The sequence below is a fragment of the Mitsuokella sp. UBA4253 genome (genome assembly GCF_002395285.1).
Classification (GTDB): domain Bacteria; phylum Bacillota; class Negativicutes; order Selenomonadales; family Selenomonadaceae; genus Mitsuokella; species Mitsuokella jalaludinii.
The window spans coordinates 230687-287219 of sequence record NZ_DGWR01000015.1 but is presented as its reverse complement, the minus strand read 5'-3'; the positions used below and the strand labels follow the sequence as shown (position 1 = coordinate 287219).

Here is a 56533-nt window from a genome sequence, read left to right as displayed (position 1 = left end):
CTTCGACCCGAGCACGGGCAAGTCTGCAAAGAAGGCGGGCTGTGCGCCTTCCTACACCTCTGTCTTCAGCAAGGCGCTGATTGAGCTCGCGAAGGACCGCCCCGACATCCTCGCCATCACGGCGGCCATGCCGTCGGGCACGGGCCTCAAGGCCTTCGGTCAGGCGTACCCGAAGCGCTTCTTCGACGTCGGCATCGCCGAGGAGCACGCGATGACGCTGGCCGCCGGCATGGCGGCCGCGGGCATGCACCCCGTCATCGCGCTCTACTCGACGTTCGCGCAGCGCGCCTACGACCAGCTCATCCACGATGTCTGCCTGCAGAACCTGCCCGTGACGCTCTGCCTCGACCGCGCCGGCCTCGTCGGCGAGGACGGCCCGACGCATCACGGCGTCTTCGACCTCTCGTACCTGCGCCAGATGCCCAACATGTGCGTCATGGCGCCAAAGGACGAGGAGGAGCTCCGCCATATGCTCGCGACAGCTATCGCGATAGAGGGGCCCGCTGCCGTGCGCTACCCGCGCGGCGCCGGCCTCGGCGTGCCGCTCACGGACTCGCTTGAGACCTTGCCCGTCGGCAAGGCCGAAGTGCTGCAGGAGGAGGGCGATATCGCCTTCCTGGCCGTCGGCACGATGGTCGAGAAGGCAAAGGAAGCAGCCGCCATCCTCAAAGAGGAGGGCATCGAGGCGGCCGTCGTCAACATGCGCTTCATCAAGCCGCTCGATACAGAGCTGCTCGGCGAGATGGCCAGGACGAAAAAGCTCCTCATCACGGCCGAGGAGAATGTGCTCGCGGGCGGTTTCGGCTCGGCCGTGGCCGAATACCTCGCGGATCACGGCATCGAGGTGCCGCTTTTGCGCTTCGGCATCCCTGACCGCTTCATCGAGCAGGGCACGCGCCGTGAGCTCTTATCGCTCTGCGGCCTGCAGCCCGATGAGATGGCCGAGCGCATCCGCGAGCGGCTGAGCCAGATGGACGAGAACGCATGATACAGGCATGATACAGGATAGTTGAGAGAAAGAGAAGGGTAAGCGAATGGCAAAAGAACGATTGGACGTCCTGCTCGTCGAGCGGGGACTGGCCGGCAGCCGCGAGCGCGCGAAGCGCATGATCATGGCGGGCGAGGTCCTCGTCGACGGGCAGAAGATCGACAAGGCCGGCACGACGGTCAAGGCCGAGGCCGAGATACGGCTGCTCGGCCACGACATCCCCTACGTCAGCCGCGGCGGCCTCAAGCTCGAGAAGGCGATGAAGGAGTTCGGCGTGCGGCTGCAGGACAAGGCAGCGGCCGACATCGGCGCCTCGACGGGCGGCTTCACTGACTGCATGCTGCAGAACGGCGCGAAGAAGGTCTACGCCATCGATGTCGGCTACGGCCAGCTGGCCTGGAAGCTGCGCACCGACGCGCGCGTCCGCAACATGGAGCGCACGAACATCCGCACAGTCACGCCGGAGATGATCGGCGAGCCCCTCGACTTTGCCTCCATCGACGTCGCCTTCATCTCGCTGACGAAGGTCCTGCCCGTCGCCTACACCCTGCTCAAGGAGACGGGCGAGATCGTCGCGCTCATCAAGCCGCAGTTCGAGGCGGGCCGCGAGAACGTCGGCAAGAAGGGCGTCGTGCGCGACCCCGCCGTCCACGAGGAAGTCATCCGCAAGGTCACGGCCTTCGCGCGCGAAACAGGCTTCTGCCCGCTCGCGCTGACGTACTCGCCCGTCAAGGGGCCCGAGGGCAACATCGAGTACCTCATCTACCTCACGCGCGCAGCAGGCGAGGACACGGTGACAGAGGAGCGGCTGCAGGAAGTCGTCGCCGAGGCCCATGCGGACCTGGATCATTAATCCATTGCCAGACGCCCAAGCGGAGCTGGGCCATGGCAGAGAGGAGATTCTATGCTGACGATAGCAGTTTTCCCGAATACGAATAAGCCGGAGGCCCCGCGGGTCCTGCAGCGCATCCTCGACTTCTATGCGGACAAGGCGGTGCGCATCATCATGCCGGTGGAGGAGGCGCGCATCTTCCAGCACGCGGGCTACGGCGTCACCGACATCGAGAACGTCAAGACAGACATTGCGCTGAGCATCGGCGGCGACGGCACGCTCTTGGGCGTCTGCCGCCGCTACAGCCACCATGCTGTGCCCGTCTGCGGCGTCAACATCGGCACGCTCGGCTTCATGGCCGACATCGAGCTCCACGAGCTCGAGAAGAAATTGCAGAAACTCCTCGACGGCGACTACCGCATCGAGCACCGCCTGCTGCTCGCGGGCTCCGTCATCTCGGGCGGCAAGGAGCGCTTCCTCGGCCACGCCATCAACGACATCGTCGTCAAGGGCGGCGTCGCGCGCATGCTGCACCTCGGCCTCTCGATCAACGAGAGCCATCTGCTCGACTGCAAGGCCGACGGCATCATCATCTCGTCGCCGACGGGCTCGACGGCCTACTCGCTGTCGGCCGGCGGCCCCATCGTGAACCCGAACGTCCGCGCACTCATCGTCACCCCGATCTGCGCGCACACCTTCAACATCCGCCCGCTGATCATCCAGGAGGACGACGCCGTGCACGTCGCGATCGCCTCCATCCCGCAGGACATCATCGTCACCTTCGACGGGCAGGTCTGCTACCGGCTGCTGCCGGGCGACGAGGTCGTCGTCAGGAAGTCGGAGGCACAGGCGGAGATCATCAAGTTCGAGGACAAGGACTACTACCAGATCCTGCGCACGAAGCTCTGGCGCCCCGCAGGCGAGTAGACCCTGTCCATGCAGTAGACTGCGCAAGATTGCGTAAAGTGCGTAAAGAAAATGCATAAAGCATAAAGAAGGAAGGCAGGTATGTTGATGAAAGAAAGACGACTGGAGCTGATCCGCGAGATCATCCGCCATGAGATCATCGAGACGCAGGACGAGCTGGCGGCACAGCTGCGCAAGCGGCGCATCGCCGTCACGCAGGCGACGGTCTCGCGCGATATCAAGGAGCTCATGCTCATTAAGGTGCCGACGGGCGACGGCCGCTACCGCTACGCGCTGCCGGCGCAGGAGAATTACGCCTTCACAAAGGAGCGCATGCGCCGCATCTTCAACGACACGATCATCGACTGCGACTACAGCGAGAACATCCTCGTCGTGCGCACGCTGCCGGGCGGCGCGAACACCGTGGCCGCCGCGCTCGACTACTGCAAGTGGCCGGAGATCATCGGCACGGTCGCCGGCGACGACAGCATCCTCGTCGTCATCAAGCCCAAGGAGACGGCCCCCGTCGTCCGCAAGCGCATCCTCGACATGCTGCAGGACTGAGCGGGCAGGGCATAGTAGGAGGAAGTACATTCTATGTTGAAATCACTGACGGTCTGGAACTTCGCGCTGCTCGAGCACGTGCAGGTGGAGTTCCAGTCCGGCCTCAACATCCTGACCGGCGAGACGGGCGCGGGCAAGTCCATCCTCATCGACTCGCTCGGCGCCGTGCTCGGCGCGCGCATGTCGGCCGACATGGTGCGCTCCGGCTGCGACTGGCTGCGTGTTGAGGCAGTATTCTCACTCGAGGACGAGTCGCTCGGCCTGCACGAGCTTCTGACGCAGCAGGCCATCGACGACTCGGACAAGGAGCTCATCATCACGCGGCAGCTCACGCGGGCGGGCCGCAGCACGGCGCTCGTCAATGGCTGCCACGTCACGCTGGCCATCCTGCGCCAGATCGGCGCCTACCTCGTCGATATCCACGGGCAGAACGAGAACCTCGCGCTCCTCAAGGAGGAGAACCAGTTCCATCTGCTCGACGGCTACGACCCCGACGTCGCCGAGGCGCTGGCCGCCTACACGTGCGCCTACCGCGAGTGGCGCGAGAAGAAAAAGGCCTACGACGAGAAGCAGCAGGCCTCGCGCGAGTACGCGCAGCGCCTCGACATGCTGCACTGGCAGGACAAGGAGATCTCCGAGGCCAACCTCAAGGCGGGCGAGGACGAAGCGCTCGAGACAGAGATCCGCAAGCTCTCGCACGCCGAGAAGATTGTCGGCTCCATCGAGGAATCGTACGAGCTCCTCGAGGGGGGCGGCGGCAGCGGCCTCGGCGTCCTGCCCGCCCTCTCTCAGGTCAAGAAGGACCTCGAGGACATCAGCCGCTTCGACGATGCGCTCGCGAATGCCCAGAAGATGGTCGAGGAGGCCTACATCTCCCTGCAGGAGGCCTCGTACGAGCTGCGCGACTACGGCGAGAGCGTCGAGTTCAGCCCCGCGCGCCTCGACCAGCTGCAGAGCCGCATGGACGTCATCTACCGCCTCTGCAAGAAGTACGGCGCGACGCTCGGCGATGTGCTCGCGCATCAGGAAAAAGTCGAGCGCGAGCTTTCAGAGATCGAGAACTACGACGAGGACATCGCCGCGCTCGAAAAGGAGATCGCCGCGCTCGAGAAGGAGCTGGGGAAGAAGGCGGCTACCCTGACGGAGCTGCGCAGAGCCGCGGCCAAGGACCTTTCCTCGGCCATCGAAGAGCAGCTCTTCGCGCTTGGCATGCCGAAGGCGCAGCTCGCCATCCGCGTGGAGCCGGCCGCAGATTACGGCCCCCGGGGGCGCGACGAAGTCGCCATGTTCTTCTCGGCCAACCCCGGCGAGGCGGAAAAGCCACTGCAGAGAGTCGCTTCCGGAGGCGAGCTCTCGCGCATCGCGCTCGCCATCAAGACGGTCGCCTCCTCGCGCGACTCGTCCGTGCCGAGCATGGTCTTCGATGAGATCGACACGGGCATCGGCGGCCGCACGGCCCAGATGGTCGCCGAGCGCATCGCCCTCGTCGCCCAGTACAAGCAGGTGCTCTGCATCACGCACCTGCCGCAGATCGCCTGCATGGCCGACGCGCATCTCTACATCTCGAAGCGCACCGAGGAGGGCACGACGGCGACGCAGATCCGCCCGCTGTCGGAGCGTGAGCGCATCAGCGAGATTGCGCGCATGGCCTCAGGCGCCGACATGACGACCGCCTCGCTCGACAACGCGCGCGAGATGGTCTCGCACGCGAAGATGAAGAAGGACGCCTTTCGCCGGGAGGCCAGCTCGTGAGTTTTCCTGCTTTTTCTCAGGATTCAGTGTTAGGATAGAAGGTAAAATCGTTTCGCAGTTCATGTAGTTCATGTAGTCTGGAGGTTTTTTGTATGTATGAGGATCTGATCGAGAAGAAAGTCAAGAGCGAGTCCATCTTCGACGGCGTCTTGCTCCACGTCAAGCGCGACACGGTCGAGCTGCCGAACGGCAAGGAGGCGACGCGCGAGTGGATCAAGCATCCGGGGGCATCATCTGTCATCCCCATCCTGCCGGACGGCCGCATCATCCTCGTGCGCCAGTACCGCTACCCGATCGGCGAGGTGACGCTCGAGGTGCCGGCCGGCAAGCTCGACGCGCCCGACGAAGACCCGCTCGTCTGCGCCGAGCGCGAGCTCTCGGAGGAGACGGGCTACACGGCCAAAAAGATCACGAAGCTCACGACGATCGCGACGACGGTCGGCTTCTCGAACGAGAAGATCCACCTCTACGCGGCTGAGGGCCTGACGGCCGGCAAGCAGCACACAGACGAGGACGAGTTCATCAACGTCGTCAAGGTGCCCTTGGAAGAAGCCGTGACCATGGCGCAGGACGGCCGCATCGTCGATGCGAAATCCGTCATCTCCATCCTGATGCTCGCGCAGCAGAGAGCCGCAAAGTGAAGCAAGTAAAGGAGAATCTATGTTTGATTTCAATCCGCTCGACCTCATCGCGGGCATCCCGGGCCTGATCATCGCGATGGTCATCCACGAGTACGCGCACGCGCGCGTGGCCGTCGCCCTCGGCGACAGGACGCCGATGCTCATGGGCCGCCTGACGCTCAACCCCGCGGCCCACATCGACCCGGTCGGCCTCATCATGCTCTTCCTCGTGCGCTTCGGCTGGGCCAAGCCCGTCATCATCGACCCGCGCAACTTCAGGAAGCCGCGCCGCGACGACATCCTCGTCTCGCTCGCAGGCCCCGCGGCCAACCTCGTGACGGCCTTCCTCGCGCTCGTCGCCCTGCTCGTCCTCAAGAGCACCATGGGCCACCTGAGCTTCGGCGTCTACCAGGTCTTCCAGCTCATCATCATCTACAACATCAACTTCGCCATCTTCAACCTCATCCCGCTGCCGCCGCTCGACGGCTCGCACGTCCTGATGCAGCTGCTGCCGCCGAGGATGGCCTACAGCTACGCGCGCCTCGAGCGCTACAGCTTCCTCATCCTCATCGCGCTCATCATGACGCCGGTGCTCAGCATGATCTTCATCCCGCTGCAGCGCCTGATCTGGAAGCTCTTCGTGCTGCTCCTGATGCCGTTCTTCTGAGCGCCTTGAGCGGATTGAGATAGTTGAGATAGCATGGACGTTATAAACGACACGAACGCAAAGAAAGACTATACGTTTCACCTCGCCGCCTTCAACGGCCCCTTAGAGCTCCTGATGCACCTCATCGAGAAGAACAAGATCGACATCTACGACATCCCGATCGCGGAGCTCACGCGCCAGTACCTCGACTACCTCGAGGCGATGCGCGAGATGGACATGGAGGTCACGAGCGCCTTCCTCGTCATGGCCGCGACGCTGCTGCAGATCAAGTCGCGCATGATGCTGCCGAAGAAGAAGGCCGAGGAGAATGAGGAAGAGGACCCGCGCCAGGAGCTCGTCGAGCGCCTGCTCGAGTATCGGCGCTTCAAGGAGGTCAGCGAGGTCCTCGGCTCGATGGCCGACCTGCAGGAGCACTTCGTCGGCCGCGCGCCGCTCGACCTGCCCGTGCGCCATCTGCCGCCGGAGAGCCTCGACCTCAACCTGCTCCTGACGGCCTTCCGCGAGGTCATGAGCGTCAAGGGCGAGGAGGCGGGACTGCCGGCCGCCATCATAAGGCCCGAGCCCTACCATATCGAGGACAAGATGGAAGAGATCGAGGCGCTGCTGCGGGAGCGCGGCGGACGCATGCGCTTCGAGGATGCCTTTGAGCGCGGCACGCGCGGCGAGCTTGTCGTGACATTTCTGGCCCTGCTTGAGCTTATGAAGCAGCGCACAGTCACAGCCCAGCAGTCGCATCTCTTCGGGACGATCACCATTGTCTGGCGGAACGAAAGGAGAGGGGAAGAGGATGAAAGAGAATGAAGCCGGCCGTCAGGCGGAACTGAGCCGCGAGGCGACACTTGAGGCCGTGCTGTTTGCTGCGGGCAATCCCCTGCCGCTCGCGAGCCTGGCCGCCATCATGGACTGCGAGGAGCCAGACGTGGTCGAGCTCGCACGTGACCTGCAGGCAAAGCTGACCTCCGAAGGCAGCGGCCTGACCGTCCAGCGCGTCGCGGGCGGCTACCAGCTCGTCACGCGGCCCGAGGCGTATGCGACGGTCGAGCGGCTGAGCCAGGTCACGGACCGCCACCTCTCGGCGCCGACGATGGAGACGCTCTCCATCATCGCCTTCAAGCAGCCCATCACCAAGCCCGAGATCGAGCAGCTGCGCGGCGTGCGCGTCGAGCGCGCCCTCGCAAAGCTATTAGAGCTCGACCTCATCTGCGAGCTCGGCCGCAAGCAGGTCATCGGTCGCCCCATCCTCTACGGCACGACGGCGACCTTTTTGCGCTGCTTCGGCCTCGACTCGCTCGACGACCTGCCGCAGCTGCCGGATGTCCCCGAACAGCCCGAACAGCCCGGGCAGGCAGACGGGCCAGAAGAGCCAGCAGAGCCGTCGCCTGGAGGCGGCAGCGCGCAACACGAAAACGAACAACACGAATAACATCGACTGAAAAGCGGCACGCGGTTTCCCGTGCTGTTTTTTCGGATTTTCAGGAGGAATTATCTTGGTAGAACTCTTAGCACCCGCCGGCAGCCGCGAGGCACTCGTGGCTGCGGTGGAGAACGGTGCCAATGCCATCTATCTGGCGGGCAATGCCTTCGGCGCGCGCGCCTATGCAAGTAACTTCGACCGCGAGGCGCTGCGCGAGGCCATCCACTTCGCACACCTGCGAAAGGTCGCCATCCACGTGACGGTCAACACGATCGTGGCAGACGAGGAAATGGGGCCCCTCAGGGACTACCTGCGCTTCCTCTACGAGGCGGGCGCCGACGCCGTGCTCGTGCAGGACCTCGGCGTCGCGCGTGTCGCCCATGAGACGGTGCCCGACCTGCCGCTCCACGCGAGCACGCAGATGTCGGTCAGCAGCCTCGAGGGCGTGCGGGCGCTCGCGGAGCTCGGCTTCACGCGCGTCGTGCTCGCGCGCGAGCTCTCGCTCAAGGAGATCCGCCATATCTGCGCCCATGCGCCCATCGAGATCGAGACGTTCATGCACGGCGCGCTCTGCGTCTGCTACTCGGGCCAGTGCCTGATGAGCAGTATGATCGGCGGCCGCAGCGGCAACCGCGGCCGCTGCGCGCAGCCCTGCCGCCTGCCGTACACGCTCGTCGACGAAAAGGGGCAGGACGTGCTCGGCGACAAGGCCGGCTCCTACCTGCTCTCGCCGCGCGACCTCAGCACGATCGACGTCATCCCCGACCTCATCGAGGCCGGCGTCTCGTCGCTCAAGATCGAGGGCCGCATGAAGCGCCCCGAGTACGTCGCGACCGTCGTGCGCACCTACCGCGAGGCCATCGACACGTACTATGCGGGCAAGGGCTACGCCGTCACGCAGGAAGAGCGCGACGACCTCGCGCAGATCTTCAACCGCGACTTCACGACGGCCTACCTTGAGGGACGCCCGGGCAAGGCGATGATGAGCGACCGCCGCCCGAACAACCGCGGCCTGCTCATCGGCCGCGTCACAGCCTACGACTGGGACGCGCGCATCGTCACCGTGAAGCTCAGCGGCCGTCTCGGCCTCGGCGATCAGGTCGACTTCTGGGTCAAGGTCGGCGGCCGCGTGACGGCGACTATCTCCGCCCTGACCGATGCGAAAGGGCGCGCAGTCGAGGAGGGGCAGGCGGGCGACATCGTCTCCTTTGCCATCCCTTCGGCCGTGCGCGACCACGACCGCGTCTTCAAGGTCTACGACGCAAGGCTGATGGAGCGCGCGAAAGAAACGTATGCGTCGGGCGCTCCTGTGCGCCGCATCCCCGTCGCGATTGCGGTCCGCGCCGCCATCGGCGAGCCTTTGACCGTCACCCTCTGCGATGCAGAGGGGCATCGGGGGGAAGGCAGGACCGACTTCATCGGCGAGCCGGCGCGCAAGCGGCCGCTCTCTGAGGAGATTATCCGCAAGCAGGTCAGCCGCCTCGGCACCAGCGTCTATGAGATGAAGAGCCTGCACTGCGATATCGCGGGTGAGGTCATGGTGCCGATGAGCGAGATCAACGAGGCGCGCCGCAAGGCCGTCGAAGCGCTCGACGCGCTGCGCCTCAAGGAGATCGAAGCGCGTGAGCATCGCCCAGAGTCGAAGTTCACCGACCGCATCGCGCGCCCGACCCCCAAGAAGGCCCACTTCCTCGTCGCCGTCGACACGCTCGGCAAGGCAGAGGCGGCCCTCGCGGCCGGCGCCGATGGCATCCTCTTCGGCGGCGAGTCGTACGAGCACCGCGTCATCGCCCCGGAGGAGTACGAGCGGGCCTGGCAGATGGCCAGAGAGGCCGGCGCGCGCATCGACTTCAACACGCCGCGCATCGTGCATGACGGCCAGCAGAAGCACGTTGAGCGCCTGCTCGCCGCCTTCGCCGCCTTCCCGCCGGACGCCGTCCACGTCCACAACATCGCCATGCTCGCGCTCGTGCGCCGGCTGACGGATTTCGCCATCCACGCCGACTACTCGCTGATCTCCTACAACAAGCAGACGCTCGCCTTCCTCAAGGACTACGGCGCCTCTGGCGCGACGCTCTCGCCGGAGCTCACGGCCAAGGAGATCCGGCAGCTCGCCAAGGAGAGCCCGCTGCCGCTCACGTGCATCGTGCACGGCCGCCTCGAGCTCATGGTCTCGAACTACTGCGTGACAGGCAGCTTTTTAGGCGGCTGCGGCGAGGGCCCCTGCACCCAGCCGTGCACGCGCGGCCACTTCGCGCTCAAGGACCGCAAGGATGCGCTCTTCCCGCTCGCGATGGACCAGTTCTGCCATATGCACGTGCTCAACAGCAAGGTGCTCTCGATGATGCCGCATGCGATGAAGTTTCGCGCCGCGGGCATCGAGACGATGCAGATCGAGGCCAAGGCCATGGGGGAAAAAGAGATTGCGGCCATCGTCAAGGCCTACCGGAAGGCGATGGCCTTCCCCGAAGAGCCCGCGGAGGCCCAGCTTTCCTGGATCCACGAGCAGGAGGGCAAAGATATCACGCGCGGCCACTACTTCCGCGGCGTGCTCTGATTTCCCCAGATGTAGATTGAGATAGAGGTAACTGATGGAACAAGAAACCTATAAGATCATGGAATACGACAGGGTCCGGGAGATGCTCGCGGGCTGTGCCTCCTCGCTGATCGGCAAGGAGCGCGCCCAGACGATGCTGCCGACGAGCGACTTCGACGAAGCCGTCGAGTGGGTCCAGCAGACGACAGAGGCCGTGACCGTCCTCGCGACGGCCACACCGCCGTTCGGCGGCATCTTCGACATCCGGCCGCATCTGAAGAAAGTGAAGATGGGGGCCGTGCTCGACCTCGACGAGATCACGAGCATCATGAGCACCCTCTACGCGATGCGGAATATCAAGCACTTCTTCCGCGACAGCGAGGTGGAGGCGCCGACGCTCCGCTCGTGGGCGAGGAGCATCGAGATCCTCGGCCAGCTCGAGCGCCTGCTCGACAACACCGTCGACGAGCACGGCGCCATGCGCGAGGACGCGAGCGTCGAGCTGCGGCGCATCCGCCGCGAGCTTCACGCCGCCCAGGCGCACATCAAGGAGCGCATCTCGAGCATCCTCCACAATGCCGAGTACCAGAAATTCTTCCAGGACGCCATCGTCACCGTGCGCGACGAGCGCTACGTCATCCCTGTCAAGCAGGAGTACCGCTCGCGCTTCCCGGGCATCGTCCACGACCAGTCGGCCACGGGCGCGACGCTCTTCATCGAGCCGATGGCCGTCGTCGAGCTCAACAACGACGTCAAGCAGCTGACGCTCGCCGAGCAGCAGGAGATCCAGCGCATCCTGCGCCACCTGTCCGCCGAGATCAACAAGAACAGCGGGACGCTCGCCGAGAACTGCCGCATCCTCGGCGACCTCGACTTCGCCTTCGCCAAGGCGCGCCTCGCGCAGATGATGGAGGCAAACCGCCCGGAGCTCAACCGCGAGGGCCGCACGGACCTTCGCGAGGCGCGCCATCCCTTCATCGCGAAGGACAAGGTCGTGCCGATAGACATCCGCATTGGCGAGGACTACCGCATGCTGCTCATCACCGGCCCGAACACAGGCGGCAAGACAGTCAGCATGAAGACGCTCGGCATGATGGTGCTGCTCGCCCAGTCGGGCTGCTACCTGCCGACGGCGCCGGACCCCGTCATCGCCGTCTACCCGAACATCTACGCCGACATCGGCGACGAGCAGAGCATCGAGCAGAGCCTCTCGACCTTCTCCGCGCACATGACGCACATCGTGCGCATCCTGAAGCGCGTCGAGGAGGACGACCTCGTGCTCTTAGACGAGCTCGGCGCGGGCACCGACCCCGAGGAGGGCGCGGCGCTCGCCATGGCCATTCTCGAGAAGCTCCTGCAGCTGCGCGCGACGACCGTCGCCACGACGCATTACTCCGAGCTCAAGACGTTTGCCTACTCGCGCGAGGGCATCGAGAACGCCTGCGTCGAGTTCGACGTCAAGACGCTGCGGCCGACGTACCGGCTGCTCATCGGCATGCCGGGCGCGAGCAACGCCTTTGCCATCAGCCGCCGCCTCGGCCTCTCAGAATCCCTGATCCTCCGCGCGCAGCAGCTCGTCAAGGCCGACCACGCGCAGTTCGAGCACGTCATCAACGAGCTCGAGAATGAGAAGATGATGTACGAGCAGCGCAACGCCGACATTCTCGAGCGCCAGCAGCGCGTCACCGAGCTCGAGGCGAAAGTCGCGCGCACGAAGGAAGAGCTCGCCAAGAAGAAGGGCGACTTCATCCGCAAGGCGCGCGAGCAGAGCGCCGCGATGGTGCGCCGCACGCGCCGCGAGTCCGAGGCCATCATCAAGGAGCTCAAGGAGCAGTTCGACGACCAGGGCATCAAGCGCCGCCAGCAGGCCATCCAGGACGCCCGCGCGAAGCTCAACGAGGCCTTCGAGAAGTCGCGCCCCGGCATCATGGCCCAGAAGGGCGTCGGCAAGGCCGTGAGCCTCAAGACGATACAGCCCGGCGACATCGTCTACGTCAAGAAGCTCGACCAGAAGGGCACGGTCCTTTCCGTCCAGGGCAAGGAGCTGACCGTCCAAATAGGCTCCCTCCACACGAAGGTCAAGGCCTCCGCCTGCCGCTTCCTCGACCATGCGCCCAAAGAGACGAAGGCGGCCGCACCGTCCACCTCCTCGCGCCGCCAGTCCAACGCCTTCATGCAGAAGACGCAGACGATCGGCCGCGAGATCGACATCCGCGGCATGATGGTTGACGAGGCCGAGGTCGTCGTCGGCAAGTTCCTCGACGACGCCGTCATGGCCGGCCTCTCGCAGGTCCTCATCATCCACGGCAAGGGGACGGGGGCACTCCGCAAGGGCATCCACGCGTATCTCAAGCATCACCGGAATGTCCAGAGCTTCCAGTTCGCCGACATCACCGAGGGCGGCACGGGCGCGACCGTCGTCGAGCTCAAGTGATGCGCGGTATGCGGCAGATGGACGGAAATGACATCAGGCATAGGCTTTTCCACGAAAGTGTGGTAAAATAGGAGCCGTATATGTTTGAAGGAGGCGCCTTATGGAAAAACGTTCCCAACGAAGCCATCAACAACAACGCAGTCCGAAGAAGGGCGGCAACACCGCCAAGCACAAGACTCTCATCGGCATTGCGATTGTCTTCCTGGTCATGCTGACCGGCATCGGCTGCGGTTTCCTGACCGCTAGCATGAATACGAAATCCGACCTGGCGGACGACATCCGCCCGCCGGCATCCTCACTCGTCTACGACAGCGACGGCAACGAGATCGCGACGATCCACGCGGCGGAGAACCGCATGCCCGTCAAGCTCGACCAGGTCCCGCAGAACCTGCAGGACGCCTTTGTCGCCGTCGAGGACAACCGCTTCTACGACCACATCGGCGTAGACCCGCGCGGCATCGCCCGCGCCATCTGGGCCAACCTGCGCGGCCGCACCGTCTCAGAGGGCGGCTCGACCATCACGCAGCAGCTCGCCAAGAACGCGTATTTGACGCAGGACCGCACGCTGAAGCGCAAGATTCAGGAGGTCTTCCTCGCACTGCGGCTCGAGCACCAGTACACGAAGTCCGAGATCCTAGAGCTCTACCTCAACCAGATCTACTTCGGCCAGGGCGCCTACGGCGTGCAGGCCGCGGCCCGCACGTACTTCGGCAAGGACGTCGAGGACCTGACGCTCAACGAGTGCGCGATGCTCGCCGGCATCCCGAAGAGCCCGAACTACTACTCGCCGCTCAACAACCTGCAGGCCGCGCAGGAGCGCAAGGCGACCGTCCTCGACCAGATGGTCAAGTACGGCTACCTCGACTCGGCCACGGCGGAGAAGACGAAGCAGGAGAAGCCCGACCTCGTCAAGCCGGACCCGGCGAAAGACGACAAGGGCGAGGCCTCGTACTTCGTCGACTACGTCACCCAGAAGCTCATCGACAAGTACGGCGCTGACGCCGTCTACAAGGACGGCCTGCAGGTCTACACGACGATCGACATGGATATGCAGCGCGCCGCCGAGAAGGCGATGAAGGGCCTGCCGAACGGCCGCAAGGACGCAAACGGCGTCGTGCAGCCGCAGGGCGCCCTCGTCGCCCTCGACCCGCACACGGGCTACGTCAAGGCGATGGTCGGCGGCCGCGGCACGGACCAGTTCAACCGCGCGACGATGGCCGAGCGCCAGCCGGGCTCTGCCTTCAAGCCGTTCGTCTTTGCGGCAGCGCTCGAGAACAAGTTCTCCCCGTCGACCGTCATCAACGACAGCCCGATAAAGATCGGCGACTGGGAGCCGCAGAACGACGAGCACACCTTCAGCGGCCCCGTCACGATGCGCCAGGTCGCCCAGCATTCGATGAACGTCCCGACCGTCAAGATCGCGCAGAAGCTCGGCATCGAGAAGGTGCTCTACTACGCGCAGGAGATGGGCATCTCGACGCTCGTCATGGACGGCCCGCACAACGACAAGAACCTCGCCTCGGCCCTCGGCGGCCTGACGAAGGGCGTGACGCCCCTCGAGCTCACGAGCGCCTACGGCACCTTTGCCAATAAGGGCGTCCACGTCGACCCCGTCGTCATCGTCAAGGTCCTCGACCGCAACGGCAAGGTCATTGACGAGGCGAACCCTGAGCAGCACAATGTCATCAGCGAGTCGAGCGCGGCCGACCTCACGAGCATGCTGCAGGATGTCATCCGCGCCGGCACGGGCCGCCGCGCCAACATCGGCCGCCCGGCAGCCGGCAAGACGGGCACGACGAGTGACTACCACGACGCGTGGTTCGTCGGCTACACGCCCGACCTCGTCGCGAGCGTCTGGATCGGCAACGACGATAACACCTCCTTGGGCGGCATCTACGGCGGCACAGTGCCGGCCACCATCTGGAAGAACTTCATGACCGAGGCCCTGAAGGGCACGCCGGCCAAGGACTTCGACGGCTCCGAGTCGTCCGGCGGCGATTCCATCGGCTCGCTCGAGGACGACAAGAGCACAGCCGTCACCAAGAAGAGCGCCGCGCCGGCCAAGAAGGAAGAGAAGCCCGCTGAGAAGAAGTCCAAGGACGAAGGCAAGAAGCAGCCGGGCCAGCAGCCCGCAGCGCCGCAGGGCCAGGCCCCGGCGAGTGCTCCGGCCTCTGCCGGCGGTGGCGGCGGTGCCGCGCCTGAGCCGGGCAGCAGCGTCTCCAAGGGACGCAACTGAGTGGAATGACGAGCAGCACCTGAGGCGTGCTGCCTGAGATACCTGAGATAAAGGAGAGAGATCTTTGGCAAATGTATTTGACACCCTGAAAGAGAGAGGCTTCATCGCCCAGTGCACGAACGAGGCAGAGCTCCGCGAGCTCTTCGACAAGGAGCGCGTGACCTTCTACATCGGCTTCGACCCGACGGCCGACAGCCTCCACGCCGGCCACTTCATCGCCCTGATGGCGATGGCGCACATGCAGCGTGCCGGCCACCGCCCGATCTGCCTCGTCGGCGGCGGCACGGGTACAGTCGGCGACCCGACGGGCCGCACCGACATGCGCAAGATGCTGACGGACGAGGACATCGAGCACAACTGCGAGTGCTTCAAGAAGCAGATCGCGCGCTTCATCGACTTCTCGGATGGCAAGGCCATCATGGTCAACAACGGCGACTGGCTCCGGAAGCTCAACTACATCGACCTCCTGCGCGATGTCGGCGCCTGCTTCACCGTCAACCGCATGCTCGCCGCCGAGTGCTACAAGCAGCGCTGGGAGAAGGGCCTGACCTTCCTCGAGTTCAACTACATGGTCATGCAGGCCTACGACTTCCTCGAGCTCAACCGCCGCTACGGCTGCAAGCTCGAGATGGGCGGCGACGACCAGTGGTCGAACATCATCGCCGGCGTCGAGCTCAACCGCCGCAAGAACAACGTGGCCGTCTACGGCCTGACGAACAAGCTTTTGACGAAGAGCGACGGCAAGAAGATGGGCAAGACGGCGGGCGGCGCCCTCTGGCTCGACGCCGAGAAGACCTCGCCGTACGAGTTCTACCAGTACTGGCGCAACGTCGATGACGCCGACGTCGAGAAGTGCCTCGCGCTTTTGACCTTCCTGCCGATGGACGAGGTCCGCCGCCTCGGCAGCCTCGAGGGCTCCGCCATCAACGAGGCCAAGAGCGTGCTCGCCTACGAGGTCACGAAGATCGTCCACGGCGAAGAAGAGGCCAACAAGGCCAAGAAGGCCGCCGAGGCGCTCTTCGGCGGTGCCGGCAACACGGCCGACATGCCGACGATCGCCGCCGAGACGGGCAAGAAGCTCCTCGATGTCCTGACGGCCGGCAAGGTCTTCGCCTCCAAGAGCGAGGGCCGCCGCCTGATCCAGCAGAACGGCCTCTCCCTCAATGACGAGAAGGTCAAGGATGTCGACTACATCCTGCAGGAGAGCGACTTTAAGGATGGCGAGGCCATCGTCAAGAAGGGCAAGAAGAAGTACTTCAAGCTCGTGAAGTGAGCCGAGTGATCTGAGATGAGAAAAACGCGCCAGACGCTTGTGGGATGGCGCGTTTTATGATAAGATAAGTAAGTTATCACACGATAGCGTGTAATTTTGATTGAAGGGCGGTTTCTTATATGTCAGGACATTCTAAATGGGCCAATATCAAGCGCAAGAAAGGTGCCAACGATGCCATCCGCGGCAAGATCACGACGAAGATCGGCCGTGAGATCACGATCGCAGTCCGCATGGGCGGTGCAGATCCCACGGGCAACATGCGCCTGAAGCTGGCTCTCTCGAAGGCGAAATCCAACAACATCCCGAAGGACAACATCAAGCGTGCAATCGAGAAAGGTCTCGGCAACACGGAGAGCGGCACGTATGAAGAGCTCATGTACGAGGGCTACGGCCCGGGCGGCACGGCTGTCATGCTCGACATCCTGACGGACAACCGCAACCGCACGGCTGCCGATGTGCGCCACCTCTTCTCGAAGTTCGGCGGCAACCTCGGCCAGGACGGCTGCGTTGCCTGGATGTTCAAGAAGAAGGCCGTCTTCATCGTCGAGAAGGAGACGTTCGACGACGAGGACGCCCTGATGGAGATCGTTCTCGACGCCGGTGCCGAGGACATGAAGGCAGAGGACGAGGTCTTCGAGATCACGGCTGAGCCGGACGCCTTCGACGACATCGAGAAGGCACTGGGCGAGAAGGGCATCGAGACGGCTTCGGCCGAAGTCACGATGGTCCCGGACACGACTGTCCACCTCGCCGGCAAGGATGCCGAGAAGATGCAGAACCTCATCGACGCCCTCGAAGAGAACGACGATGTCCAGAACGTCTACAGCAACTACGAGTCGGACGACGAAGAGTAATAGACTGGGGACGGGCTTTTGAGGCAAGCCTCTACGATTCGAACGATTCGAACGTTTGATTTGTAGGGGCTTGTTTTCGCATTTCTCACACGTTTTATGTTAGGGGAATTTATGTTAGCACTAGGAATTGACCCCGGCACGGCCATCTGCGGTTACGGCTTCGTCGAGTCGCGCGGCAGCCGGCTGATCCCGCACGCGTACGGCTCCATCTTCACCTCGCCGAAGATGAAGATGGAGGACCGCCTCATGAAGATCTACGACGAGCTCGACGCGCTCATCAAGAAGTACCAGCCCGACGTCATGGGCGTCGAGAAGCTCTTCTTCAACCGCAACGTCACGACGGCCATCCCCGTCGGCCAGGCGCGCGGCATCGTGCTCCTGACGGCCGCCAAGAACAACCTGCGGCTCGTCGAGCGCACGCCGATGCAGATCAAGCAGGATGTCACGGGCTACGGCAAGGCCGACAAGAACCAGGTCATCTACATGGTCACGAAGATCCTGCACCTGCCCGAACCGCCGAAGCCCGACGACACGGCCGACGCGCTGGCCATCGCCATCTGCACGACGCACTGCCTGAATAGCATCACTTGGAGGAATCAGCTATGATCGGATATCTTCACGGCAGGGTCATCGCGCTCTACACGGATCACTGCCTGCTCGACGTCCACGGCGTCGGCTACCGCGTCTTCGTCGCCAACTCGACGCGCACGAAGCTGCGCCAGAGGGAGGAGGCGAGCCTCTTCGTCTACACGAGCGTGCGCGAGGACGCCATCGTGCTCTACGGCTTTGCCACCGAAGAAGAATATGACCTATTTCTGCAGCTTATCGGCGTCTCCGGCATCGGCCCGAAGGTCGCGCTCGGCATCCTCTCCGCCATCACGGTCGAAGGGCTCTGCCGCGCCATCCAGAACAAGCAGGCGAGCGTCCTGACGAAGTTGCCCGGCATCGGCAAGAAGTCGGCCGAGCGCCTGATCCTCGAGCTCAAGGACAAGGTCGCCTTTAGGGGCAGCGGGGAGGAGGAGCTCCTGACCATCGAGAACGGTGAAGAAGTCGGCGACGACGCCGCTTCGGAGGCCATGGCCGCGCTGCAGTCGCTCGGCTACACGCCCTCTGAGATCGCGCCCGTCATCCGCAAGACGGCCAAGTACAAGACGACGGAAGCCATCATCAAGGCTTCTTTGAAGGAACTCAGCCACATGTAAAGAAGGAGGCTCATTTTGGACGGATTCGATTCTTACGACGAGGACCGCATCGTCTCCATGGACGAGCAGCACAGCGACGACTGGCAGTACAGCCTGCGACCGCGCAAGCTCGGTGAGTACATCGGCCAGGAGAAGGTCAAGGCGAACCTCTCCATCTTCATCCAGGCGGCGCTCTCGCGCGGCGAGGCGCTCGACCACGTCCTGCTCTACGGGCCGCCGGGCCTCGGCAAGACGACGCTCGCCGGCATCATCGCCAACGAGCTCGGCGTCAACTTCCGCCAGACGTCCGGCCCCGCCATCGAAAGGAGCGGCGACCTCGCCGCGCTCCTGACGAATCTGCAGGAGCACGATGTGCTCTTCATCGACGAGATCCACCGCCTCTCGCACAGCGTCGAAGAGGTGCTCTACTCCGCGATGGAGGACTTCGCGCTCGACATCATCATCGGCAAGGGGCCGAGCGCCCGCTCCATCCGCCTCGACATCGCGCCCTTCACGCTGATCGGCGCGACGACGAAGGCCGGCGCCCTCGCCGCGCCGCTGCGCGACCGCTTCGGCGTCATCTCGCGCCTCGAGTACTACACGCCCGACGCCCTCGTGCACATCATCAAGCGCGCGGCCGAGATCCTCGATATCGCCATCGAGGACGAGGGGGCGCTCGAGATCGCGCGCCGCAGCCGCGGCACCCCGCGCGTCGCCAATCGCCTGCTGAAGCGCGTGCGCGACGTCGCCCAGATCGAGGGCTCCGGCGTCATCACGAACGCCATCGCCGACAAGGCCCTGCGCATGCTCGAAGTCGACGAGGCCGGCCTCGACCACACCGACCGCCGCATGCTGCGCACGATGATCGAGAAGTTCGCGGGCGGCCCCGTCGGCCTCGACACCCTCGCCGCCGCCATCAGCGAGGCGCGCGACACCATCGAGGACGTCTACGAGCCGTACCTCATCCAGCTCGGCTTCATCAACCGCACGCCGCGCGGCCGCGTCGTCACCGAGGCCGGCTACCGCCACCTCGGCATCCCGTACCCCGAGAAGTGAGCAGAAATCCATAAGAGAGGTGAGCCCTTTGAATTTGTTACTCCATATGTGCTGCGGCCCGTGCTCCTGCTATCCCGTCAAGAAACTGCGGGAAGAGGGCATCGAGCCCACCGGCTATTTCTTCAACCCCAACATCCACCCCTACAAAGAGTGGGACATGCGCCTAAAGACCGCTAAGGAGTTCGCCGAGAAAGTCGGCATGGCATTTTTCGCCGACGAGCACTACCGCCTGCGCGACTTCCTCAAAAAAGCCCTGCCCGCAGAAGCCCTGCCGAACGGCCGCTGCACCATGTGCTACACCTGGCGCCTCGAGGAGACGGCCCGCTTTGCCGCGGAACACGGCTTCGATGCCTTCACCTCGACGCTCTTCTACAGCATCTACCAGCAGCACGACCTGATGCGCCGCACCGCCGAGCACTTCGCCGAGAAATACGGCGTCGCCTTCCACTACGAAGACTTCCGCCCCGGCTGGCAGGAGGGCATCGACATCAGCCATGAGCTCGACCTCTACCGCCAGCCCTACTGCGGCTGCATCTTCAGCGAAGAAGAGCGCTACTCCCGCGAAATCCGCAAGCAGCGCAAGAAAGAGAACAAAGCCAAAAAGCGCGCCCGCCTCGAACGAGAAGCCCGCGCGGCAAGCGAAGCCGCCAGCAACCCCTGAAAGCAGGAGCCCCGCTGGGAAGCGCTGCCTGTGCCGAGCCCCCGAGGCGGAAGGGGTCCATGCAATTGTGAAGGGAGTGTCTAGAATGCGAAGATTTTTGTTGGCCCTGCTGGCCGCCGCACTCGTGCTGTCAGCCGCCACCCCGGCCATGGCCCGCCATCATGCACCCGCCGCACCGAAGGCGGATAAAGCCTCCGCAGTAGCGGCCCAGTCTGCGAAGCAGGGGCCGGATCTGCGCATCGGGCTGGCCGCGGGGCAGGGGAGCGTGACCATCAGTCCGGCCGCCGGCAAGGGGATGGCCCGCACGGATGCGGGCAAGTCTGTCTCGCTGGCGGCGGGGCAGTCGTATGATGTGCGCTGGCAGGCGGGCGCCTTCCTCGTCGGCCGCGAGAAGCTGCGCGGCGAGATTCTGACCATCCGCCCCGAAGCGGCGGAATTCTCCCTGAACGGCCGCCGCTACCGCGGTGCGCTCGAACTGCGCCACAGGGGCGCGGGCCTGACCGCCGTCAACATCGTGCCGGTCGACGACTACCTCCTGAGCGTCGTGCCCGAGGAGATGCCGACCGACTGGCCGGCTGAGGCCCTCAAGGCGCAGAGCGTCGCCGCGCGCAGCTTTGCCCTCAAGAGCCGCGGCCGCCATGCCGCTGAGGGCTACGACCTCTGCACGACGACGCACTGCCAGCTCTACAAGGGCATCGCCTCCGAGAAGACAGCCTCGACGGCCGCCGTCCGCGCGACGAGGGGAGAGGTGCTGACGTACGGCGGCCAGCCCATCGAAGCCCTGTTCCACACCGACAGCGGCGGCATGACCGAGTCGAGTGAAGACGTCTGGGGGAGCCGTGTGCCGTACCTGCGCGCCGTCCGCGATACGCCGCTGGGCACCATGCCCTGGACCAAGACCATGAGCACCGCCGCCCTCGAACAGAAGCTCGCCGCCAAGGGCCACAATATCGGCAGGCTGCGCGCCATCGAGCTCTCGCCGCTCGCCGTCGGCCACGCCGCCAAGGACCGCACAGCCTCGGGCCGCGTCAAGGCGATGACCGTGACGGGCACGAAGGGGAGTGTCACGCTTTCCGGCACCGCCTGGCGCAGCCTGCTCGGCCTCAAGAGCACGCTCTTTTCCGCCAAGCTCACCAAGGACACCGTCACCTTCACGGGCTTTGGCGCCGGCCACGGCCTCGGCATCTCCCAGTGGGGAGCAGAGCGGCTGGCCGAGACGGGCAAATCCTATGCCGACATCCTGCACCACTACTACACGGGCGTCACCTTGCAACACGATTCCTACTAATATATAGACAGAGAGGTTTTCACCATGTTACTATCCGATTTTGATTACGACCTGCCAGAAGAGCGCATCGCCCAGGTGCCGATCGAGCCGCGCAACGCCTCGCGCCTCATGGTCCTCGACCCCGTAGAGAAGACCATCGAGCACCGCCACTTCTACGACCTCAAGGAATACCTCGAGCCCGGCGACACCCTGATCTTCAACGACACGCGCGTCATGCCGGCCCGCCTCATCGGCCACCGCGACCAGACGGGCGGCAAAGTCGAAGTCTTCCTCTTGCGCCGCCTCGACGCCAACCATTGGGAGACGCTCGTCAAGCCCGGCAAGAAAGCCAAGCCCGGCAACGTCATCCGCTTCGGCGCGGAGCTCTCGTGCACCGTCACCGAACACACCGACTTCGGCGGCCGCATCGTCGAGTTCCACTACGACGGCATCTTCGAGGAGATCCTCGACCGCCTCGGCGAGACGCCGCTGCCGCCCTACATCCACGAGAAACTCGAGGACAAGGAGCGCTACCAGACCGTCTACAACCGCGAAGAGGGCTCCGCCGCTGCCCCGACCGCCGGCCTGCACTTCACCAAAGAGCAGATGCAGGAACTGCGCGAGATGGGCGTCAACCTCGGCTTTGTCACCCTGCACGTCGGCCTCGGCACCTTCCGCCCCGTCAGCGTCGACAACATCGAGGAGCACGAGATGCACAAGGAGTACTACTGCATCCCCGACGAGACCGCCAAGCTCATCATGGATACCAAGAAGGCCGGCCACCGCGTCATCGCCGTCGGCACGACGAGCATCCGCACCCTCGAGTCCGCCGCCACCGCCAGAAACGAGATCGCCGGCAAGAGCGGCTGGACCGGCATCTTCATCTACCCCGGCTACGACTTCAAGATCGTCGACGCCATCATCACCAACTTCCACCTGCCAAAATCCACCCTCATCATGCTCATCAGCGCCTTCGCCGGCCGCAACTTCATCCTCAGCGCCTACAAGACAGCCGTCGAACAGAAGTACCGCTTCTTCTCCTTCGGCGACGCCATGTTCCTCCAGCGCCCCCAGCCCCTCGCCGAGCGCACGGAAGAGCTCAAAGAGCTCGAAGCCCTCGACCGCCAGCGCGAGGCCGAAGCGAAGAAAAAAGAATAAATGCAAAGAAACGCCTTCTCATAAATGGGAAGGTGTTTCTTGTCTTGGGAAACTTATGGAGATTTATGATGATGCGACATGTGAATAAATTGAATGGAAATTAAGCGTTCTGTAAAATCATCAGCAACTCAGTTTCAGTGGCATTTGGCAAGCCAATCTTGTCGAATGCCACTTTTCCGCGATATGCGTCTAGCAGAGAAATGAGTTCTTTTTTGTAGCCCTGCTGGATTGTGACATTCGGCAGCCGATAGGCCAGCATGATGAGATAAGCGAAGAGGGTATCTGTTTGCAATGATGGTGTGCTGCGCAAGGTTTTTGTCGGGAGGATGACCTTGGGGCTGAACACCGTATTGTAAAGGCGGGCGGCATGTGCGCATTTGTTTCGGAGCACTGATAGGGCATGAAGATGATTGCGCAGGGTACGCGCACTTGTATTCAATGGTGCAGCCACAGCTTCCTGATCTGAGCGGTACAGGCAACTGTAGTATTTTGACAGCGTTGAAAGGGACATGACTTCCACTAGCACCCAGAGTGGCATGCGTCCGTGGTACTTATCCATGTGGTGCTGTATGAATAGACTATCCTTGTAGTAGTGCAGTTGCTTGCGGAGTTGTACCATCAAATCACTGAAGTAATTCTTTCGATAATAGTTAGCAACATCATAATGTTGCTCATGTGGCGGCTGACTGCATTTTCGCAAGGCAATCGTATTTGCAATCTGCGTGCGGTAGAAGATTTCTGCTATCTCCAGATACTTGCGCAGAATATGACGCAAATCCTCGTCAAAGCGATATCGATCATAGATTTGTTCAATAGTCGTCTCAGGTGTGTAGTGGCTGGAATGGGTACTCGTGCGGAACTCCAGTGCATAGCCGGATAATCGGTAGTAGGAAACGCGCTCTAGTATGGACAGCGCCGCAGTCTTGTTCTCCACGAGTATACCGTGTCTCTGGAACTGAGCGAGCTGCTGCGGAATGTCGAGTGGTGTCTTCAGCATGATAATCTCCTGTTCGTTGACAAAATAAAAAGGCTGGATTACGTATAATCCAGCCTGGCCCCCATATCAACGATACGGGCAGCTCTGTTAATTACATTATACATAATATAGTTTGTTTTTGCAACATGTTCTTGATAATTTGCGTACGCCTCTCTCTATTATATCATCTATATCATCATCACCAACTTCCACCTGCCAAAATCCACCCTGATCATGCTCATCAGCGCCTTCGCCGGCCGCAGCTTCATTCTCAGCGCCTACAAGACAGCCGTCGAACAGAAGTACCGCTTCTTCTCCTTCGGCGATGCAATGTATATTTCACACAAGTAACCGGATGAGGAACGCGCCGCCGAGCTCAAGGAACTCGAGGAACTGGACCGTCAGCGTGAGGCTGAGGCCAACAAAGAAAAAGAATGATGTAGCAAGAAAGCCTTCCCGCAGTTGGGAAGGCTTTTTTCATGCATAGAGGAAGGTGTGGACCTCGCCGTTGCGGAAGGTGAGCTGCGTGATGCGACCGTCCAGCACGATGATCTGCTCGATGACGGCGTTGATGAAGTTCTTGAGCTCCAGCTTGCCAACGTGGAGAGCGAGACCCGGGAAATCAATGCTGCCATGTCCCATGGCGTCCTGGAAGAGGAGGCGGGCGGCTTTCTGCAGGAACTCCTCGTCGGTCATGGAGCTGGCAAAGACGGATGCCTGCTCTGCTTTTGCCAGGTCGTCCTGCAGACTGGCGATGTCATCCTGCAGGCTGTGTTTCTCTCGCAGGAAGTCGGCTTCGTGCATCTCATCTTCCGCGTAGAGGAAGAGGTGTGTGAGGCGTGACAGGGCGCGTTTCTTCCTCTCGAGCTCGGCTCTCAGGTTTGCCTCGCGTGCCTGTGCTGTTGCATTGCCATGCCCGCGCATATCCTGGCCTGCCTGATACTCAGCCGTCCCGACGGTATAGCCGAGCAGGATGGATTGCACACGCCGGAGTGTGTCGGCTGACAGCGAAGCGACTTCACGGAAATTCTCGTCCTGCAGGAGGAAGCGTTGGATGCGTGCCAGGGACCACTGCGGGCGGAAAGCCGTTCGCAGGCGAATCACGTTGCTGATGTAGTTGAAGACAAAGCCGCCAATCGTGATGTCGTTTACGTAGCGGTTCTTGCACGTGCCTTTCTGGCGTCGGCCACCACAGTTATACATGGATGGCTGATAGCCGGAGGCACGGGCACGGTCAACCGACACTGCGTAGTTGCTGCCGCAAACACCGCACTGAATCAGCCCAGCGAAGATGTGTACGTGTTTCCGCTGCACATGGGTGGCCTTGCCGTGATGGCGGCGGTTCTTGTCCAGCCAGTAATCAACCTGGCGGCAGTCTGCTTCCGAGAAGAGGGGTGGGTGATGCTTCGCGCAGAGGATCCACTCATTCTGCGCCTTGAAGCTGAACGTCACATCCGATTCGTCGCGGTAGTTGTAGCGGTACGTCCCACGGTAGAACGGGCTGCGCAGGATGATGGCCACGGTGGCCGGCGTCCATGCGTAGCCGCGCCGTGTGCGCTTGCCTGTCCCGTTGAGCAGACGGGCTGTGTAAGTGAGGGAGTGTGTGCGCAGGTAGGTATCCTTGAGCTCCAGCGCGACCTTGGCTTCATCGTCGCGGATCGAGAAGGAATCCGTCTCGCGGTCGTAGGCATAAGCAAATGGCACACGGCCGCCATTCCATTTCCCCTCGGCGGCCCGGGCGTTCATCGTCGAGGCGACGCGCTCGCTTGTCATGTTGCGCTCCAGCTCGGCGAAGACCAGGATGATCTTGAGCATGGCTTCGCCCATTGCCGTGCTGGTATCGAACTGCTCATTCTTCGATACGAACGTCACGCCGAGTTTCTTGCACCGCGCATACATCGTCGCAAAGTCTAGGAGATTGCGGCTGATGCGGTCAATCTTCCAGACGAGCACATGTGAAAACTCTCCGCGCTCGATGCGTTCCATCATCTCCTGGAACGCCGGGCGGTCGGTGTTCTTGCCAGAGTATCCGGCATTCTCGAAGACCTCATAGTCCTTAATACTCAAGACGTACTTGGCATAGTTTATCATGTCCTGCCTCTGCATCGGCAGGGAATCCTTGTCCACCTGGTGAAGCGTGGACACGCGGCAGTAGATTGCCGCCTTCTTTTTCTGTGCTCTTGGCATAGAGCTGCCTCCTTCCGGAGACCGGCAGATGTATCTATGCTCATTGTACCAGAGCTGCGGGCGGCCATGCGCACGCCGATGCGTATGTTACAGCATTATCTACTCAGAGAGGCTGCTTTTTGGTATAATCAAGATAGAGGGAGGTGGAGGCTATCAAGATCATACGGTGGATACTAGTGAGCCTGTCTACGTTTGCAGCAGCCAATCTGACAGCAGACTTCTTTAATGGGCTATTTATATATGCGGCAGGATTATGCTATGACTATTATGATTGGAAAAGTCACGGACGAAAGCTCAGCAAGATATTTGGATGCGTTGCTTTTGCGTCGAGCGTCTTGCTATTCTTCTTTTCAGCCTTAGGAGTAATGCATTTTCTGCAACTGGACATACGTACCGGTATGATTGTGCCGAACACACCGCTCCTTCCACAGGCAGCGATTGATATGGTGCAGGCGGTAAAGTGTTTGCTGATATTTCCGATATTTGCAGGTGTTGAAATCTTTCTTGGACGAAATGACAAAGTGGACCAATGAACCGGGGTGAGAATATGGGGATGAAAGAAATAATTTACGCAGCGTTGCTTGGCATTGTCATCGGATTTGTGGCACGGATATATCAAGCAAGCGGTCGCAATGCGTTTGTCGGCACACTTTTAGGTTCTATGGTGGTATTGCCAATCATATATTTTACCGCCATATTCGGCGTGATACCGGCATTTTACTTTGCGATAAAGAAGAAAGAGTTCCTGATCGAGCAGATTGTTAGATTCAGTCGGACTTCTGACAAAAGAGAAAGTGATATCAGTGAAGAAGAAATCAAGGATGTACTGAACAAGCACTGGATTCGGACATGCGCGAGCATTGTTCACGTTTTATGGTCATCCATGGACACGATATCTTGCATCACGATAGAAGCAATCGCCCAATCATCGCGCGAAGTCCATCCGATTGCCAACCTGAAAGGGGTATTCCGGAAAACGCTGCATGATTATCGAGATCAGTTCGTCCATGCCATGGATGCACAGTTGGTGAAACGACAAGACGCAAAACTTTGAAGAGTATCGAAAATCAATCGGGGCCGCATTTCGAATGAGCCCCGCTCCCTTCGGGGAGGAAAGGGGGATTTCTATATGGAGAAACCAGATTTTTACCGCTACATCGCACTGCTTGATTATGAAGATGACGGCGTGCATGTCTCAGTTTCTTGAAAGGCATATCGCTCACCGTCCTTCAAGATTATTATACCAAAATGGAGCTGTGCTTCTATAGCGTTTTCAGGGTTCATGGCCGTCTGTAGGGCGGTCTTTTTTGTTGCCAGAGGGCGGGATGCGGATCAGGTTGCCGTGCCACCTGATCCGGTAATGTGGTATCATAGAGAGTAGTGAAAGTTTTGTGAAAGTGTGGTGACTTGACATGGATGATGAGAAGTTTCCGAAGACGAATGTCTACGAGGTGGCCGCGAAGGTGGCTGACCTGCTGGTCGAGAATCGTGTGGAGTGGGTGCTGGTGCCCAGTATATTCAAGAAGGCAACGGAGATGATCGAGGGGAATATGTACCTCTCGCATGACTTGGTCAAGACACAAGCGTTTTATCGAGGGGAATGATTGGCTTGGAGGCGATACGATGAAGAACGCACTTGATGAGCGTCTGGATGGCGTCAAAGTTGTCAGGATGATACAGGTCACGATGGCAAAGGGGACTGGCTCTATGGAGGATCCAGTCCGGCAGATTCAGCGTTATTTTGACATGAAGGGCAACCTCATCGCCGAAGTGACTACAGACGGGATGAGTTATCGACGTGGTACCTCGGCAGCGATTTGCGCTATGGAATAAGCAACGAGCAGATGCGACAGGCTTTTCATGAACTGCTTCATGTCTTGGACGGTATACTCTGGATGCTTATCCTCGATATGGGCGAAGTCGTTCCCAAGCCAAGTAGCACCACGGGCCAAAGACTTCTCGTGATCTTGTAAGCGGTTTATGGAATGACCAAGCGGTTCTTTGATGATTTGATCCGCCTGCTCAGGGTACTTCTTCGAGAGGTGTTGCTTCACGAGGATTTCCAAGGCCCTGCGATAGCCCATCCCGCAAAGCTGTCGGAGGTCATGCGATTCAGCGACAGCGGCCTGTCGATAGGCTTCCCAAAAATCAGGAAAGAGCTTCTTGATATCTGGCGGCAAATCTAAGACGGGTTCAGCCGATGGATATCTTCGGAGCAGCATATATTTTGAGGTCTTCGATGATGCTGCATATTCTAAAAAGATATGGTTGTTGCATGCAGTACAAAGCGCAATGATGTCTATGATGCGATCGTAGGTATTTGAATATGAGCCGGGCTGTAGCAAAGTCTTTTCTGAATAGACATTGATGATCTTGGGGTCGATTGCGTACCCGCAATGTGGACATAGCGCAGGCACGTTCAGGGCATAGCTCTCTTTATTGAATCCTGTATGAACAATTTTTAACAAAGTGAATCTCCTTTCATCTAGGGCCGCCTGCGGGGCGGTCTTTTTTTGTTGTCAGAATGCTGGGTTGTTGTGGTATGATAGAGGGAGACAGTGAGACATTTAAAGGTGGTGCGTAACAATGAATTATCTACGATTAATGGCTTATCTGATTGGTGGTTGGGCCGCGTTTCAGTTTTTGGAGAGTATTCTGGCGGCTTCTGCGGATGTGAGAACTACAGTCCATGACTTAGTTGGCCTTGCTTTTATCGCCGCAATGCTATTCCTCATGGCGAAATGTCAAAAGAACAGCGATTGCAAAACAAAGAAGATTGATTGAATGTGCATATTCCGGAGGGGCAATGCTGCCAGCGCTGAGAAGCAAACTGAGTATGTTGGATAGCTTGCCTGAGGGGATTGACTGTATCCTGCCATCAAGACTCCTGAGAATATCGCTGGTCCGACTCGTCAACCTTGCAGCCTTAGCGAGTGCGCGTCGCCGGGCTTTCTTTTTCTGTTGCGGTGGAGTGCTCGGGGAAGGTGATGGTTGAGGCTCCGGCACGATCTCTCGGTATATTTCCGGATGCAACCGCTCCAGGTATACAAGGGCCGGGCGGATTGCCTCCGTCATCTGCGGGCCGTAGACTCTACTGGCAAAGATTCTGGCTTGCTCACTGCTCATTCCCTGGAGCACTGAGCGGGCTTCTTGCAGTGGATCAGCGGCGAGCTGCATCGATTTTGCCCATGCAGTAAGAGCAGGCATGGATGCGTTTGCGTATGCAAACTGCTTTTGTATACGCAAAATAGGCTCTAGCTGCTCCTGCATGCGTGCGATTGCTTTTTGCTGATTATGCGCCAAGTCGACAATCGCGTTCTGCCTTATCGTCTGGGCCGCCTGTGTGAGCACGGCCATTGCAGCTGGATTGAATGGCGGTTGCTTCGGAATTGAGACAATATTGTCCATATATGCGTGTTTATCCAATAAGTATCCTTCCTTTCCTGGCCGCCTGCGGGCGGTTTTTTTATTGCCGGTATTGACCTTTCCAATTCTATGAGTCGCAACAAAGTATTTTATACGTATTAATACTTGTAATATGTGTTAACACGTGCTATAATAATAACTGTAAGGGGGAGAGATGATGAAGCCAAAGGAATTGTTGAGGATACTGCAAGCGGATGGATGGGTGATTGACCGTGTCAGAGGTTCACACCACATCCTGAAGCATCCGACAAAGCCAGGCAGGCCGACGATCCCCATGCACAACAAAGACTTGAAGCCTGGCACCTACAACAGTATCTTGAAGCAGGCAGGGCTCAAATGAGTCCTGTTTGCTTCTTGCAAAATGGAAAGGAGTTTACCATGGCAACGAAATTGATTTACCCGGCCGTGTTTCATCCAGAGGAAGATGGTGGCTACTCGGTTGACTTTCCGGATCTGCTTGGCTGCGTGACGGAAGGTGATACGCTCTCTGAGGCTGTTGATATGGCTGAAGATGCGCTCGGCATCTACCTGTATTCTCTGAAAGAAGACAAGGAGCCATATCCCGAGCCATCCGATCCAGCTGATATCAAGACGGAAGGGCGTGACTTCGTGTCTCTGGTCGAGTATGATGAAGTGGCCTATCTGAAACGCACGGACAATCATTCCGTCAAGAAGACCCTCACCATACCCGCCTGGATGGATACGTTGGCCAAAGAGCACAACCTGAACTTCTCAAACGTCTTACAGAACGCCATCCGCAAAGAACTTAACATTGCACAATGATTCTTGAGCCGTCCAAGCGGACGGCCTTTTCTTTTGTGCAAAAATGTGGCATGATATAGATATGCAAAAGAGTACATATGGAGGTAAGTGCGATGAAAAAAGCAAGTTGCATGGCCTTTCTTGCAGGCTGTTTCCCTATTGCATTGATAGAGATGCTACATGTTTTCATATTCGATTCTGATGAAGCTGTATTTGTTGTTCAATGTTTTGCCGTCCTTTATATGACAGTATCGACCTGGGCTTGTATCGATACAGGATTGTTTTTTAGGCGACAATTTCAGAGTGTACGTATTCCCTGTAAAATATCAGGACTTCAGCGAAAAGATTTATTCAGTAGCGGAGCAATCAGTTACTATGTGATACCATTCATTTCTTTTATTGGTTCTGGTATTGAGAGTGCTGTTACACTCCTGATTGTTACTGGACTTATGTTGGCTATGTTTTGTAATAATATTATGTTCTTATATACACCTTTACTGGATGTATTTGGGTATAAAATTCTGGAAGGAGAAATAAACCGGCATGATGGGGATTCTCGAAAGGGTACATTCATCGTTAAGACAGATAATAATCTTTTTTTTAGCAGTGATAATCAAGGGAAGATGATGCAAATCACAAATGGGGTATTTTTCTTCGTTAAAGATGGCGTTTGAAGGGGGCTGCACAAGTAACAATGTTAGCATCAAAGTCCTGCCCACGGCGAAGCGTGATAGTGTCGATAAATGCCTTCATTTGCTCTTGGGTACGAACATCAATCATGCATACACCATTTCTATCCTCAATAACATCGAGATGATATTTATTTTGAATATGCTCTTTGTTTTGATGTGTGATATGAGAAAGCTCCTGAAGAAGTTTTTCATCAGCACCAGCGAGGCACCCAAATTGACCAGGCTTTCTTAAATATTCTTTCAAGATTGCTAATCCATATTGATCAAGGACTTGTAAAGAAGAGATTTGCTCGAGAACTTCATGACATTTTTCTTTTCTGCTCTTCTCTAAGCCTAGCATTGCACGACCTTCTTTAGTTACGATATAACATGTATCATCTAGAATAAATGCATCGAAATGACGGACGAGTCGGATAATGTCGTCCGTTATTTCTGTATAAGAATCATTTGTATTGCTTTTTTGGAAAAGGTTCGCATGGATACGCTTCTTTTTACAGGAGAGCAACGGTTTCTTTTTTGTTAAGAAGATATCCACGTGAGACTCATCTTCAATGATAATCATATAAGCATTATACGAGTTTAAATCTTTATTATCAGCTTCCCCAAGTAAGGGAATGTTCTTAATATTAGAAATGAATTCAGATATGTCGGAGTTTGTGCAATATATTCTTTCAATGTAATCTTTCGGCGTAGCTTCTGGATAATCTCCTAGTTGCATTTTGTTGTAGACTCTTTTGCATAGATACTCCAGAGTAGATGCCATGAAACTATAGAGTCTTTCACTTGATAAATCAATAAGAATTCCTGTTTGTGGAGATTTTTTGAGGTTGATAGCAAAGCAACTAATAGTGACATTTGAAGAAAGTATTTTATTTAGCTGAGTTATTAGTTCATCCATTATACTATTTCTCCTTTTTCTATTTGCTGTTAAAAATTTCAAGAGTATTGTTGTCTTTCCTGGCCGCCTGTGGGGCGGTCTTTTTATTTGCGATTTTGGCGGCGCCGACAAAATGGTGTCACTGCCTGCGGTGCTTGATTGCGGGAATCTCGCGCTCGAGTTCGGCGAGGTCATCGGCGTCGGCCTGCTGGGCGTCGGCTTTCTTACGGCGGGCATCAAACTCGGCGTAGGTGTCGGTGACGTAGCGAATCATTTCGTCATGGGAATGGCTGCCGCGATCGGCGAGGACAGGGACACCGTGATCTTCGAGGATCTTGTCGACAGTGCCGCGCCAGTAGGGAAGCGTCAGATCCTTGCGCATCTTGACGCGTAGCTCGGCGCTCTCGAGGAAGATGGTGACGAGGCGGTTCAGCGTGTCAATCTCGTCGGCGGTGAGGTAGTTCTTCGCGATGAGGATGTCGCGTTTCCGGACGACGCTGCCGCTCCATGAGGTCAAGGCCATGTTCTGCTTGGAAGCATCAGCGCGTGCCATGATGAGGTCGGCAGCTGTCTGGCCGGTCACGCCATAGATGAGCTTGTTCTGTACCTCGGCAAAGAAGAGCTGCGTGGCGCGGTCGGTCTTGTCGTAGTCGGAGGAGAGTGCGAAGAGGTCGCGAAGTTTTTGGTAAAACCGTTTCTCGCTGGCTCGGATGTCGCGGATCCGCGCGAGCAGTTCGTCAAAGTAGTCAGGGCGGCCGTCTGGATTCTTCAGGCGTTCGTCGTCGATGACGAATCCTTTCTGCAGATATTCCTTTAGTGTAGTGTTCGCCCAGCGGCGGAACTGCGTGCCACGCGGGGAGCGAACACGGAAGCCGACAGCTAAGATGACGTCAAGGCTGTAAAAGGGAATCTCGCGCTTTACAGAGCGAGTTCCCTCCTGACGAACCTGTAAGAAATTCTTACAGGTTGCCGTTTCCTCAAGCTCTCCTTCTTTGTAGATAGTTTGGATATGGGCGTTCACGTTCGAGCGTGTGCACTGGAATAGCTCAGCCATCTGTGACTGCGTCATCCAGACCGTGCCGTCGTTGGCGTAGAGTTTGACGCTGGCCGCGCCGTCGTCTGTGTTATAGATGATGATGTTGTCCATGGTAATCCTTTCATGCCGTCCCCGAAAGCAAGGGCGGCCTTTTTATCTTGACAGCTCGCGGTAGATCAGGAACGGGGCGATAGTATAGGCATTATCGCCGCTGTCGTAAAGCTGTCTGGCTGCGGACGCGATGATGTCCATCGAAGACCGGAGCTTCGCCCCGTGAAGGGGAGATGCTGTTGACCTTGGGCGATCCAGGATACCAATGACATCCCACAGGCCTGGAAGGTGTGTACTGTACATGGCCACGAGGTCGCGGTAGGCCGTGAGCATGTACTCCTCTTTCAAGATGCCGCGTGCGATTCCAGATCTGGGCGTCGTAAGCTCTGCTTCAAGCCCTAAAGGAACAAGCTTCGCTATGCCTTTGAACGCGGTCTTGACGTCGTGCACCTCTTTCTTTGTTGCACCAAACTGAGTCGGATTTGAGCCTACCACGGATACGAGATCATCAAATGAGCTGTAATCCCGCAATGAAAGCTCGCCGCGCAGGTGGACGATAGTTCCGGTGGCGTCATCGGGAAGCTCGTCGGTGGGCTCTAGGGCAAGTTCCTGCAAAAGGACCATGACAGCGTGATCGTGTATGTCGGTCTCTGTTTCCGTCATGCTGGATTCTCCCCGGCTTCGTCGATACTCGCCTTTTACAATGGCAGCTCCGCCTTTTGCATCAAAAAAGGAGCCGGTGTTCGAAGTGGATTGTTTCTTCACACTTTGCACGGCTCCTGCAAGCATTTGAGCGATATAGGATTTTACGCGATAGTCGTCTTTGTACAGAATGTCGATCAGCGGTTCTTGCTGCCCGACGGTTTCGGGTTGGTTCGTGGTGTTGTCCATCTTTCAATGTCCTTTCTGGTGGCGTCGACACGGCGCCGGGACTGGTCGTAGTCCTGCTCGAACTCACGATGGTACTGCTTCATGCGCTGAAGCTGTTCCTTGATGCTTTTGAGTAACGTCATGACGATACCTCCTCTCGTAATCATTATATGACCGGATAGAAGCGCGCGCAATGATGAAATTATCAGAGAGCAATGGCCGTCCCATCTCCAGGGGGCGGCTATTTTTGTTTGGTGAAGTCGACGTGGATCACGTTGCCGTCTTCCGTTTGACGGCGGAGGCGCTTTCCTGGCTGAGCAGGAAGTCGAGGTAGGTGTCCAGCTGGCTGCGGCCTGCGGGGGTGAGCTGGCGGTTCTTGCGCAGGAGATCCTGCTCCTGGGGCGTGAGGGCCGGAGTGGATGGTGGAGTGGCGGGCGTCCGTACAGGTTCAGACGGATTATCTGTTTTATCTAGTAAGTAGTCTGTGCTGACACAAAAATACGAAGCAATTTGCTTGACAATGTCATGCGTCGGCATATTTTTCCCACGTTCCCACAAGCCTACAGCTTGTTGCGAGACCCCGAAGAGCTCGGCTAGTTTTGCTTGAGTTAAGCCAGGATGGTTTTTTCGCAGGTATCGCAATTTTTGAGCAAACATAGTATCAGTCCTTTCTATAGTATAATGTTACAACCGCTACTTGTGCAAATAAACAGAGCTCAGCTTGTATTTTCTTATTGACAAATACAAGCTAAAGTTGTAATATGTAAATACAAGCTGAGCTTGTTTAGAGAAGGGAGGGAGACCATGAAACGAGAAACACTCACAGGATATAGAGGAAAGCGGTCACAGGCTGAGATGGCTAAAATGTACGGCGTTTCGCAGCAAATGTGGAGCAGATGGGAAAATGGTGAAAACAAGCCGTCTGTCGTGGTCATGAAAAAAATGGAATTGGATAGTGGTATTCCGATGGAGATTCTTTTTTTTGATGTTTTTAACAAGAAAAACTTGTTAAAAACATAATTCATTCCACCTCTATTGTAGCGATTTTCTTAAGAGGAAAGCTTCTTCGATGCATGAAGGAGGCATACAGAAAATGATATTGATTGAGATTGACAATGACATTCTCAAAAAGATGACTAGTGAAGAGTTGATACGAGCATCCGTTCCATACAAAGGAAATAAAGGGCTAGAGATTCTGCGAACAGGAGCTATTTTAGTAGAGCGTAAAAAGCGCCCGTATCACGGTGACTTCAAGCAGGTTATGCTGAAAGAATTTGGCATAAAGTCAAGCCGAGGCTTCGTGCTGATGAGGGCATGGAAAGAGCGAGATTCGTATCTCGGGAAAATTACTTTAGGCAAGCTGAATTACAAGGTGATTGAGTCTATTTTAAGGATTCCCAGCTCCTACCGTGCTGATTTCATCGAAAAGGAGCGACCTGAAGAGAAAAGCGCTCGAGAGAATACACAGGCAGTCAAAGACTGGAAAGCACGATTAGAAAAAAAACAAATGGAGGTAGACATATGGGAATAAGCTTGACGCCAATCAACACATCGGTTATTAGGAAGCTGAGTAACCAACAGTTGATTCAAGAATTTAATCACAGCCGTAACAATATCGGTTTTGAACTCCTGCGGATGGGGGCAATCCTAGTAGAGCGTAAAACGCGCCCATACGATGGGAATTTCGAGCGTGTCATGGAGCAAGAGTTTGGATTTAAGCCAAGACGCGGTTATTTGCTGATGAAAGCTTGGAATGAACGCGATACTTACATTGAGAAACTGCAGACGTCTGCAGTTAATTACGGGCGACTAGAGGCTTTATTGTCACTTCCTGCCGAGGATCGTGCCGATTTTATCGAGCAGGAGCATCCTGAAGATATGACGGCCCGTGAGGCGATGCAGGCTGCCAGAGACTACAAGGCGCTCAAGGCCGAACTCGAGGCCGAGAAGAAAGCTCGTGCAGATGCTGAGAGCAAGAACGCCGAACTCGAGGGCCGGGCAATGGAAACGGAGCAGCGGGCACAGACGGAAGTGGCCGATGTGAAGTACAGGATCCGGATGCTCAAGACGAATCACGAGCAGGAACGGAATGACCTCACAAAGCGCGCGCAGACGGCGGAGGCCGAGCTCAATTCGCTCAAGGTCGAGCTCTTGCACAAGCAGTCCGAGGTGGATGCGCTCAAGCACGAGCAGAAGATGCAGACTGAGCCGCAGGTCGTAGAGATCCCCGATACGGCGAGCCGAGAGGAGATTGCCAGGCTGCGTGACCAGCTGGCACAGTCGCGCAAGACGGTCGAGCGGCAGGAAGCGCGGGCGGCATCGGCTGAGAAGAGCCTTGCCTACCAGATGGAGCGCGCGAGCAAGGCACAGGCCGAGCTGCAGGCGCTCAAGAATGGCATGAGCCTGCAGGTGTACGCCGAGGAACACAAGGAGTTCTCCCAGTATCAGAAGTCAGCAGATGAGGAGTACAAGACCGCATCACTGGCGCGGAAGTGGCTGTCCAATGTGTTCAACTGCCCGAACACGGAGCCGGAGCTTCGTGAATGGATCCGGTGCCTGATCAAGATACATGAGGACAAGCAGGAGGCCATCCTTTCCATCCGCGATGATGTGGACTCGGCCATCAAGAAGCTGCAGATTTTCCATGATGTCCTGGCAGGTGCCTGTGGTGTAAGGAGGGTGAAGTGAATGGCAAGGGGAAATGAATGGTTCCGCGTGCAGAGCGAGGACGAGCTGATGTCCGAGGCAAAAGCGAAGGAGCTCAAGAAGAAGCGCAATGGCCTCCGCCATGCGTTCAAGGATGACATCAACAAGAAGACCGCCGAGGGGAAGAGCCTGACAATGGAAGAGAAGTTCGCGATCTTCAAGCCGTACTATGAGCAGATGGAGATTTCTCCGGCTGAGATGGCGCGGTATGCATTTGTCCAGGAACTCCAAAAAGCCATGCAGGTGCATGGCAGGGATGAGAAGGCGCAGGATGAGCGGGACATCTACACGGACCGCAAGACGGGCGTCGTCGGGAATATCCGGCTCTCTCGTGATCCGTACTTCGTCAAGAATCTTCAGCAGCGGTTCGAGCATCGAGCCGACAAGTACATCCAGAAGAGCAGGATTTGCGGGGACAGCCTGAAGCGCATCCAGAGAGATATGCCGAAGGAGTACAGCTTGTTCGAGCAGGGAGAGACGGGCACGGGGACAGGCCGGTGAGTTCGTTCACCTTTATTGTAGCAGCGCAGGGGCGCGCAGGAGTGCGCCGATGCGTGGATGGGAGGAGTAAGATGCGTAAGAAAAAGAAAAGCCCCGCAGAGAAGATTGCGGAGCTGCTGGAGTGGATGGATTTTGTGGCGTTCCGGCATCCAGGATGGATGATCGCGTTCGACATCATCATGCTGATCATCGTGATTGGGTGCACGGTGTTCAACTTATCAAGATGGAAATGAGCGCACAGATGCCACCAACTATGCCATCTATCGCGGAGGATAACATGAACGATACACCATACTACAAGGCCCGGATGCGTGCGTCCAAGAAGGATGCGGCATTTGAGTCGCGGCTCAGCACGAGCGCGGTCATCGGCATCGGCACGACGCGCCTGTACCAGATTGAGCGGGGAATCCGGCTCCCGCACGAGGACGAGGTCATGATCATGGCCAAGGAGTACGACGCGCCGGAGCTCGTCGAGTATTATTGCAAGCACGTCTGCGCCATCGGCGCGTACTGCAAGAAGGATAAGGACTGATTGAGACTGGCAGATGTATCCGCAGGCGGCAACCTGCAGCCGGTCACAGGAATCGAAGGAGGTAACGGCTATGACAGTACATGAACAGGCAGAGGCCATGAAGAAGAAACTGGCCGAGATGGGCATCACGACAGATGCAGAGCTGCAGAAAGCAATCGAGGAAACGCGCATCGATATCGCGATGTTCGTCAACAAGCCAGAGGGGGAGAAGTCAGCATGAAAGCGTGGAGGAAGTACCCGAAAGGTAAATTCGCTTTGAACGAACTGGCGATTGAACGGTTCCTGGATTATTGCGACTGGACTTGCAGTATTGAGCCGGTATGGAAACGCGATGCGCAGATGCTGAAGGCAAAGAAGATCGTGAAGAGGGGGAGAAGAAATGACTGAGTACATCAAAGCTGCCGACATGGAGCCGAGAAGGGCGCGTCGTCGCCATCTGAATCCGAAGATTCGCAAGGAGCTGAGTGGGCTGTGGCGGGAATCACGATGATTCTGGGCACGGTCGTGGCTGTGGAGATCATGGCGGCAGTCGCGGCCATCCTGATGTGAGGAGGTGAGGTCATGCTTAAGACTGAGCTGCAGCTCCTGCTCACGGGCAGGGCGTTGAGCGCCAAGGGGTATGCCGTTATCTTCGGATGTGGCGTGGTCATCGGTGCGTTATTCGCTTGGGTGGTGTGGTCGTGATGGCACAGTCCAAACCGATAATCCCGCCGCTCTGTCGGCCAGGGTATTTCTGCCTGCAGTGCCCGTATCCGACGTGTATACGTCCCGCATACTGGAGCTGCGATGCTCCGACGCGGGAGGAGAACTACATGCTGAGGCAGGCCGGTGCGCATCGCCTCTGTCATCGGGGCATAGAAAAAGAGCAGCACACTCGATAGTCGTGCACTGCTCCTCGGGACTGTGGAATGTCCGATATGATTATTCTACCACATTTACGGAGGGTTTGCTATGAAGATTGATATGAATGCATGGAACCAGACGGAGGCTGCCGATATGGGTGGCTTCAAGCGGCTGCCAGCGGGCGGTTATGTCTGCCGGGTGCAAGCAGTCCGCGAGGATAAGTCGCGCTCCGGCAACGATGAGATTGTCATCCGTCTGGACATCGCAGAGGGCCCATTTGCTGGTTACTTCTCGAGGGATTACATGCACTCGGTGAAGCGCTGGGGCGAGCAGGTGTTCTGGAAGGGAACGTATACGCAGGTGACGGTCGGCAAGAGCATCCCGTTCTTCAAGGGACTGCTCGAGGCATTCAAGGCATCGAACCCCGGCTATGAGCCGTACTTTGGCGAGACGGGTGAGTGGGATGAGCAGGAGCTGCGCGGCAAGCTGATCGGCTTCATCTTCCGCGAGGAGACGTCGCCGACGACGGGCAAGACGTCGGTCGTCGCGCGCTATCCAAAGGACGTGGAGACCATCCGCTCGGGTAACTACACGGTGCCGGAACCGGCCATGCGCCAGTACTACGGACCGGCATCAGAGCTATCGCCGCTTGAAGATGAAGACATCCCGTTCTGACCATGATCCTGCCAGCACAGATTGTCCGCACGGCGGGCGAGGGCCTTGTGGTCTTCGTCCCGGCCAGTGCGGCAGAACAGAAATTCATCCAGGAGCACGGCGGTGCGCCGGTCATCGAGTTTCCCGACAGTCGGTGTGTGTCGCGCCAGCAGCAGTGCAAGGCGCATGTCCTTCTCGGGTATCTGGCCATGTGGTCGGGCTATACACCACTCGAGGTGGAGAAGGCCATCACGAAGGAAATCTTTCGCCAGACAAAGCCGTCGATAGTGGAGAACACGTTTTCGTTGGCTGACTGCTCGATGGAGACAGCGCGCGACTACATCACATACCTCATCGACCTCTGTCTGATGCACGGGGTCGAGTGTGGGGAGCCGCTCTGGAAGATGGCCGAGGATCTGCCGAAGTACACATGGGCCTGCCTCATGACGCATCGCTGCGCGGTATGCGGGCGGAAGAATGAGCTGCACCACGTGGATGCGGTCGGCAGTGGGCGGAACCGCAAGGAAATCTGTCATATCGGCATGCGGGTGCTGCCGTTTTGCCGCGAGCATCACATGGAGATTCATCGCGTCGGTCGGGATTCGTTTCTTAAGCGGTACATCTTGGAGCCGGTGCGCGTGGATGAAGCCATCGCGCATGAATACAAGCTGAAGGGGTGATTGTTTTGCCATCACACAATGACAGCCAGCGCTTCTACTGGCTGAAGCTCAAGGAAGATTTTTTCGACGATTGGAGATATAGCGGCCCGCTTGTTAGGGCTTGGAGACGGTTTCGCCCTGGCAGTCACGCAAGGGACACTTGGCATCATGCTCCTAGCTGATGTCTATAAAGAATGGAGGGGGAATAGGTGAATGTTCTGGATGAAGTCATGACGGTCGCGGAAGCTGCCGAGCGCTGGGGGAAGGCCAGTATTACAGTAAGGCAGGCGTGCACGGGGTACAAGAAGGCCACGCCGCGTTTTCGCGAAGATGAGGCGCGCCAATCTGGGGCGACATGGCTCATCACGGTGGCAGGCATGACACGTGTCTTCGGCCCGGAGCCAGATTATCAATAACATATAATTAGGAAGTGTTGTGATTGACTCAACGATACATTGGGGACGCCATGTTCCTCCAGCGCCCCCAGCCCCTCGCCGAGCGCACGGAAGAACTGAAAGAGCTCGAAGCCCTCGACCGCCAGCGCGAAGCCGAGAAAAAAGAATAAGGCAACAGAAAAGCCTTCCCATGCACGGGAAGGCTTTTTGTGGGATACGTCCTGTTTTTGCCTGCCTGCCTTGCCATTCTTAACACAAAGTGTTAAACTGATACCGTATATCTAGCATCGATTACGAAAATATGAAAACAAGGGGTTTTGGAATCATGAAGTACAGCCTTCCGGCTTTCACCATCACGGCGCTCCTGCTGTCCGGCAGTGCCGTTTTTGCCGCGCCTGCAGCTCCGACGGCCGCGGACGTCGCGGCGCAGACGGCTGCGGGCACGCTCGCGGCTCCTGCGGTGCCGACACGCGTATCCAAGTCCAGCCAGGCCGCCGTGCAGGCAGAGCCGTCCGCCGTCCGCGAGGCTGCCTCTGACGATGATGATGACGACAGTGCGCGCTACGTCGAGTCCAAGGAGATGTTCAAGACGGCATCCCTGCGCCACACGGCGGTCTCGCCGAGCTACCGCCTCTTCCGCGGCGACACGCTGAGCATCCTCGCCGTCGGCTTTCCCGATGGCATCGGCATCGACAAGATCACCGTCGGCCTCGACGGCTACGTCCAGCTGCCGTACGTCGGCAGCGTCAAGATGGAAGGCCTGACGCTCGACGAGGCCAAGGCCGTCCTCATGGACTCCCTGACCCAGTACCTGCGCATCCCGGACCTCTCACTCGTCATCACGAGCTACGGCCCGCGCAAGGTCTACGTCATGGGCGAGGTCAACAAACCCGGCGTCCAGGAGATGGCCATCGACAACATGAATGCCTACGCCGCACTCGCCACCGCGGGCGGCTGGGCGCGCAAGGGCCGCAGCACCCGCGTCCAGATCATGCGCGTCGTCGACGGCACCATGTACTACCGCACGCTCAACATGAAAGCCTACACCGTCCGCCACGACCTCACCCAGAACGTCCAGATCGAGGACGGCGACATCCTCTACGTCCCGCGCTCCAACGGCATCAAGTTCGACACCGACATCCTGCCGTACGTCAACGCCTGGGCGCTCTACAAGAACCTGACCGACTGACAGATGGGGGACGATGGCAGTGCTGGGTGCCGATGGGGGAGAGCACCCGGCAGCTGCCGTACCTGAGACATATGATATTGGGGGAATATCACAATTGGAAAAAATCATTCGACTGGCCAACAAGACCAGAGTCAGGAGCGCGCGCTATGCCCGCTACCTGTACCCGGTCCTGTTCATCCTGCTGGACTACATCGCCATCCTGCTGGCCGAGCAGGAGGCACTGGGCCTTCATCACCTGATCGACACCGACATTGCGCCGTACGCCATCGCGCCGAAGTACTTCTACCTCTGGGTCCCGATGATCTTCATCCTGTTCCTCGGGCAGTCGCACGCCTACCGGCAGATGCATTCCATCCTCGACTCCACGCGCGACATCTTCTTTGCCGTGCTCTACGGCTTCATGGCCTGCCTGCTCATCATCTACTTCTCGGCGGCAGGCGCCCACACGTCGCGCCTCTTTGTCGGACTCTTCATCGTCCTCCTCGTGCCGAACCTCTACCTCATCCGCTACCTCACCAAGAAATTCATCAAGAAGTGCCACCTGTTCTACGAGCCCGTCATCCTCGTCGGCGCGGGCAAGACAGCCGAGCGCGTCCTGCGCTACTACCGGAATGACCTTGGCTACCGCTACGACATCGTCGGCCTCATCGACGACAATCCGCTCTCGCAAAAAGTCGCCTCGCGCTTCCTGCTCTACGGCAAAGTCGCCGACGCCGAAAGCATCATCCGCGATTCCGGCGTCCAGAACGTCATCATCACCGTGCCGGGCATGCACCGCGACCAGCTGCAGGACCTCATCTCCAAGATACAGCCCTACGTGCGTGACATCTCCTTCGCGCCCGACCTCATCGGCACCCCGATGCTCGGCGCCGAAGCCGAAGTCCTCTTCAGCGAAGAAGTCCTCATGCTCCACATGCGGAACAACCTCGCACGCCGCCGCAACCGCATCATCAAGCGCGTCTTCGACCTCATCTTCACGACCGTCGGCAGCCTGCTGATTTCACCGATTCTCCTCGTGCTGACCATCATGGTCGCCATCAGCAACAAGGGCCACGTCATCTTCGCGCATCAGCGCGTCGGCCGCAATGGGGAGCTCTTCCCGTGCTACAAGTTCCAGACCATGATCCCGAATGCGCAGGAAGCCCTGAAGAAATACCTCGCTGAGAATCCCGAGGCCCGCAAGGAGTGGGAGGAGAACTTCAAGCTCGAGCACGACCCGCGCGTCACGAGGCTCGGCGCCTTCCTGCGCAAGACCAGCCTCGACGAGCTGCCGCAGCTATGGAACGTCATCAAGGGCGACATGAGCCTCGTCGGCCCGCGCCCCATCGTCACCAAAGAGATCGAGCGCTACGGCGACTACTTCCGCGAGTACAGCATGGTCCTGCCCGGCATCACCGGCATGTGGCAGGCCAGCGGCCGCAGCGACACCACCTACGAAGAGCGCGTCGCCATGGACACCTGGTACGTCCGCAACTGGTCCGTCTGGATCGACCTCATGTACCTCTTCAAGACCGTCAAAGCCGTCGCCTTCGGCAAAGGCGCCTATTGACTCATAGTATCATGCAGAAAAGGAGTTGTATCCCTTGGATTTAGAGAAAGAAGAAAGCATCGACCTCGGCAAGCTCTGGCAGGTCACGAAGGAACACAAGAAAGTCGTCGGCGGCATCATCGTCGGCTGCACGGCCATCGCGACGATCACCGCCTTTGTCCTGCCGAAGCAGTACGAATCGACGACCCTCGTGCAGACGCGCAGCACCAGCAAGGAGATGGGCGGCCAGGCAGCGGCTATGCTCGCCGCTGCGACGGGCAGCAGCACGGCGAGCCTGACAAACAACTACATGGAGCTCATGAAGAGCCGCACCGTCCTCGACCCGATCATCGACGAGCTCTACGAGGGCAAAGACCCCGAGAAGAAGCCGGATGCCGCAGGCTTTGCCAAGTCGAACCTCGACATCAAGAACACGAAGGGCACGAACCTCATCACAGTCACCGCCAAGGGCAAGACCCCGGAAGAGGCCCAGCAGATCTCCAAGGAAGTCGTCGACAACTTCCTGACCATGCAGACGAACAACAGCCAGCAGACCCAGAGCCTGCTCGTCCAGTTCCTCAACGGCCGCATCGAAGAGGCCAAGCAGGACTCCGACGACGCTGCCCAGAAGTTTGCCGACTTCTCGCGCGAGCACAAGCTCTACAGCCCCGACGACCAGCTGAAGCAGGCCATCACCCAGGTCTCCGCCTACGACAAGTCCATCGCCGACCTCCAGAGCCAGCAGAAAGCCGCCCAGGCCCAGTACGACGTCGCCACGAACAAGCTCGGCCAGCAGAAGTCCGGCTCCAAGGCCTACAACATCAACGACAACGGCACAGTCCAGAGCATCCGCGGTCAGATCGTCGCCAAGGAAGTCGAGCTCGTCGGCCTGCGCCAGAAGTACACCGATAACAACCCGACCGTCATCGCTGCCCAGCAACAGCTCAATCAGTTGCAGGGCGACCTCTCCCGTGAAGTCAGCGCCGTCGTCGACTCCAGCGCCGCCAGCCTCAACTCCGCCCAGATGGAGCTCCTCAAGAACCAGGCCGTAGCCGAAGCCTCCATCGGCGCCGCCAAGGCCAGCGAAGACGCCGTCCGCGCCAAGAAAGACGAGATCGAGCAGGACATCAGCAAATACCCCGACGAGATGGTCACCTACATCCAGCTCAAGAGCGACGCCGAGATCAAGAAGACCATCTACACCAACCTCGTCCAGCAGTGCGAGCAGAACAAGATCCAGGAAGCCATGGAGTCCATGGACATCCAGGTCATCGACGAAGCCAACCTGCCCGACGAGAAAAAGCCGAGCGCACCGAAAAAGAAGCTCATCGTCGCTATCGGCCTCGCCATTGGCTGCATCATCGCCTTCGGCTACAGCCTCCTCATGTACAAGCGCGAGGGTTGAGTGATGGAAAAAGAACCCGTGCGCGTACTGCAGATTATTGGCATTGTTTGTGGTGGTGGTGTAGAAGCCGTCATCATGAACTATTACCGTCATATCGATTGCAACAAAATTCAGTTTGATTTCGTTGTAGACGGATATGAAAAAACAATCTTAGATGATGAGATTGAATCCTTAGGGGGCAAGGTTTATCACGTCGAGCCTTACAAAAAAAACATTTTCCGTTATATGAGCCAGATTTATCATATTGTCCGGGATCATCATTATGACATTGTCCATTCCAATATGAATACACTGTCTGTGTTCTCATTGTTTCCTGCTTGGCTGGCCGGTGCGCATCAGCGTATTTTGCACAATCATTCTACCGCCGTTCGCAGCGAGGGTATGCGGTCTGTGTTGAAGATGATACTTCGTCCTTTTGCGCCTCTTTTCGCCAATCGCTATGCAGCATGCTCGCGGTTTGCTGGCAATTGGATGTATGGTAAGAAAATGATGGAGAGTGGAAGGGTTACCATCATCAACAATGCGATTGATTTAGAGGAATATGCCTTTTCTCCGGAAATCCGTCAGCAGTATCGAAATGAATTGCATATACCTGAAGATACCTTGGTTATCGGTCATGTTGGACGATTCATGTACCAAAAGAATCATGCATTTCTGATAGAAGTCTTTCGAGAAGTGGTAAAAAAACATCCCAATACCATTCTTTTATTGATTGGTGATGGCGAACTTCGTCCGGAGATAGAAGCAAAAGTGCAGGATTATCATCTATCCGATAAAGTACGCTTTCTTGGCTTGCGGAAAGATGTAAAGAAGCTCTACAACTGCATGGATGTATTTGTATTGCCATCCTGGTATGAAGGATTACCTGTTGTTTCAGTGGAAGCTCAAGCAAATGGTCTGTTATCTATTTTTTCGGATCGGGTTACAAAAGAAAGTATGTTGACATGTTCAGCATCTTTTCTTAGCTTAGATAGTGGCTCTAAGGCGTGGGCGTCTCATCTTTTGTATAATTATGATGGACGGAATAAGGATGCTTTTACTGAACTTCAAAGTGCCGGATTTGACATCAAAGAAAGAACGAGATTTCTAGAATATTGGTATAATAGAGAATAGGCTATTGAAAGATGATTTTCTTTAAGATCAAGATCTTTCACGCTTGTCAACGCGATGATTTCTACCTCACCAACATTGATGACAATGTTGGTGCCAGAAATCCCTGAATCACTATCCTGCGGTGTTAACGACTATTGGTGTATTATATGTGACAGTTTTATGAGCAATATAAAGATGTGCTAATTAAGATAAAACCTTTTTGATGAAGTTCTGGAATATATACGGAATCTGAATGGAGAAAAGATAGAATGAATGGAGTAAAAAAACCGACGGTAAGTCTTATTGTTCCGGTATATCGAGTAGAGAATGAATTGCCTCGATGCATAAAAAGTTTGTGTCTTCAAACATATCGAGATTTTGAAGTTATCTTGGTGGATGATGGATCACCAGATCAGTGTCCGGCCCTATGTGATATGTATGCGGAAAAGTATCCATGGATTTGTTCTTTGCATAAAGAAAATGGAGGTTTATCAGATGCACGAAATGCAGGCGTGAAGATTGCCCATGGTGACTATATAACCTTCGTAGATAGTGATGATTGGGTTTCACCACGTTATTTGCAGTCATTAGTGACTCCAATTATAGAGCATCAGGCAGATATTTCAGTGGTGGATTTTCAGTCGGTCAGTGATGAGAATGAGATATGTGACTGTAATATAAAGGATGGTACAGCTTCTTTTATGGTGATGGATGCAAAGGAAGTCTTGATAAAAGTATTGTATCAGAAATATAGAGATGTATCTGCCTGGGGGATTCTTTTATCCAGGCATTTAGCACGAAAATACCCTTTTCCAAAAGGGAAACTTTTTGAGGACCTCTATACAACTTATCATTACTATTTGAGTGTAAAAAAAGTGGCAGTCATTTCCGAGAGATTATATTATTATTACCAAAGACCAGGTAGTATCATGGGAAAGCGGAATGATGCGTTTGTATTTGATTTGGAAGAATCATCGAGATTGATTGTCATGGCATGTCGGGAAGATCCCAATTTATTAAGAGCCGCAAAAAGTAAGCGGTTCAGTAATTACTGTAGAGTTCTTGCGCTCGTCCCTGATTTGAAGAAGCGATATCCAAACATTCATCATAGAGTCGTAGAAATAATCAAAGAGGATAGATGGGAAATTTTATGGAACTCATCTACTCGTATGAAAAATAAAATAGCTGCACTTGCTTCTGTATTTGGTGAACGAGGTATACAGGGCCTTTATCGGTTTAAAAGTAAATAACAAGATTGGAGAATCTGTATATTTTAGGAGGAAAAGAAAGATGAGCCCTCTCGTATTGATATGTCCCTATTTTGGGAAGTTACCAAATTATTTTCCACTGACACTTTTATCAATGAAAAATAATTCGCAGATTACATGGTTGATTTTTACAGATGATAGGACAGAATACAACTATCCCCCAAATGTCCAGATTAAGTATGTCGATTTTGATGAAATAAAGCAACTAATAAAAGAGAATTTAGATATCGATGCATCAGGAATTAAACCGTACAAACTATGCGATTATAGACCTTTTTATGGTATTATTTTCCAAGAATATATTCGGGAGTATGATTTTTGGGGACATTGCGATTTTGATTGTATATTTGGGAATTTATTTAATTTTATATCGGATGATATCTTCAATGGTTATGAAAAAATATTGTATCTAGGGCACTTGTCATTGTATAAAAATGATGAAAAAATGCGTAATTTGATTTTGTCTTTTAAGGAAGCTGTGCCTGATGCAGAGAAAAAACTACAACAAGATTATCCATATCAGTTTGATGAGGTACTAATCACTCAATACTTACTACAGGAGAAACTACCGATTTATATAGATGACGATAATATAGCCGATATATATTGCCTAAAAAAGCCTTTTTATATAACGAAAAGCCAGGTTCAGACCGACGTGGTTAATCGAAGGATATATTTGAAGTCATCGTTTATACCGAACAATGGTTTGATTTTTTCTTACCATAATGGGAAATTGCAGGGGATATTTCTAGATGAGCATGGTGAGATACGAAAAAAGGAATATATGTATCTTCATCTCCAGAAGCGTCCTATGGATTATCAAGAAAGTTTATTTCAGTCTGTTGATAGTTTTTTGATACTGCCAAATTTTTTTTCTCCTTACAAATATGTGGACAAAAAAATGATTCATAAGTATAGACAAGATGTCTTTTTTTATGGAAATTTTGCTCGAATTAAATGGAAAAATTTAAAAAATAGATTCAAGCGGATGAAAATAAAAATCGGACAATAAAAGGAGGAAGAAAAGAGATGGGTAAAGTATTGATTCTTACCTCGATTAAGCCCGATCCATATAATGGAGGAGGGCACCCCTCGGGATTAATCTGGGAGGTGATGACATATTTACGAAAAAAAAATATTGACTACGATATATTTGTTATTCCCGATGAATCTTCTAAGTTCATAAAACGATTTCATTTGTATGGGCTTTTCTATTTTAATAAATTTAAGATGAAAAAGGAATATTCATCTATTTGGGTTTATCCAGATAACATGTTATTTTATGTTCCTAAACTATTCCGCTCTCGTTGTATTGTATTGGGCCCCGATTCTCCTGGATTGCGAGATGCGCGTTTGTTTCAGAAGGCGCATACGATACTATTTAAAATGATACGGTTTTTTATGTACTCGATGGCGTTGCTTCATGAATATAGAGTTACGAGAGATGCAAAATGTGTTTTGGTTGTTGGTCGTACTGACCAACTATGGATGAGAAAATGTAACCAGAGAATAAAGAGATTGAAAGCTTTACAGCAAAAGATTTACTTTATCAGGCATCCATACTTATCAAAAGCAGTTATCCCTCTATCGCAGTTGAAATTTGCGGATAAAGAAAAAGGGCAGATGAATAAACGATTCATTTTTTCTGGGCTGATTAATGAGCGCTATACACACATTTTTTTAGAGAAAGTTATATCGCTTCTTGACTTACATACAGCATATCACTTCATCGTAACAGGAAAGGCTAATCGGTGGCTAGCGAATCTCATCGGCAGTAGAGGTAGTTGGCGTGTTGAGTATTATGAGTGGATCGATAATTATCGCGATATTTGTCAGATTGGCAGAGATATTCACTGTCTGCCAGATCAGGTCGGTGCAGGCACTAAAAATAGGTGTCTGACGGCTATGTTAAATGGCTTGGAGATTGTATCAACACCAATTGGGATAGAAAATATCAAACATGCTGGATTGAGTGGAATATATATCGCAATAACACCTCAACAATATGCACAGTATATGGATGTAGTTTTTCATAAAACGAATACACGGGAATGTATGCAAAAAATGCTAGAGGAACGAAGAAAAATCCGTGAATTAGTAGAGGAAGAATATGAGCTAGGTATGAATCATATTGTATCAATGATTGATTGACAAAGGAATGATTTGATTGGAATTCTATTATATACTTTTTTTTATAACTGTAAGTGTTTCATTTCTTTCTTTGACAAATCTTTCTCATGAAAAAAAGAATCTGGCTTTTTTCAGCCTCATTATCTTGTATATTTTTTTATCGGCTACGAGGTGGAATAACCCTGATTGGATTGTATATTATCCATTTTTTGAGGATAATTTTACCCTGGATCAGTTTACCAGTGGTCAGATAGATCCTGGATTTGGAGTGGTAAATTGGCTAGTTAAGAGTGTAATGCCAGATTTTTCTGCACTGCTAACAGTCCTAGCAATTGTCATCATTGGCATTTTTGCTCTGTTCATGTATAAATTTTCTCCATATCCACTCATTAGCCTATTGTATTGGTTTGGAACATATACTGGAGAAATTTTTTTTAATCGACAGTCGTTGGCTATTGCCATTACGTTACTTGCGTTCCCGTTTATCGTTCGTCGTAAGATGATTCCCTTTGTTCTTATTACGATTTTAGCAGCTACAATACAGGTTTCTGTGATAGGTTTTTTGTTAGCATATCCTATTTATCATTTGAAGTTCAAAGGGCGGTATCTGATTCTTATATTAGTGGCTGGTATTGTCATTGGCCAATTCCTTGATATTAAGCTAATGCTTACGGTTGCATCACTCGTACAAATTATTGACATCAATCAGGAGCGGTTGCTAGATAAGATTGATTTATATTATATGTCAGGGGCTTCGGCTGAAGAGGAGGCTGGTATGCTGATATCTTCAGTACGCAGACTTATTTTTGTGCCAATTGAAATATTCTTTATTGAAAAAATATCTAAAAATAATCCTTATTATAGAGGCTGCGTGAATTTGACTCTGTTTGGATATTCACTATTTTTCTTGCTGAAGAATGTTAGTCCTACTGTGGCTACACGGGTCAGTTCGCCGTTCTATATGTATGAGATTATTGTAATACCAATGATATTTACTCTGGCCCGTAATTTTTGGGTTAAGATTTTGTTTTTTGTCGTTATTGCAGTGTATTCCTTTGCCAAATATATATATGGCATTAACCTATATGAGGATATTTTAGTTCCATATACTAATGTGCTATTTGGTGATATCCAATAATATATTTTTATCATTTAATTTATTTATCAGTTTACAGTTTTTGAGACATAATAAAATCGCGTAGCCACTGCTGTTCTATAATAGATTCACCATAAACCAAATACGAGAGGTGCTACGTGATGTCTCAATTATACACTAGTCAGCCGACAGTTAATAGACTCTTGGCGATTTTTCTTCCTTGTTTCCATTTGCGACGAGGCCAACGCGCTATCTGCTGGCCTGACTCCTCATCGTTCAGCTGATTCTGGAGTCGGCTCCGTCGGTGCGCTGCTTGCTCTGGCAGTTCTTAGTGGAAGCAGACGAACGCATCGTTCAACAGCTCTTACCGTGCCCATTGGCAACGGGCCTATCACAGATGCGTTGATCCGCCGTCAGGAATCGGCTCTGCGAGTGCTTGCCATATTACCGGAGGCACTGGCACTGTGACAGGAGCTCATTTTGCTCAATGTGGATGACACGCCCATTGCCGAGTGGGGCAAGCAATTCGAGGGGGTGGGCATCGTGTACGACTACACCATGCACAATGGCAGGTCCTATTTCAATTGCCATGCCCATCCTTCATGAGAACACGGGCAAGTAGCAGATTAGCCATATCACAATGTCGATTGGCTACGCATGAGCAATGTCTGGCAGGAGAACAAGACACTTTGTAACCCCAGCTCCAAGCATATGGCCGATTTACCTGCTCAAGCTCTTCTGGGGCATTGGGACGAATTACTATGAATAGAAAATGTTCTGGGAGTTCGGCATCTACAAAGTTAGCACAAAGACCACGATTGAGTATCTGCTGAACCTGACAAATGTCGGCATGTTCTCATGAAAATCCTGCCGTATGAGAATGAGAGGCTCAGAGCCTACCAGGACAAGAGTTCACAAGAATTGCGGCATGTGCTGAGTCGGCAGATCCGCAAGGATGTATTTTATGCCACTTTGATGTCCAAGGCCCAAAGTAGCATAAATTCAACTTCAAAGCCTTGCAAGTATTGTCTTGGGGCGATGAGCAAGCAGCTTAAAAGCTGTAAACTGCTGTACTGCGAACACCATTATAACAAAGCAGTCTATGTGTTATTTTTATTTGATAAGGTAAAATATATTTCGTAAATTCAATTTCATAAAAAATAGACATAGTCTATTGCCGCTAGTACAATTAAGTTACCACACCAAATTCGTAAGGAGGCAATAGACCATGTCTGGTAACATTATACAACTTAACGAGGATCTTATAAAGAATAATTTAAAGGATCTTGTACGCGACAGCGTAGAAGAAACACTGAATGCCCTGCTCGACCATGAGGCGGACGAGCTTGTCCGTGCTGGCAAGTATGAGCGGACGGGAGACCGTAAGGGCTACCGTTCCGGTCATTACGAGCGGAATTTCGGCACGACTTCCGGTGAAGTCAAGCTGCGCGTGCCCAAACTCAAGGGCATCCAGTTCGAGACGGCCATCATCGAACGCTACAAACGCCGTGAATGCTCGGTCGAGGAAGCCCTTATTGAGATGTACCTTGCTGGCGTATCCGTGCGCCGTGTCGAAGATATCACCGAAACGCTTTGGGGCACGAAGGTCTCTTCGGGCACCATCAGCAACCTCAACCGTTTACGTCGACTGCATTTACCTCAAGCGCTGCTGGGGGGATGAGATTCAGAATGTATCCGTTTTGGTCGCTATTGGCGTCAACAAAGACGGATTTCGTGAGATCCTCGGTGCAGCGGAAGGTATGAAAGAGGACAAGGAAAGCTGGCTGAACTTCTTCACCTGGCTCAAAAGCCGGGGCCTTACAGGCGTGCGTCTCGTTGTCGGCGATAAATGCCTTGGTATGCGGGAAAGCATCCCTGTGGTCTTTCCTGAAACCAAATACCAGCGCTGCACGGTCCATTTTTACCGGAACGTCTTCACGGTGACGCCAAAGACTAAGATGAAGCAGGCTACCTTGATGCTCAAAGCAATCCATGCGCAGGAGAGCAAAGAAGCAGCTCAGGAAAAGACGGCGTCCATTGCAGCCAAGCTCCGCGAAATGAAGCTCTTGTCCGCAGCCAAGAAGGTTGAGGAAAGCGTTGGCGAAACCTTGACTTACATGGATTTTCCTACCGAACACTGGAGTCGAATCCGCACGAATAACTTGACGGAACGAGTAAATCGCGAGATACGCCGCCGTACAAGGGCCATTGGTGCATTTCCTGACGGCAACAGTGCGCTGATGCTCGTCTGTGCCAGACTTTGCCATGTTGCCGCCTCAGAATGGGGCTCGAAGCGCTATATGGACATGGAACATCTATTCAAGATGGAAATTGAGCAGCCAGCTGACGAGGAAAATCCATACATTTGATGCCGATATTTACTGGCGGATGAAATGAATTTGCGAAAGAATCTTGACACTACCTTTAATTTAGCTGTCTAGGAGATGCTGCACTTAGATTATAAATCCATCTCATAAATACATCAGATAAAAGGAGGATAATGATATGTTGACGTTAGAGGATCAATTAAAATCGTTTCACGATGATGATCCAGTATATGCTCATTTATATGAATTGTGGAAGAATGCAAAGTTTGATCTTGAAAAAATCTTGCAGAATGTCATCCTATCATTTCCTCATTATAGTCTGCACGATGCTTCTCATTCACAGATGATTATCCGCTATATCGAAGCGGTGCTAGGGGAAGAACGCATCAAGCTGTTGAAGCCGACGGAGATATGGCTGATGCTCATGAGTGCCTATACACATGATATTGGCATGCTGATATCGGACAAGGAAATACGTTCTATATGGAAGGATGACAAGTTCAAGGATTATATAGAAGGAATTTCGGACTCATCAGATTTATATCGATATGCGCAATATATCTTGAAGCCGCAGGGAAATCGAGAAAATCTGGATCTTCCATCGGATTGGCCTGTGGATGTCAAGATGGCAGTTATTTATTTGACAGCAGATTATGTTCGTCGCCGCCATCCAGACCGGAGCAGGGATATCATTACGTCTAGATTTGATAATCCTCCTCTCTGTTTTGATTTTTCTTTCTTGCATTTCATCAAGGAGCGTATCCAGCTTTTGCTGGGCAAGTTGGCTAGCTTGCATGGCGCATCTTTTGATGATATTTTCACCTTGGAAAAGTGCTGCCAGGGAATGGGGCAGGCAGATGATATTGTCTATCCGCGTCGGATTGCAGCATTCCTGCGCCTAGGAGATCTTCTCGACCTTGATAACAAACGCTTTGATGAGAATGCGTATACGCTTATTGGGGATGTGCCAGTAACGACTGAGGCGCATCGTGATAAGCACGCTTCTCTGGAACATTTCCTTGTGCGGGACAACAAGATTGAGGTGGCTTATGACTGTCCGACTGAAGATGCCTATCTCGCTGCAAGTGGCTGGATATCCTATCTGAAGCAGGAAACGGAGAATCTGGCACTGCGCTGGAATGATATCGTATCGGATAGCTTCGGCTCGGCGCCAGTGGTGACCTCTTGCAAAATTAAATTGAATGGCGAACTGATACAGGGAAATGCGCTGAACAGCTTCAAGTTCACGAAAGATACGATTTTTGAGCTCTTACAGGGAGCTAATATTTACCGCAATCAATTTGCCTGCCTGCGAGAACTGATACAGAATGCAGATGATGCTTCTAAGTTGCGTTTGTGGGAAGATTTGAAGGCCGGTAATGTAAAGGTGGACGGTTTTGATAAGTCTAATCTTAATGATTTGACGCCGTTTGATATCACGGATAAGATTCGTGATCGATATCCGATTGATGTTGTTTTCCAATACGATGAAACTGAAAAAGGTTTTCATGTCAGTGTATCGGATAAGGGAATCGGAATCTCAGACCAGCAGCTGAAGCAGATGGAGAATGTGTCTTCGAGCTGGCATATGCGTGCTGACAATAAAAGATCGTATGCTAATATGGTAAAGTGGTTGACGCCCACTGGAGCATTTGGCGTGGGACTGCAATCTGTTTTCCAACTGACGGATACACTGCGATGTGAGACATATCCGAGGAATGAGAGCGCAAAGGAAATCATATTCCGTTCCAAGAAAAAAGGTGGACGTATTTCCAAACGTAATCTTGTTACGAATGAAGCCTATCGAGATGGAACAATATTTACATTTTTTATACCAGACGATTCATTCAATCATATGACCTGGTCGCTTGGTGGAATATTTGATAAAAAAATCAATGAACTCGATCCATTTGAATACGATGATTTAGATGCAGAAGTAATTCAAAAGACTTTTTATCTAATAGAATGTATTTCACGTGATGCTGATAACAATTTCTTCCCAATTCAAATTATATCAAAGCAGGAAGATAAAGCGACAGGCCAAGAATTAATTCAGACATTGATTATATTGAGCAATAATGAAAATACGGCAAAATCAAGAAAATTTGAAAAAATATCTGATGATTTATCAGGATCGTGCATTTGCAATGTTACGACCATTATTGCCTATAATAGAAAATATGCTATATCATATGTAATAAATATAAAGCATGGAAATAATTTCGGGCATATGACGCAAGCATTCTTTAAAGGAATGCGATTGGATGTAGCTCAATTCCGTGATCTTATCGCATCACCATATGATAAATATATGCAAGTGAATATTTATCTAGATGGCTTTCCTACACAAGAATATCTAACTCTAAGCCGTGAAAAGATACGTGAAGAAAAACGAGGACAACTCTTTAAAATTATAGAGAAAGATATTTGCTTGTTAATAGATTTTTTGCTAAAGACCTATAAAAATTCCCCAACTGATAATCCCAATCTCGCTCTTTCTTTAGCCTGTTTAACCGAATGCCTTCTTAACACTCATAAGAAAGATAAAACCTCTTTGCAGGAGGAAATTGCTGAGTATAGGAAAGTATTATCATCTCATCTAACTAGCACAATATCATGTTTTCAGATTTTCGATGATGATACTGTAAAACAAGTTTCAAAAAAAGCAAGTGAAGTGTTCTTAAAATTTTGGGGCAATGAATCATTTTATTTACTGCAATTAGGAGAGAGTCGTCATTCATTTCCTAATTATTTTAATCCGACTGAAGAAAAGATGATTTCAGAAATAAAGGGACTAATTCCTCTCCATAAGGAAATTGAAAGAATTCAATCGAAATCCATCCTCTTTCTTGATGGTATGTTCCGTAATATTGTTCATCGCAGCAATGCATCTGCTCAGTATATAAGTGGCAGTATTACGATTCAGAAAATGCTGTATCACTGCACATTGAATTCGGATATCGGGGTTCCTGTTGTTACTGAATCAATCAGGAATGAAATTAATGATCAAATGAAAAAATATGGCCGTATTTTGACGGATGCAATTAAGGATTATGAAGATATTGCAATATGCAATATTGACAAGTATTTTCCCTATCAGCATCGGTATACGTGGTGCATAGTGTCAAAGGCCTTTATGATATCTCCTTTTTCCAAGAACGATGTCGATAAACAATTACAATCGATTCAGTCTCATGATGATATCAATGAATTCTGGAAGCAGTTGATGAATCGAGATGACTTTAAGCGGTTAGTTTCTTACGTCAAAAAACATAATCTCAATCCGGCTATTTCGGAGGATAAGATTCGTGATACATACCGCAAATGGGTCTATGACATTTTATCGCCCAGAGAGATAGCAGAGAGTACAGATAATGAGGAGAATAACGCATGAAAATCATAATCTTAGCCGGTGGCGGCGGCTCGAGGCTTTTTCCGCTGTCACGCAAGTCGTATCCGAAGCAGTTCTTGAAGCTGGAGGATGAGAAGTCGCTGCTGGTGCACACGGTGGAGCGATTCTTGGATTTTGTGGTGCCGGAGGATATTCTGGTGGTGACGAATCAGCGCTATCTCTACCATGTGCAGAATGAGCTGACGGAGTGCCAGGCGGAGGGGGCGCATATCATCCTGGAGCCGGTGGCGCGCAACACGGCCCCGGCGATTGGCCTGGCGGTGCAGTTCTGTGAGGAGAAGCTCGGCTGCGAGGGGCGGGAGCCTCTGGTGGTGGCGGCGGCGGACCATGTGATCCGGCCGCAGGATGTGTTCACGGCCTGTATTGCGGAGGCGGCGGAGGTCGCGCAGCAGGGGGATGGCAGTCTTGTGACGTTCGGCATCCCGGCGAAGTCGCCGGAGACGGGCTACGGCTACATCGAGGCGGGCGCATCGGATGGCAAGTCGTTTATCGTCGAGTCGTTCAAGGAGAAGCCGGACCTCGCGACAGCAGAGCGCTATGTCGCGGCGGGCAATTACTACTGGAATTCGGGCATGTTTGCCTTCACGATTGACTTCATGAAGGGGGAGATGGCGAAGTACCAGCCGGAGATCGCGGCCATCCTCGAGGGGGGCTATGATCGTGCGGTGGAGCGCTTTGCGGACATGCCGGAGATCTCGATCGACTACGCGATTGCAGAGCGCTCGCAGGCGGTCCGCATGGTGCCGCTGACGTGCTACTGGAATGACATCGGCTCGTGGGATGCGATGTATGATATCCTGCCGCACGATGCGCACGGCAATGCTCTGCAGGGCGATGTGCTGGCGCTTGACTGCAAGGACTCGCTGATCATGGGGCACGACCGGCTCATTGCGGGCATCGGCCTCGATGACCTCTTGCTCGTCGAGACGGACGATGTCATCGTCGTGGCGAAGAAGGGCGAGTCGCAGAAGGTCAAGACGGTCGTCGAGAAGCTCAAGAAGATGGGCCGCAAGGAAGCCGTCGAGCACACGACGATGTACCACCGCTGGGGCACGTCGACGGTGATCGGCCAGGGCGTCGGCTACCGCATGAAGAAGGTCCGCGTCATGCCGGGCAAGGCCATCGCGATGCAGATGCACTACCACCGCACGGAGCACTGGGTTGTGCTGCGCGGCACGGCGGAGGTCACGCGCGGCGAGGAAAAGATGATGATCCACGAGCGCGAGTCCGTCTTCATCCCGCAGACGACGAAACATAAGCTCAAAAATCCGGGCCGCATCCCGCTCGAACTCATCGAGATCCAGAACGGTTCCTACATCGGCGAGGATGATATCGTGCGGTTTGAATGAAGACACAGGAAAGCAGGGGATAGACGATATGTCGTACATGGATACCTATAAGGACTGGCTGAGCTGGTGTGATGATGAGGCGAAGGCGGAACTGCTGGCGATCGAGGACGCGAAGGAGCTTGAGGACCGCTTTTACTGCGAGCTGAAGTTTGGCACGGGCGGGATGCGCGG

60 protein-coding genes and 3 pseudogenes (2 of these 63 cut by a window edge) are annotated in these 56533 nt (G+C 54.9%); 54 read left to right on the top strand and 9 right to left on the bottom strand.

The annotated features are described in order from the left end of the window. From dxs to queA, 20 genes are all read left to right on the top strand, one after another. Positions 1-988: the 3' portion of a 1-deoxy-D-xylulose-5-phosphate synthase gene (gene dxs / locus B2X55_RS08585; RefSeq protein ID WP_286821753.1), read on the top strand. The gene continues 902 nt to the left of window position 1, outside the view; the window shows 988 of its 1890 coding nt (coding positions 903-1890); its start codon lies beyond the left edge, outside the window; it ends in the stop codon at positions 986-988. 46 nt (positions 989-1034) lie between these two features. Further along, positions 1035-1841, top strand: a complete 807-nt coding sequence (locus B2X55_RS08580) for a TlyA family RNA methyltransferase (protein WP_286821751.1) — start codon at positions 1035-1037, stop codon at positions 1839-1841. A gap of 51 nt (positions 1842-1892) precedes the next feature. After that, positions 1893-2747, top strand: coding sequence for an NAD(+)/NADH kinase (locus B2X55_RS08575; protein ID WP_278742021.1), 855 nt, complete (start codon positions 1893-1895; stop codon positions 2745-2747). Positions 2748-2834: 87 nt separating this feature from the next. Further along, positions 2835-3290, top strand: a complete 456-nt coding sequence (gene argR / locus B2X55_RS08570; RefSeq protein ID WP_226867899.1) for an arginine repressor — start codon at positions 2835-2837, stop codon at positions 3288-3290. A gap of 33 nt (positions 3291-3323) precedes the next feature. Then, positions 3324-5042 carry a DNA repair protein RecN gene (gene recN / locus B2X55_RS08565; protein WP_286821750.1) on the top strand — a complete coding sequence of 573 codons (1719 nt, stop codon included), beginning with the start codon at positions 3324-3326 and terminating at the stop codon, positions 5040-5042. A 92-nt stretch (positions 5043-5134) separates the two neighbouring features. Next, positions 5135-5683, top strand: a complete 549-nt coding sequence (locus B2X55_RS08560; protein ID WP_286821749.1) for an NUDIX domain-containing protein — start codon at positions 5135-5137, stop codon at positions 5681-5683. A gap of 19 nt (positions 5684-5702) precedes the next feature. After that, the gene (locus tag B2X55_RS08555; protein ID WP_286821748.1) at positions 5703-6329 is read left to right on the top strand and encodes a site-2 protease family protein; all 627 of its coding nucleotides are present in this window, start codon (positions 5703-5705) and stop codon (positions 6327-6329) included. Between the two features lie 33 nt (positions 6330-6362). After that, complete coding sequence (locus B2X55_RS08550) at positions 6363-7130, top strand: segregation and condensation protein A (protein ID WP_286821747.1); 768 nt, start codon at positions 6363-6365, stop codon at positions 7128-7130. Next, entirely contained in the window at positions 7117-7752 is a 636-nt protein-coding gene (scpB, locus tag B2X55_RS08545) for an SMC-Scp complex subunit ScpB (protein ID WP_286821746.1), read from the top strand. The genes B2X55_RS08550 and scpB overlap by 14 nt, the downstream gene beginning before the upstream one ends. Positions 7753-7816: 64 nt before the next feature. Next, on the top strand, positions 7817-10300 hold the full coding sequence (locus B2X55_RS08540; RefSeq protein ID WP_286821745.1) for a U32 family peptidase: 2484 nt from the start codon (positions 7817-7819) through the stop codon (positions 10298-10300). A 34-nt stretch (positions 10301-10334) separates the two neighbouring features. Further along, complete coding sequence (locus B2X55_RS08535; protein WP_286821744.1) at positions 10335-12713, top strand: endonuclease MutS2; 2379 nt, start codon at positions 10335-10337, stop codon at positions 12711-12713. A gap of 100 nt (positions 12714-12813) precedes the next feature. Next, complete coding sequence (locus B2X55_RS08530) at positions 12814-14949, top strand: transglycosylase domain-containing protein (protein ID WP_286821743.1); 2136 nt, start codon at positions 12814-12816, stop codon at positions 14947-14949. Positions 14950-15013: 64 nt separating this feature from the next. After that, positions 15014-16222 (top strand): tyrosine--tRNA ligase, encoded by a 1209-nt coding sequence (gene tyrS / locus B2X55_RS08525; RefSeq protein ID WP_286821742.1) that lies wholly within the window; start codon positions 15014-15016, stop codon positions 16220-16222. Between the two features lie 119 nt (positions 16223-16341). Then, positions 16342-17076, top strand: a complete 735-nt coding sequence (locus B2X55_RS08520) for a YebC/PmpR family DNA-binding transcriptional regulator (RefSeq protein ID WP_055160561.1) — start codon at positions 16342-16344, stop codon at positions 17074-17076. 111 nt (positions 17077-17187) lie between these two features. Continuing rightward, entirely contained in the window at positions 17188-17682 is a 495-nt protein-coding gene (ruvC, locus tag B2X55_RS08515; protein ID WP_036376682.1) for a crossover junction endodeoxyribonuclease RuvC, read from the top strand. After that, positions 17679-18278, top strand: a complete 600-nt coding sequence (gene ruvA / locus B2X55_RS08510) for a Holliday junction branch migration protein RuvA (protein ID WP_286821740.1) — start codon at positions 17679-17681, stop codon at positions 18276-18278. Before ruvC ends, ruvA begins: the two co-directional genes overlap by 4 nt. 57 nt (positions 18279-18335) lie before the next feature. After that, positions 18336-19313 (top strand): Holliday junction branch migration DNA helicase RuvB, encoded by a 978-nt coding sequence (gene ruvB, locus B2X55_RS08505; RefSeq protein WP_055160771.1) that lies wholly within the window; start codon positions 18336-18338, stop codon positions 19311-19313. Positions 19314-19341: 28 nt separating this feature from the next. Next, positions 19342-19974: an epoxyqueuosine reductase QueH gene (locus B2X55_RS08500; RefSeq protein WP_286821739.1), complete on the top strand. Its 633-nt coding sequence runs from the start codon at positions 19342-19344 to the stop codon at positions 19972-19974. Between the two features lie 85 nt (positions 19975-20059). Further along, a complete protein-coding gene (locus tag B2X55_RS08495; protein WP_286821738.1) occupies positions 20060-21262 on the top strand; it encodes a SpoIID/LytB domain-containing protein in 1203 nt (400 codons plus the stop codon). A 24-nt stretch (positions 21263-21286) separates the two neighbouring features. Continuing rightward, entirely contained in the window at positions 21287-22399 is a 1113-nt protein-coding gene (gene queA / locus B2X55_RS08490; protein ID WP_286821736.1) for a tRNA preQ1(34) S-adenosylmethionine ribosyltransferase-isomerase QueA, read from the top strand. 100 nt (positions 22400-22499) lie between these two features. On the opposite strand, the gene B2X55_RS08485 is transcribed toward queA, so the two are convergent. After that, complete coding sequence (locus tag B2X55_RS08485) at positions 22500-23396, bottom strand: Abi family protein (protein WP_286821735.1); 897 nt, start codon at positions 23394-23396, stop codon at positions 22500-22502. Positions 23397-23567: 171 nt separating this feature from the next. Here B2X55_RS08485 and B2X55_RS10895 point away from each other — a divergent pair. Continuing rightward, positions 23568-23813, top strand: a pseudogene (locus tag B2X55_RS10895) (S-adenosylmethionine:tRNA ribosyltransferase-isomerase); the annotation flags it as partial. 39 nt (positions 23814-23852) lie between these two features. Here the strand turns inward: B2X55_RS10895 and B2X55_RS08475 are convergent. Then, positions 23853-25562, bottom strand: a complete 1710-nt coding sequence (locus B2X55_RS08475; RefSeq protein ID WP_286821734.1) for a recombinase family protein — start codon at positions 25560-25562, stop codon at positions 23853-23855. Between the two features lie 143 nt (positions 25563-25705). Here B2X55_RS08475 and B2X55_RS08470 point away from each other — a divergent pair, with 143 nt between their 5' ends. The 4 genes from B2X55_RS08470 to B2X55_RS08455 all read left to right on the top strand — a co-directional run bounded on the left by B2X55_RS08470 (position 25706) and on the right by B2X55_RS08455 (position 27395). Then, on the top strand, positions 25706-26095 hold the full coding sequence (locus tag B2X55_RS08470) for a hypothetical protein (RefSeq protein WP_286821733.1): 390 nt from the start codon (positions 25706-25708) through the stop codon (positions 26093-26095). Continuing rightward, positions 26092-26616, top strand: coding sequence for a hypothetical protein (locus tag B2X55_RS08465; RefSeq protein ID WP_286821732.1), 525 nt, complete (start codon positions 26092-26094; stop codon positions 26614-26616). The genes B2X55_RS08470 and B2X55_RS08465 overlap by 4 nt, the downstream gene beginning before the upstream one ends. A 358-nt stretch (positions 26617-26974) precedes the next feature. Beyond that, entirely contained in the window at positions 26975-27166 is a 192-nt protein-coding gene (locus B2X55_RS08460; protein ID WP_286821731.1) for a hypothetical protein, read from the top strand. A 19-nt stretch (positions 27167-27185) separates the two neighbouring features. Next, complete coding sequence (locus tag B2X55_RS08455; protein ID WP_286821730.1) at positions 27186-27395, top strand: hypothetical protein; 210 nt, start codon at positions 27186-27188, stop codon at positions 27393-27395. Here the strand turns inward: B2X55_RS08455 and B2X55_RS08450 are convergent. Next, the gene (locus B2X55_RS08450) at positions 27353-28030 is read right to left on the bottom strand and encodes a DUF4145 domain-containing protein (RefSeq protein ID WP_286821729.1); all 678 of its coding nucleotides are present in this window, start codon (positions 28028-28030) and stop codon (positions 27353-27355) included. The genes B2X55_RS08455 and B2X55_RS08450 overlap by 43 nt on opposite strands. Positions 28031-28286: 256 nt before the next feature. Next, the gene (locus B2X55_RS08445; protein ID WP_286821728.1) at positions 28287-28970 is read right to left on the bottom strand and encodes a hypothetical protein; all 684 of its coding nucleotides are present in this window, start codon (positions 28968-28970) and stop codon (positions 28287-28289) included. A 175-nt stretch (positions 28971-29145) separates the two neighbouring features. On the opposite strand from B2X55_RS08445, the gene B2X55_RS08440 reads away from it, so the two are divergent. From B2X55_RS08440 to B2X55_RS08430, 3 genes are all read left to right on the top strand, one after another. Beyond that, a complete protein-coding gene (locus tag B2X55_RS08440) occupies positions 29146-29328 on the top strand; it encodes a type II toxin-antitoxin system HicA family toxin (protein ID WP_286821727.1) in 183 nt (60 codons plus the stop codon). A gap of 38 nt (positions 29329-29366) precedes the next feature. Continuing rightward, entirely contained in the window at positions 29367-29771 is a 405-nt protein-coding gene (locus tag B2X55_RS08435) for a type II toxin-antitoxin system HicB family antitoxin (protein WP_286821726.1), read from the top strand. A 92-nt stretch (positions 29772-29863) separates the two neighbouring features. Continuing rightward, on the top strand, positions 29864-30424 hold the full coding sequence (locus B2X55_RS08430) for a hypothetical protein (protein WP_286821725.1): 561 nt from the start codon (positions 29864-29866) through the stop codon (positions 30422-30424). On the opposite strand, the gene B2X55_RS08425 is transcribed toward B2X55_RS08430, so the two are convergent. The 5 genes from B2X55_RS08425 to B2X55_RS08405 all read right to left on the bottom strand — a co-directional run bounded on the left by B2X55_RS08425 (position 30408) and on the right by B2X55_RS08405 (position 33933). Continuing rightward, positions 30408-31382: a Kiwa anti-phage protein KwaB-like domain-containing protein gene (locus B2X55_RS08425; RefSeq protein WP_286821723.1), complete on the bottom strand. Its 975-nt coding sequence runs from the start codon at positions 31380-31382 to the stop codon at positions 30408-30410. The genes B2X55_RS08430 and B2X55_RS08425 overlap by 17 nt on opposite strands. Before the next feature lie 76 nt (positions 31383-31458). Beyond that, the gene (locus B2X55_RS08420; RefSeq protein ID WP_286821722.1) at positions 31459-32373 is read right to left on the bottom strand and encodes a virulence RhuM family protein; all 915 of its coding nucleotides are present in this window, start codon (positions 32371-32373) and stop codon (positions 31459-31461) included. A gap of 135 nt (positions 32374-32508) precedes the next feature. Further along, positions 32509-33297 (bottom strand): DUF6414 family protein, encoded by a 789-nt coding sequence (locus tag B2X55_RS08415; RefSeq protein WP_286821721.1) that lies wholly within the window; start codon positions 33295-33297, stop codon positions 32509-32511. Further along, a complete protein-coding gene (locus B2X55_RS08410) occupies positions 33246-33419 on the bottom strand; it encodes a hypothetical protein (protein ID WP_286821719.1) in 174 nt (57 codons plus the stop codon). The genes B2X55_RS08415 and B2X55_RS08410 overlap by 52 nt, the downstream gene beginning before the upstream one ends. A 127-nt stretch (positions 33420-33546) precedes the next feature. After that, positions 33547-33933: a helix-turn-helix domain-containing protein gene (locus tag B2X55_RS08405; RefSeq protein ID WP_286821718.1), complete on the bottom strand. Its 387-nt coding sequence runs from the start codon at positions 33931-33933 to the stop codon at positions 33547-33549. A gap of 147 nt (positions 33934-34080) precedes the next feature. On the opposite strand from B2X55_RS08405, the gene B2X55_RS08400 reads away from it, so the two are divergent. From B2X55_RS08400 to B2X55_RS08280, 26 genes and pseudogenes are all read left to right on the top strand, one after another. Beyond that, positions 34081-34296 (top strand): helix-turn-helix transcriptional regulator, encoded by a 216-nt coding sequence (locus tag B2X55_RS08400; protein ID WP_286821717.1) that lies wholly within the window; start codon positions 34081-34083, stop codon positions 34294-34296. Positions 34297-34369: 73 nt separating this feature from the next. After that, on the top strand, positions 34370-34807 hold the full coding sequence (locus B2X55_RS08395) for a hypothetical protein (protein ID WP_286821716.1): 438 nt from the start codon (positions 34370-34372) through the stop codon (positions 34805-34807). A 347-nt stretch (positions 34808-35154) separates the two neighbouring features. Then, complete coding sequence (locus B2X55_RS08390; RefSeq protein WP_286821715.1) at positions 35155-35964, top strand: hypothetical protein; 810 nt, start codon at positions 35155-35157, stop codon at positions 35962-35964. Then, positions 35965-36483: a hypothetical protein gene (locus B2X55_RS08385; RefSeq protein ID WP_286821714.1), complete on the top strand. Its 519-nt coding sequence runs from the start codon at positions 35965-35967 to the stop codon at positions 36481-36483. A 71-nt stretch (positions 36484-36554) separates the two neighbouring features. Further along, positions 36555-36716, top strand: a complete 162-nt coding sequence (locus tag B2X55_RS08380; protein ID WP_286821713.1) for a hypothetical protein — start codon at positions 36555-36557, stop codon at positions 36714-36716. Between the two features lie 44 nt (positions 36717-36760). Further along, on the top strand, positions 36761-37015 hold the full coding sequence (locus tag B2X55_RS08375) for a hypothetical protein (protein ID WP_286821712.1): 255 nt from the start codon (positions 36761-36763) through the stop codon (positions 37013-37015). Between the two features lie 70 nt (positions 37016-37085). Next, positions 37086-37235 carry a hypothetical protein gene (locus tag B2X55_RS08370; RefSeq protein ID WP_286821710.1) on the top strand — a complete coding sequence of 50 codons (150 nt, stop codon included), beginning with the start codon at positions 37086-37088 and terminating at the stop codon, positions 37233-37235. Then, positions 37232-37402, top strand: a complete 171-nt coding sequence (locus B2X55_RS08365; protein WP_286821709.1) for a hypothetical protein — start codon at positions 37232-37234, stop codon at positions 37400-37402. Before B2X55_RS08370 ends, B2X55_RS08365 begins: the two co-directional genes overlap by 4 nt. Before the next feature lie 174 nt (positions 37403-37576). Beyond that, entirely contained in the window at positions 37577-37699 is a 123-nt protein-coding gene (locus B2X55_RS08360) for a hypothetical protein (protein ID WP_286821708.1), read from the top strand. A 267-nt stretch (positions 37700-37966) separates the two neighbouring features. Continuing rightward, on the top strand, positions 37967-38533 hold the full coding sequence (locus B2X55_RS08355) for a hypothetical protein (RefSeq protein WP_286821707.1): 567 nt from the start codon (positions 37967-37969) through the stop codon (positions 38531-38533). 2 nt (positions 38534-38535) lie between these two features. Next, positions 38536-39192: a putative HNHc nuclease gene (locus B2X55_RS08350; RefSeq protein WP_286821706.1), complete on the top strand. Its 657-nt coding sequence runs from the start codon at positions 38536-38538 to the stop codon at positions 39190-39192. Positions 39193-39380: 188 nt separating this feature from the next. Continuing rightward, positions 39381-39587, top strand: a complete 207-nt coding sequence (locus tag B2X55_RS08345) for a helix-turn-helix domain-containing protein (protein WP_286821705.1) — start codon at positions 39381-39383, stop codon at positions 39585-39587. Between the two features lie 23 nt (positions 39588-39610). Then, entirely contained in the window at positions 39611-39736 is a 126-nt protein-coding gene (locus B2X55_RS08340) for a hypothetical protein (protein ID WP_286821703.1), read from the top strand. A gap of 155 nt (positions 39737-39891) precedes the next feature. Next, entirely contained in the window at positions 39892-40755 is an 864-nt protein-coding gene (locus tag B2X55_RS08335) for a polysaccharide biosynthesis/export family protein (RefSeq protein ID WP_286821702.1), read from the top strand. A 94-nt stretch (positions 40756-40849) separates the two neighbouring features. Next, entirely contained in the window at positions 40850-42304 is a 1455-nt protein-coding gene (gene wbaP / locus B2X55_RS08330) for an undecaprenyl-phosphate galactose phosphotransferase WbaP (RefSeq protein WP_349678243.1), read from the top strand. A 34-nt stretch (positions 42305-42338) separates the two neighbouring features. Next, positions 42339-43688: a GumC family protein gene (locus B2X55_RS08325; RefSeq protein WP_286821701.1), complete on the top strand. Its 1350-nt coding sequence runs from the start codon at positions 42339-42341 to the stop codon at positions 43686-43688. A 3-nt stretch (positions 43689-43691) separates the two neighbouring features. After that, complete coding sequence (locus B2X55_RS08320) at positions 43692-44801, top strand: glycosyltransferase family 1 protein (protein ID WP_286821700.1); 1110 nt, start codon at positions 43692-43694, stop codon at positions 44799-44801. Positions 44802-45049: 248 nt separating this feature from the next. Continuing rightward, complete coding sequence (locus B2X55_RS08315) at positions 45050-46030, top strand: glycosyltransferase family 2 protein (RefSeq protein WP_286821699.1); 981 nt, start codon at positions 45050-45052, stop codon at positions 46028-46030. Positions 46031-46070: 40 nt separating this feature from the next. After that, on the top strand, positions 46071-47060 hold the full coding sequence (locus tag B2X55_RS08310; protein ID WP_286821698.1) for a DUF6625 family protein: 990 nt from the start codon (positions 46071-46073) through the stop codon (positions 47058-47060). A 17-nt stretch (positions 47061-47077) separates the two neighbouring features. Next, positions 47078-48199, top strand: a complete 1122-nt coding sequence (locus B2X55_RS08305) for a glycosyltransferase (protein WP_286821697.1) — start codon at positions 47078-47080, stop codon at positions 48197-48199. Between the two features lie 16 nt (positions 48200-48215). Continuing rightward, positions 48216-49316: an EpsG family protein gene (locus B2X55_RS08300; protein ID WP_286821696.1), complete on the top strand. Its 1101-nt coding sequence runs from the start codon at positions 48216-48218 to the stop codon at positions 49314-49316. Between the two features lie 119 nt (positions 49317-49435). Next, a pseudogene (locus B2X55_RS10925) lies at positions 49436-50329 on the top strand (hypothetical protein). 173 nt (positions 50330-50502) lie between these two features. Continuing rightward, positions 50503-51643 (top strand): annotated as a pseudogene (locus B2X55_RS08295) (IS256 family transposase). Positions 51644-51779: 136 nt separating this feature from the next. Then, positions 51780-54995 (top strand): HD domain-containing protein, encoded by a 3216-nt coding sequence (locus tag B2X55_RS08290; RefSeq protein WP_286821695.1) that lies wholly within the window; start codon positions 51780-51782, stop codon positions 54993-54995. Beyond that, positions 54992-56362 carry a mannose-1-phosphate guanylyltransferase/mannose-6-phosphate isomerase gene (locus B2X55_RS08285; protein WP_286821693.1) on the top strand — a complete coding sequence of 457 codons (1371 nt, stop codon included), beginning with the start codon at positions 54992-54994 and terminating at the stop codon, positions 56360-56362. Before B2X55_RS08290 ends, B2X55_RS08285 begins: the two co-directional genes overlap by 4 nt. Positions 56363-56399: 37 nt before the next feature. Continuing rightward, on the top strand, positions 56400-56533 hold the 5' portion of the coding sequence (locus tag B2X55_RS08280) for a phospho-sugar mutase (RefSeq protein ID WP_286821692.1). Its footprint extends 1507 nt past the window's final position; 134 of the gene's 1641 nt are visible here — the first part of the coding sequence; its start codon is at positions 56400-56402; its stop codon lies off the right edge, out of view.

What these genes read in the sequence shown, in the direction of transcription:
- argR (WP_226867899.1), top strand. Translation starts at nt 2,835, where the DNA reads ATGAAAGAAAGACGACTGGAGCTGATCCGCGAGATCATCCGCCATGAG.
- B2X55_RS08390 (WP_286821715.1), top strand. Translation starts at nt 35,155, where the DNA reads ATGACGGCCCGTGAGGCGATGCAGGCTGCCAGAGACTACAAGGCGCTC.
- B2X55_RS08315 (WP_286821699.1), top strand. Translation starts at nt 45,050, where the DNA reads ATGAATGGAGTAAAAAAACCGACGGTAAGTCTTATTGTTCCGGTATAT.
- B2X55_RS08455 (WP_286821730.1), top strand. Translation starts at nt 27,186, where the DNA reads ATGAAGAACGCACTTGATGAGCGTCTGGATGGCGTCAAAGTTGTCAGG.
- B2X55_RS08495 (WP_286821738.1), top strand. Translation starts at nt 20,060, where the DNA reads ATGCGAAGATTTTTGTTGGCCCTGCTGGCCGCCGCACTCGTGCTGTCA.
- ruvB (WP_055160771.1), top strand. Translation starts at nt 18,336, where the DNA reads ATGGACGAGCAGCACAGCGACGACTGGCAGTACAGCCTGCGACCGCGC.
- B2X55_RS08465 (WP_286821732.1), top strand. Translation starts at nt 26,092, where the DNA reads ATGAACCGGGGTGAGAATATGGGGATGAAAGAAATAATTTACGCAGCG.
- B2X55_RS08375 (WP_286821712.1), top strand. Translation starts at nt 36,761, where the DNA reads ATGAACGATACACCATACTACAAGGCCCGGATGCGTGCGTCCAAGAAG.
- B2X55_RS08475 (WP_286821734.1), bottom strand. Translation starts at nt 25,562, where the DNA reads ATGCCAAGAGCACAGAAAAAGAAGGCGGCAATCTACTGCCGCGTGTCC.
- B2X55_RS08310 (WP_286821698.1), top strand. Translation starts at nt 46,071, where the DNA reads ATGAGCCCTCTCGTATTGATATGTCCCTATTTTGGGAAGTTACCAAAT.
- B2X55_RS08435 (WP_286821726.1), top strand. Translation starts at nt 29,367, where the DNA reads ATGGCAACGAAATTGATTTACCCGGCCGTGTTTCATCCAGAGGAAGAT.
- ruvA (WP_286821740.1), top strand. Translation starts at nt 17,679, where the DNA reads ATGATCGGATATCTTCACGGCAGGGTCATCGCGCTCTACACGGATCAC.
- B2X55_RS08530 (WP_286821743.1), top strand. Translation starts at nt 12,814, where the DNA reads ATGGAAAAACGTTCCCAACGAAGCCATCAACAACAACGCAGTCCGAAG.
- B2X55_RS08560 (WP_286821749.1), top strand. Translation starts at nt 5,135, where the DNA reads ATGTATGAGGATCTGATCGAGAAGAAAGTCAAGAGCGAGTCCATCTTC.
- B2X55_RS08535 (WP_286821744.1), top strand. Translation starts at nt 10,335, where the DNA reads ATGGAACAAGAAACCTATAAGATCATGGAATACGACAGGGTCCGGGAG.
- B2X55_RS08580 (WP_286821751.1), top strand. Translation starts at nt 1,035, where the DNA reads ATGGCAAAAGAACGATTGGACGTCCTGCTCGTCGAGCGGGGACTGGCC.
- recN (WP_286821750.1), top strand. Translation starts at nt 3,324, where the DNA reads ATGTTGAAATCACTGACGGTCTGGAACTTCGCGCTGCTCGAGCACGTG.
- B2X55_RS08575 (WP_278742021.1), top strand. Translation starts at nt 1,893, where the DNA reads ATGCTGACGATAGCAGTTTTCCCGAATACGAATAAGCCGGAGGCCCCG.
- B2X55_RS08555 (WP_286821748.1), top strand. Translation starts at nt 5,703, where the DNA reads ATGTTTGATTTCAATCCGCTCGACCTCATCGCGGGCATCCCGGGCCTG.
- B2X55_RS08385 (WP_286821714.1), top strand. Translation starts at nt 35,965, where the DNA reads ATGGCAAGGGGAAATGAATGGTTCCGCGTGCAGAGCGAGGACGAGCTG.
- B2X55_RS08410 (WP_286821719.1), bottom strand. Translation starts at nt 33,419, where the DNA reads ATGACGTTACTCAAAAGCATCAAGGAACAGCTTCAGCGCATGAAGCAG.
- B2X55_RS08550 (WP_286821747.1), top strand. Translation starts at nt 6,363, where the DNA reads ATGGACGTTATAAACGACACGAACGCAAAGAAAGACTATACGTTTCAC.
- B2X55_RS08360 (WP_286821708.1), top strand. Translation starts at nt 37,577, where the DNA reads ATGCTTAAGACTGAGCTGCAGCTCCTGCTCACGGGCAGGGCGTTGAGC.
- B2X55_RS08370 (WP_286821710.1), top strand. Translation starts at nt 37,086, where the DNA reads ATGACAGTACATGAACAGGCAGAGGCCATGAAGAAGAAACTGGCCGAG.
- B2X55_RS08380 (WP_286821713.1), top strand. Translation starts at nt 36,555, where the DNA reads ATGCGTAAGAAAAAGAAAAGCCCCGCAGAGAAGATTGCGGAGCTGCTG.
- B2X55_RS08355 (WP_286821707.1), top strand. Translation starts at nt 37,967, where the DNA reads ATGAAGATTGATATGAATGCATGGAACCAGACGGAGGCTGCCGATATG.
- B2X55_RS08420 (WP_286821722.1), bottom strand. Translation starts at nt 32,373, where the DNA reads ATGGCTGAGCTATTCCAGTGCACACGCTCGAACGTGAACGCCCATATC.
- B2X55_RS08335 (WP_286821702.1), top strand. Translation starts at nt 39,892, where the DNA reads ATGAAGTACAGCCTTCCGGCTTTCACCATCACGGCGCTCCTGCTGTCC.
- B2X55_RS08350 (WP_286821706.1), top strand. Translation starts at nt 38,536, where the DNA reads ATGATCCTGCCAGCACAGATTGTCCGCACGGCGGGCGAGGGCCTTGTG.
- B2X55_RS08440 (WP_286821727.1), top strand. Translation starts at nt 29,146, where the DNA reads ATGAAGCCAAAGGAATTGTTGAGGATACTGCAAGCGGATGGATGGGTG.
- B2X55_RS08290 (WP_286821695.1), top strand. Translation starts at nt 51,780, where the DNA reads ATGTTGACGTTAGAGGATCAATTAAAATCGTTTCACGATGATGATCCA.
- B2X55_RS08320 (WP_286821700.1), top strand. Translation starts at nt 43,692, where the DNA reads ATGGAAAAAGAACCCGTGCGCGTACTGCAGATTATTGGCATTGTTTGT.
- B2X55_RS08285 (WP_286821693.1), top strand. Translation starts at nt 54,992, where the DNA reads ATGAAAATCATAATCTTAGCCGGTGGCGGCGGCTCGAGGCTTTTTCCG.
- queA (WP_286821736.1), top strand. Translation starts at nt 21,287, where the DNA reads ATGTTACTATCCGATTTTGATTACGACCTGCCAGAAGAGCGCATCGCC.
- B2X55_RS08460 (WP_286821731.1), top strand. Translation starts at nt 26,975, where the DNA reads ATGGATGATGAGAAGTTTCCGAAGACGAATGTCTACGAGGTGGCCGCG.
- B2X55_RS08395 (WP_286821716.1), top strand. Translation starts at nt 34,370, where the DNA reads ATGATATTGATTGAGATTGACAATGACATTCTCAAAAAGATGACTAGT.
- B2X55_RS08430 (WP_286821725.1), top strand. Translation starts at nt 29,864, where the DNA reads ATGAAAAAAGCAAGTTGCATGGCCTTTCTTGCAGGCTGTTTCCCTATT.
- B2X55_RS08365 (WP_286821709.1), top strand. Translation starts at nt 37,232, where the DNA reads ATGAAAGCGTGGAGGAAGTACCCGAAAGGTAAATTCGCTTTGAACGAA.
- B2X55_RS08485 (WP_286821735.1), bottom strand. Translation starts at nt 23,396, where the DNA reads ATGCTGAAGACACCACTCGACATTCCGCAGCAGCTCGCTCAGTTCCAG.
- B2X55_RS08415 (WP_286821721.1), bottom strand. Translation starts at nt 33,297, where the DNA reads ATGGACAACACCACGAACCAACCCGAAACCGTCGGGCAGCAAGAACCG.
- B2X55_RS08445 (WP_286821728.1), bottom strand. Translation starts at nt 28,970, where the DNA reads ATGGACAATATTGTCTCAATTCCGAAGCAACCGCCATTCAATCCAGCT.
- scpB (WP_286821746.1), top strand. Translation starts at nt 7,117, where the DNA reads ATGAAAGAGAATGAAGCCGGCCGTCAGGCGGAACTGAGCCGCGAGGCG.
- B2X55_RS08520 (WP_055160561.1), top strand. Translation starts at nt 16,342, where the DNA reads ATGTCAGGACATTCTAAATGGGCCAATATCAAGCGCAAGAAAGGTGCC.
- B2X55_RS08400 (WP_286821717.1), top strand. Translation starts at nt 34,081, where the DNA reads ATGAAACGAGAAACACTCACAGGATATAGAGGAAAGCGGTCACAGGCT.
- ruvC (WP_036376682.1), top strand. Translation starts at nt 17,188, where the DNA reads ATGTTAGCACTAGGAATTGACCCCGGCACGGCCATCTGCGGTTACGGC.
- B2X55_RS08405 (WP_286821718.1), bottom strand. Translation starts at nt 33,933, where the DNA reads ATGTTTGCTCAAAAATTGCGATACCTGCGAAAAAACCATCCTGGCTTA.
- B2X55_RS08305 (WP_286821697.1), top strand. Translation starts at nt 47,078, where the DNA reads ATGGGTAAAGTATTGATTCTTACCTCGATTAAGCCCGATCCATATAAT.